General features: G+C 42.7%; 51 protein-coding genes (2 of these 51 cut by a window edge). 22 read left to right on the top strand and 29 right to left on the bottom strand.

The genetic code is table 11. The features are described 5' to 3' along the window. On the bottom strand, positions 1 to 166 hold the 5' end (the start) of the coding sequence (locus OCU77_RS24290) for a DNA-3-methyladenine glycosylase I (RefSeq protein ID WP_048899318.1). The gene continues 425 nt to the left of window position 1, outside the view; the window shows 166 of its 591 coding nt (coding positions 1-166); its start codon is at positions 164 to 166; its stop codon lies off the left edge, out of view. Positions 167 to 467: 301 nt separating this feature from the next. Between OCU77_RS24290 and OCU77_RS24285 the strand changes: the two genes are divergently transcribed. Next, positions 468 to 752 (top strand): hypothetical protein, encoded by a 285-nt coding sequence (locus OCU77_RS24285; protein WP_048899317.1) that lies wholly within the window; start codon positions 468 to 470, stop codon positions 750 to 752. 170 nt (positions 753 to 922) lie between these two features. Here OCU77_RS24285 and OCU77_RS24280 read toward each other — a convergent pair whose 3' ends face one another. The 8 genes from OCU77_RS24280 to OCU77_RS24245 form a co-directional block, all read right to left on the bottom strand. Further along, positions 923 to 1,267, bottom strand: coding sequence for a hypothetical protein (locus OCU77_RS24280; protein ID WP_048899316.1), 345 nt, complete (start codon positions 1,265 to 1,267; stop codon positions 923 to 925). 185 nt (positions 1,268 to 1,452) lie between these two features. Continuing rightward, a complete protein-coding gene (locus OCU77_RS24275; RefSeq protein ID WP_048899315.1) occupies positions 1,453 to 2,649 on the bottom strand; it encodes a cystathionine beta-lyase in 1,197 nt (398 codons plus the stop codon). A 111-nt stretch (positions 2,650 to 2,760) separates the two neighbouring features. Then, complete coding sequence (locus OCU77_RS24270) at positions 2,761 to 3,480, bottom strand: hypothetical protein (protein ID WP_107302926.1); 720 nt, start codon at positions 3,478 to 3,480, stop codon at positions 2,761 to 2,763. A 444-nt stretch (positions 3,481 to 3,924) separates the two neighbouring features. Continuing rightward, positions 3,925 to 4,251, bottom strand: coding sequence for a hypothetical protein (locus OCU77_RS24265; RefSeq protein WP_048899312.1), 327 nt, complete (start codon positions 4,249 to 4,251; stop codon positions 3,925 to 3,927). Between the two features lie 582 nt (positions 4,252 to 4,833). Beyond that, positions 4,834 to 6,468, bottom strand: a complete 1,635-nt coding sequence (locus OCU77_RS24260) for a methyl-accepting chemotaxis protein (RefSeq protein WP_239686003.1) — start codon at positions 6,466 to 6,468, stop codon at positions 4,834 to 4,836. Positions 6,469 to 6,914: 446 nt separating this feature from the next. Continuing rightward, positions 6,915 to 7,814, bottom strand: coding sequence for a protein translocase subunit SecF (secF, locus tag OCU77_RS24255; protein WP_048899310.1), 900 nt, complete (start codon positions 7,812 to 7,814; stop codon positions 6,915 to 6,917). A 4-nt stretch (positions 7,815 to 7,818) separates the two neighbouring features. Further along, positions 7,819 to 9,669, bottom strand: coding sequence for a protein translocase subunit SecD (gene secD / locus OCU77_RS24250; protein WP_107302925.1), 1,851 nt, complete (start codon positions 9,667 to 9,669; stop codon positions 7,819 to 7,821). Positions 9,670 to 9,880: 211 nt separating this feature from the next. Next, complete coding sequence (locus OCU77_RS24245; protein WP_048899309.1) at positions 9,881 to 10,411, bottom strand: hypothetical protein; 531 nt, start codon at positions 10,409 to 10,411, stop codon at positions 9,881 to 9,883. A 387-nt stretch (positions 10,412 to 10,798) separates the two neighbouring features. On the opposite strand from OCU77_RS24245, the gene OCU77_RS24240 reads away from it, so the two are divergent. After that, positions 10,799 to 11,680 carry an NAD(P)-dependent oxidoreductase gene (locus tag OCU77_RS24240; RefSeq protein ID WP_048899308.1) on the top strand — a complete coding sequence of 294 codons (882 nt, stop codon included), beginning with the start codon at positions 10,799 to 10,801 and terminating at the stop codon, positions 11,678 to 11,680. An 84-nt stretch (positions 11,681 to 11,764) separates the two neighbouring features. On the opposite strand, the gene OCU77_RS24235 is transcribed toward OCU77_RS24240, so the two are convergent. Together OCU77_RS24235 and OCU77_RS24230 are read right to left on the bottom strand one after the other, a co-directional pair. Further along, a complete protein-coding gene (locus OCU77_RS24235) occupies positions 11,765 to 12,121 on the bottom strand; it encodes a VOC family protein (RefSeq protein ID WP_048899307.1) in 357 nt (118 codons plus the stop codon). Positions 12,122 to 12,344: 223 nt separating this feature from the next. Beyond that, entirely contained in the window at positions 12,345 to 13,553 is a 1,209-nt protein-coding gene (locus OCU77_RS24230) for a NupC/NupG family nucleoside CNT transporter (RefSeq protein ID WP_048899306.1), read from the bottom strand. Positions 13,554 to 14,072: 519 nt separating this feature from the next. On the opposite strand from OCU77_RS24230, the gene OCU77_RS25230 reads away from it, so the two are divergent. The 4 genes from OCU77_RS25230 (at position 14,073) to OCU77_RS24210 (ending at position 17,621) form a co-directional block, all read left to right on the top strand. Continuing rightward, positions 14,073 to 14,576: a prepilin-type N-terminal cleavage/methylation domain-containing protein gene (locus OCU77_RS25230; protein ID WP_084711802.1), complete on the top strand. Its 504-nt coding sequence runs from the start codon at positions 14,073 to 14,075 to the stop codon at positions 14,574 to 14,576. 170 nt (positions 14,577 to 14,746) lie between these two features. Beyond that, positions 14,747 to 15,220, top strand: a complete 474-nt coding sequence (locus OCU77_RS24220; RefSeq protein ID WP_239686002.1) for a hypothetical protein — start codon at positions 14,747 to 14,749, stop codon at positions 15,218 to 15,220. Positions 15,221 to 16,212: 992 nt separating this feature from the next. Further along, positions 16,213 to 16,656 (top strand): SRPBCC family protein, encoded by a 444-nt coding sequence (locus OCU77_RS24215; RefSeq protein WP_048899303.1) that lies wholly within the window; start codon positions 16,213 to 16,215, stop codon positions 16,654 to 16,656. 410 nt (positions 16,657 to 17,066) lie between these two features. Next, positions 17,067 to 17,621: a GNAT family N-acetyltransferase gene (locus OCU77_RS24210; RefSeq protein ID WP_048899302.1), complete on the top strand. Its 555-nt coding sequence runs from the start codon at positions 17,067 to 17,069 to the stop codon at positions 17,619 to 17,621. A gap of 57 nt (positions 17,622 to 17,678) precedes the next feature. On the opposite strand, the gene OCU77_RS24205 is transcribed toward OCU77_RS24210, so the two are convergent. Continuing rightward, positions 17,679 to 18,170 carry a GNAT family N-acetyltransferase gene (locus OCU77_RS24205; protein WP_048899301.1) on the bottom strand — a complete coding sequence of 164 codons (492 nt, stop codon included), beginning with the start codon at positions 18,168 to 18,170 and terminating at the stop codon, positions 17,679 to 17,681. A 577-nt stretch (positions 18,171 to 18,747) separates the two neighbouring features. Between OCU77_RS24205 and OCU77_RS24200 the strand changes: the two genes are divergently transcribed. Continuing rightward, positions 18,748 to 19,056, top strand: coding sequence for a transthyretin-like family protein (locus tag OCU77_RS24200; protein ID WP_048899300.1), 309 nt, complete (start codon positions 18,748 to 18,750; stop codon positions 19,054 to 19,056). Between the two features lie 35 nt (positions 19,057 to 19,091). Here OCU77_RS24200 and OCU77_RS24195 read toward each other — a convergent pair whose 3' ends face one another. Continuing rightward, entirely contained in the window at positions 19,092 to 19,634 is a 543-nt protein-coding gene (locus OCU77_RS24195) for a hypothetical protein (RefSeq protein ID WP_048899299.1), read from the bottom strand. Positions 19,635 to 19,801: 167 nt separating this feature from the next. Between OCU77_RS24195 and OCU77_RS24190 the strand changes: the two genes are divergently transcribed. From OCU77_RS24190 to OCU77_RS24170, 5 genes are all read left to right on the top strand, one after another. Continuing rightward, positions 19,802 to 20,113 carry a cysteine-rich CWC family protein gene (locus OCU77_RS24190; RefSeq protein WP_084711801.1) on the top strand — a complete coding sequence of 104 codons (312 nt, stop codon included), beginning with the start codon at positions 19,802 to 19,804 and terminating at the stop codon, positions 20,111 to 20,113. 125 nt (positions 20,114 to 20,238) lie between these two features. After that, positions 20,239 to 20,580: a hypothetical protein gene (locus OCU77_RS24185; protein ID WP_048899297.1), complete on the top strand. Its 342-nt coding sequence runs from the start codon at positions 20,239 to 20,241 to the stop codon at positions 20,578 to 20,580. A gap of 88 nt (positions 20,581 to 20,668) precedes the next feature. After that, positions 20,669 to 21,160, top strand: coding sequence for an META domain-containing protein (locus OCU77_RS24180; RefSeq protein ID WP_048899296.1), 492 nt, complete (start codon positions 20,669 to 20,671; stop codon positions 21,158 to 21,160). 114 nt (positions 21,161 to 21,274) lie between these two features. Next, positions 21,275 to 22,318, top strand: coding sequence for a hypothetical protein (locus tag OCU77_RS24175; RefSeq protein ID WP_048899295.1), 1,044 nt, complete (start codon positions 21,275 to 21,277; stop codon positions 22,316 to 22,318). A gap of 120 nt (positions 22,319 to 22,438) precedes the next feature. Beyond that, positions 22,439 to 22,909, top strand: a complete 471-nt coding sequence (locus OCU77_RS24170) for a CreA family protein (protein ID WP_048899294.1) — start codon at positions 22,439 to 22,441, stop codon at positions 22,907 to 22,909. Between the two features lie 119 nt (positions 22,910 to 23,028). Here OCU77_RS24170 and OCU77_RS24165 read toward each other — a convergent pair whose 3' ends face one another. The 6 genes from OCU77_RS24165 to OCU77_RS24140 all read right to left on the bottom strand — a co-directional run bounded on the left by OCU77_RS24165 (position 23,029) and on the right by OCU77_RS24140 (position 29,774). Continuing rightward, complete coding sequence (locus OCU77_RS24165) at positions 23,029 to 24,216, bottom strand: ABC transporter permease (RefSeq protein ID WP_048899293.1); 1,188 nt, start codon at positions 24,214 to 24,216, stop codon at positions 23,029 to 23,031. Continuing rightward, on the bottom strand, positions 24,213 to 25,373 hold the full coding sequence (locus OCU77_RS24160) for an ABC transporter permease (protein WP_048899292.1): 1,161 nt from the start codon (positions 25,371 to 25,373) through the stop codon (positions 24,213 to 24,215). The genes OCU77_RS24165 and OCU77_RS24160 overlap by 4 nt, the downstream gene beginning before the upstream one ends. A gap of 1 nt (position 25,374) precedes the next feature. Next, entirely contained in the window at positions 25,375 to 26,355 is a 981-nt protein-coding gene (locus OCU77_RS24155; protein ID WP_048899291.1) for an HlyD family secretion protein, read from the bottom strand. A 2-nt stretch (positions 26,356 to 26,357) separates the two neighbouring features. Continuing rightward, positions 26,358 to 27,737 carry a TolC family protein gene (locus tag OCU77_RS24150; protein WP_048899290.1) on the bottom strand — a complete coding sequence of 460 codons (1,380 nt, stop codon included), beginning with the start codon at positions 27,735 to 27,737 and terminating at the stop codon, positions 26,358 to 26,360. A 639-nt stretch (positions 27,738 to 28,376) separates the two neighbouring features. Then, positions 28,377 to 28,838 carry a TetR family transcriptional regulator gene (locus OCU77_RS24145; protein ID WP_048899289.1) on the bottom strand — a complete coding sequence of 154 codons (462 nt, stop codon included), beginning with the start codon at positions 28,836 to 28,838 and terminating at the stop codon, positions 28,377 to 28,379. Positions 28,839 to 29,063: 225 nt separating this feature from the next. Further along, positions 29,064 to 29,774 carry a L,D-transpeptidase family protein gene (locus OCU77_RS24140; protein ID WP_048899288.1) on the bottom strand — a complete coding sequence of 237 codons (711 nt, stop codon included), beginning with the start codon at positions 29,772 to 29,774 and terminating at the stop codon, positions 29,064 to 29,066. 408 nt (positions 29,775 to 30,182) lie between these two features. Between OCU77_RS24140 and OCU77_RS24135 the strand changes: the two genes are divergently transcribed. Then, the gene (locus OCU77_RS24135) at positions 30,183 to 31,877 is read left to right on the top strand and encodes an AMP-binding protein (RefSeq protein ID WP_107302924.1); all 1,695 of its coding nucleotides are present in this window, start codon (positions 30,183 to 30,185) and stop codon (positions 31,875 to 31,877) included. A gap of 132 nt (positions 31,878 to 32,009) precedes the next feature. Here OCU77_RS24135 and OCU77_RS24130 read toward each other — a convergent pair whose 3' ends face one another. From OCU77_RS24130 to OCU77_RS24115, 4 genes are all read right to left on the bottom strand, one after another. Continuing rightward, complete coding sequence (locus tag OCU77_RS24130; protein ID WP_048899287.1) at positions 32,010 to 33,851, bottom strand: methyl-accepting chemotaxis protein; 1,842 nt, start codon at positions 33,849 to 33,851, stop codon at positions 32,010 to 32,012. 408 nt (positions 33,852 to 34,259) lie between these two features. Beyond that, the gene (locus OCU77_RS24125; RefSeq protein ID WP_261856008.1) at positions 34,260 to 35,354 is read right to left on the bottom strand and encodes a metal ABC transporter solute-binding protein, Zn/Mn family; all 1,095 of its coding nucleotides are present in this window, start codon (positions 35,352 to 35,354) and stop codon (positions 34,260 to 34,262) included. Between the two features lie 16 nt (positions 35,355 to 35,370). Further along, a complete protein-coding gene (locus tag OCU77_RS24120; RefSeq protein WP_048901075.1) occupies positions 35,371 to 36,234 on the bottom strand; it encodes a metal ABC transporter permease in 864 nt (287 codons plus the stop codon). Continuing rightward, entirely contained in the window at positions 36,231 to 36,968 is a 738-nt protein-coding gene (locus OCU77_RS24115) for a metal ABC transporter ATP-binding protein (protein ID WP_048901074.1), read from the bottom strand. Before OCU77_RS24115 ends, OCU77_RS24120 begins: the two co-directional genes overlap by 4 nt. 618 nt (positions 36,969 to 37,586) lie before the next feature. Between OCU77_RS24115 and OCU77_RS24110 the strand changes: the two genes are divergently transcribed. Continuing rightward, a complete protein-coding gene (locus tag OCU77_RS24110) occupies positions 37,587 to 41,540 on the top strand; it encodes an AsmA family protein (RefSeq protein WP_048901073.1) in 3,954 nt (1,317 codons plus the stop codon). A 174-nt stretch (positions 41,541 to 41,714) separates the two neighbouring features. Further along, complete coding sequence (locus OCU77_RS24105; RefSeq protein WP_048901072.1) at positions 41,715 to 42,356, top strand: hypothetical protein; 642 nt, start codon at positions 41,715 to 41,717, stop codon at positions 42,354 to 42,356. A 150-nt stretch (positions 42,357 to 42,506) separates the two neighbouring features. On the opposite strand, the gene OCU77_RS24100 is transcribed toward OCU77_RS24105, so the two are convergent. Further along, positions 42,507 to 43,274, bottom strand: a complete 768-nt coding sequence (locus tag OCU77_RS24100; RefSeq protein ID WP_048901071.1) for a putative hemolysin — start codon at positions 43,272 to 43,274, stop codon at positions 42,507 to 42,509. A gap of 383 nt (positions 43,275 to 43,657) precedes the next feature. On the opposite strand from OCU77_RS24100, the gene OCU77_RS24095 reads away from it, so the two are divergent. Beyond that, a complete protein-coding gene (locus OCU77_RS24095; protein WP_048901070.1) occupies positions 43,658 to 44,887 on the top strand; it encodes a response regulator in 1,230 nt (409 codons plus the stop codon). 94 nt (positions 44,888 to 44,981) lie between these two features. Here the strand turns inward: OCU77_RS24095 and OCU77_RS24090 are convergent. From OCU77_RS24090 to OCU77_RS24070, 5 genes are all read right to left on the bottom strand, one after another. Next, positions 44,982 to 46,222 (bottom strand): IS3 family transposase gene (locus tag OCU77_RS24090; RefSeq protein WP_390624771.1). Its coding sequence is split into 2 segments (ribosomal slippage): positions 44,982 to 45,850 and positions 45,850 to 46,222, totalling 1,242 coding nucleotides; the frame shifts between segments, so codons are not numbered across the junction. A 142-nt stretch (positions 46,223 to 46,364) separates the two neighbouring features. Further along, on the bottom strand, positions 46,365 to 48,179 hold the full coding sequence (gene phaC / locus OCU77_RS24085) for a class I poly(R)-hydroxyalkanoic acid synthase (RefSeq protein ID WP_107302952.1): 1,815 nt from the start codon (positions 48,177 to 48,179) through the stop codon (positions 46,365 to 46,367). Between the two features lie 63 nt (positions 48,180 to 48,242). Then, positions 48,243 to 48,593: a phasin family protein gene (locus OCU77_RS24080; RefSeq protein ID WP_048900459.1), complete on the bottom strand. Its 351-nt coding sequence runs from the start codon at positions 48,591 to 48,593 to the stop codon at positions 48,243 to 48,245. Between the two features lie 83 nt (positions 48,594 to 48,676). After that, positions 48,677 to 49,882 carry an acetyl-CoA C-acetyltransferase gene (locus OCU77_RS24075; protein WP_048900458.1) on the bottom strand — a complete coding sequence of 402 codons (1,206 nt, stop codon included), beginning with the start codon at positions 49,880 to 49,882 and terminating at the stop codon, positions 48,677 to 48,679. Positions 49,883 to 49,918: 36 nt separating this feature from the next. Then, the gene (locus OCU77_RS24070) at positions 49,919 to 50,659 is read right to left on the bottom strand and encodes an SDR family oxidoreductase (protein ID WP_048900457.1); all 741 of its coding nucleotides are present in this window, start codon (positions 50,657 to 50,659) and stop codon (positions 49,919 to 49,921) included. Between the two features lie 839 nt (positions 50,660 to 51,498). On the opposite strand from OCU77_RS24070, the gene OCU77_RS24065 reads away from it, so the two are divergent. The 6 genes in view from OCU77_RS24065 to OCU77_RS24040 are tightly spaced (at most 5 nt apart) and all read left to right on the top strand, a layout consistent with a single transcriptional unit that may run on beyond the window. Beyond that, positions 51,499 to 52,455 carry an AAA family ATPase gene (locus OCU77_RS24065; RefSeq protein ID WP_048900456.1) on the top strand — a complete coding sequence of 319 codons (957 nt, stop codon included), beginning with the start codon at positions 51,499 to 51,501 and terminating at the stop codon, positions 52,453 to 52,455. Beyond that, positions 52,452 to 53,417, top strand: a complete 966-nt coding sequence (locus tag OCU77_RS24060) for a DUF58 domain-containing protein (RefSeq protein WP_048900455.1) — start codon at positions 52,452 to 52,454, stop codon at positions 53,415 to 53,417. Before OCU77_RS24065 ends, OCU77_RS24060 begins: the two co-directional genes overlap by 4 nt. 3 nt (positions 53,418 to 53,420) lie before the next feature. Then, positions 53,421 to 53,954: a DUF4381 domain-containing protein gene (locus tag OCU77_RS24055; RefSeq protein WP_107302953.1), complete on the top strand. Its 534-nt coding sequence runs from the start codon at positions 53,421 to 53,423 to the stop codon at positions 53,952 to 53,954. After that, a complete protein-coding gene (locus tag OCU77_RS24050) occupies positions 53,947 to 54,912 on the top strand; it encodes a vWA domain-containing protein (protein WP_048900453.1) in 966 nt (321 codons plus the stop codon). Before OCU77_RS24055 ends, OCU77_RS24050 begins: the two co-directional genes overlap by 8 nt. After that, complete coding sequence (locus OCU77_RS24045) at positions 54,905 to 56,743, top strand: VWA domain-containing protein (RefSeq protein WP_107302954.1); 1,839 nt, start codon at positions 54,905 to 54,907, stop codon at positions 56,741 to 56,743. Before OCU77_RS24050 ends, OCU77_RS24045 begins: the two co-directional genes overlap by 8 nt. Before the next feature lie 5 nt (positions 56,744 to 56,748). Continuing rightward, a protein-coding gene (locus OCU77_RS24040; RefSeq protein WP_053111894.1) for a BatD family protein crosses the window boundary here: on the top strand, positions 56,749 to 57,671 show its 5' portion. 802 nt of this gene lie beyond the right edge of the window; the window shows 923 of its 1,725 coding nt (coding positions 1-923); the start codon lies at positions 56,749 to 56,751; its stop codon lies off the right edge, out of view.

Raw genomic sequence — 57,671 nt, 5'->3', positions numbered from 1 at the left:
CTCGTTTTTTCAATACCGTTAACCAGCTTAGTCCTGCTTGAGCCCCCTCAAGCGTAATAAATTCAAATAATTGAGTATCATTGACTATGGGTATTCCCCATTCTGTATCATGGTAATGTTTTTCTAGCGGATGATGCTGCGCCCAGCCACAACTATTTACTTCCATTATATTATCCTTAAATTAATGCTTTTTTAATTTATATAATTTTTGAATATAGATAAATCATTTGTTAGTGCCATTTTTTTGACGAACCAATATAGCTTGTCAATATTTTCATACTATAAAGCAACTATTTACATCGTTATTTACAACATGAGTAAATAACAGCTTATAATAAACGACAAAAAACTCCCGTTGCCTTCACATATTGCATAATAAACCATATTTTCATTTGCTAAATTTGCTGGTCGTTCCATAATGTCTAGGAATCAATACTAATATTATTGATGTAAGAAAAAGGATTTTTATGAAAAACATTACCGCCTTCCTCGATCAAATTGAGAAACAGCACCGCTCTGTCGCTTGTTGGGTGTACTCTGAAAACGATAGCTATACTGAAATCGACGGAGGCGGCATTCTCAGCATTAGCAAGCTCCGAAGTACTTTAGACCATCATTTACACATTGTTGTGAAGCCTATTGAATCAACTTCGCTTGATGCCCATTTACTTCTGCCTGAAATATCTATGGTTGTTCCTGTTCAGTTCATAAATGGCAAGGTTTCATCATTCACTGATTTAAATGCAGCCTAAAAACTAGACAACCTATTGCATAGTATTCAAGCAACCCAACCGCATTATAAGTAAAGGGAGTAGTAACTATTACTACTCCCTTTTTCATTTCGTTATTACTTTTTTATAAAAGATAAAACCAGATAACAGATTACATTACTTTTATCTTAAATTTCATAACGTTATTATTTTTATTTGTTTTCAATGTAATTCGAAACCGTTCTTGGGGTTCCATCTTCACACGCTTTTCTTCCTGCTTCGATCCCGTCATTATATTTTTGGCTTCTTTGGGCTAATGTATTATCAATCTCAACAGGTAAACGTCCACTTTGGGAATCATACGTCTTTGAACGGCATCCCTGATTAAAACCATAAAAATATATACTGTTGTATTCAGTTTCGACATCATACTCATCGGGTAAGAATTGATAGTTATCTAACCCCGTATCAATATTATTAACACTACTATTAGTACAACCGACTAGCGACATAACCATCATCCCTGAAGCGAACCACATTAACTTCGATTGTTGCATGACAAGCCCTTACCATTTCAATATGTCCTTTAATTTTATACCAAGAAGGAATTTTCACTATTTAATCTCAATATCAGCAAGCCAGTACACTTTATCGAATAGCTAGAATTAAATGAGAAAGGCAGAAAAAGGATTCAAAAGCAAAAAACCACCCGAAGGTGGCTTTTCTCAATAAATGAAGGAGACTAACGTTCATCCCGGTTAAGAACGGCATTAAAGCGCTCAAAACCTAGCTCTAAATCACGAATTAAATCTTCAGGATCTTCTAGCCCTATATGCAAACGTAACATTGGGCCTGCAAAGTCTTTCTTCTTCGCTGTTCTCAGGTTATTAATATTTTCATTCGCCAAAATAAGGCTTTCAAAGCCTCCCCACGAATACCCCATACTGAAATGCTCCATCCCATCGAGTAGCGCGGTCAGTGCCTCGGTATTTCCCCGGTTAAGCACCAAAGAAAACAAACCATTGGAGCCTTTAAAGTCACGTTTAAAAAACTCATGTCCTTCACAAGACGGTAATGCAGGGTGGCGAACATGATCGACTTCATCACGCTCAGCTAACCAATGCGCGACACGAAGAGCATTTTTTTCATGCTGTTTTAAGCGAACACCTAAGGTTCGCAAACCACGCATAGCTAAATAAACATCATCTGGCGATGTGCATTGCCCCATCAAATAGCTATTTTCACGGAGCTGATCCCAGCAGCGGGCATTCGCTGTCGCCGTTCCCAACATCACATCAGAATGACCCACTACATATTTTGTTGCCGCCTGAACCGAAATATCGACACCATGCTCAAAAGGCTGAAAATTAATTGGCGATGCCCAAGTGTTATCTAACATCACGACAATATCTTGTTCGTGAGCTATACGCGCAAGGGTCGGCACGTCTTGTACTTCCATAGTGATAGAGCACGGCGATTCGAGGAAAAGTACGCTGGTATTGGGCTGAATTAAATCACGAAGTCCTTCGCCTATCATAGGATCGTAGTAGGTTGTTTCGACCCCCATATTCTTCAGGATCTTGTCACAAAAATCGCGGGTTGGCTCATAAGCGCCATCAACCATTAAAATATGATCGCCTGTTTTTACAAACGATAAAATCGCGTTGCTGATTGCCGCTGTCCCACAAGGGTATAAAGCACAACCCACGCCACCTTCTAGCTCCACCATAGCATCTTGAAAAGCAAAATGCGTATTCGTGCCGCGGCGCCCATAAAACAATGACTTATCCATGCGCTTAGACGCAGATTCTTTCATATCAGCCACGCTATCAAACACTATCGTCGATGCGCGACTCACAGGTGGATTAACTAATTTTTGCGTCCACTTTTTTGAACGACCAGCCGTTACAATACTTGTATCTAACGCTTTCTTTTCCATGGATAATTCACTTCCCTATTCATGCAAAGGCACAATTAAACTTACGTTTAACGTTACCATACCCATTAGAATATGAAAGGGAAGATTTCATGGGGTTTCATCCACCAATGATCACAGTGCCGTTGCATATTTTTCAGGCTCATCCTGCGGATTATTCATGGTAGCAGGCGCGACTTGATGTTCTTCGATATCACGTTGCCACACGAGTTCATCACTAATTTCTAAATGAGCACGATAGTTCAAGCAAGCACGCATCACTTCATCTTCGCCGCTCACTTTGGCCGTTAACATGGTGAGTAATAATGCTTTATGGGCGTAATGGCGATGAAGAGTAATAGCTAATGTTGAAGAGCAAGGTTTATCACCTTGTGGGCGTAGCACTTGAAGCGCCTGTTTTTTAGGGTAAATTTGAAATACGTTGTGATTAATGGTTTTTGCTTGTTTGATAGTAGAGCGAATTTCACAACGTGTGATCGGACTATAGCATGCCTCGCAATGCTCACTGCTAACGCCTTTCAAATACGCTTTATGCAAGCTTGTTAACTCACCATCTAGGCTAGGTAAACTTAAAAATATAATGTCTTCATAGTCATCGCCCAAGGTTTGAAAAATACCTCGTGTTTGCGCCACATAACCATGCTCTAGAAGGCAGCTTATCGCTTTTAACCCAGACAGGTATTGCTGCAAGATATCGCGCATCACTTCGCGCCCTTGATGATGTGGCAGCACCATCTCTACACCAGACTCGACAGCGGACGACTTCAATCGCTGCACCTGCATTTCTACATACTGAGTAATTTGGTGATTTAACTTCATGTCTGATTGATACATAGTGCCGTCCTCTACCATGAGTGTTAACTATTAAGCTATAAACACCTTAAAGGCGTATCACTTAGGTAAAGCAATTGTGATGCCTACTTTTTATTACCTCTCTTGCTATTTTTACGGGCATTTACGCTGCAAGATGCACATGATTTTTTTATCTGTCTTAATTTGCGACTCTTATTGCAAATTTGCGGCTCAATTTAACGCTTCGCCAATAGATCAGAAAATCGATAAATAACACGCTCTCTGCCACATTCAGTACACAGGTAAACGGCAGCACCTGTTATCTCGAAATCTGTAGAGCGACGATTAACACGGGTAAAGTGTATTGCACCGCAATGCTTGCATTCCATTATTATCTCTCACTATCAAAGGAGGAAAGAAAAAAGCCAGTCGCACCCTTTCCCCTAACTGCCAAGTCAACAAAAAGGCACGACTAGCTATATCGAGTTACTTAGCCTTAGAGGCGCAAAGGCTAAGAGAAATATCATAAGCAAAAGCAAATATACCCGCACAGCTGGCACTTCGAATGGCAACCCCAGAGATATCAGTACGGCCATCACACTCGGTTATGTAGCAATCTCGACTCCACTGAAGAGTAAGGCCTTGCTTAGCATCATCATGGTTAATCATGATTTGGCTGTAGTCTTCTGAAATATCCACACTGACACAGCCTAAACACTCAAGGCTTTCAATCTCTTTACTAATGGCAAGCGCCAATGGGTATTGCTCAGGTGTTGGCGCATGTGTTTGCTGTTTAACGGTTCTATCATTCATTATTGCTTTACTTATTCAGGATGGTTGGCCATGTGACTAATTAACTGTCAGGAATAATTGGTTAAGCATGACCAACCAAATTCAGTTGAGTTGTGACTAAACTATTTACATTCATTGAATAGCCCCTCGCGATCTGCTTTATAAAACACCTGTGCGTGAATCAAAAACTTACTTATCAAGCACTATCACAGAACACTCATCGCGCTTTAGTTTGCCCTTTACGACCATGGCAGGGCGTACCATTCCTTACCGCTGCAAATCACAAACAAACGGTCGGTCACCGGCTACTCTCTGTGTACATAGCCCGAAACATTGAAGCTTTCACAGGCAGCCCTAACATAAAGGACAGCATCCTTTATGAAGATAAAAAAATAGAACGAAGACCCAAACCACAAATAGAGGACCTCATCCTTTATTTGTATGATACACACCTCCCCTCCTCTTATCAACAGGTTCAATAACGCAAAAAGAACCAATAACTTTTAATGCAATTCACTCATAAATAAAAAAGCGCCTGATGCAAAACATCAGGCGCTATTTCTATACCACTCTTTTGTGAATCGTTAAGTCAATCAGTATTGATTAGACAACACGAAAACGACTCATCGCTTGCTGCAAGTTAACCGCTAACTGACTTAATTCATGACATGCCTGTGTAGTATGGCCAGAGCCTTCCACTACTTCTGCAGAAGATTCATTAATTTTAGTAACACTACGGCCAAGCTCTTCAGTAACAGAATCTTGTTCACTACAAGCACTTGCAATTTGTACGCTCATGTCAGCAATTCGACCTACTGTCGCCTCAATAGACTGAATTTTTTCACCGGTATTTTGGCTTTGCTCCACACAGGAATGGATCAACGAACAACTCTCATTGGTTGCTTCACGCGCTTCATTGGCACTTTTTTGCAGTTTTTCAATAATCGTTATAATTTCACCCGTTGAGTGCTGTGTACGACCCGCAAGCGTTCTGACTTCATCCGCAACAACGGCAAAACCTCGACCTTGATCGCCAGCACGCGCCGCTTCAATGGCTGCATTTAATGCAAGTAAGTTAGTTTGCTCTGCAATATCGCGGATCACATCAACAACCATGCTGATATTTTCAGACTCTTTCACCAACTGCCCAACTAATGCACCCGCATTTTCAATTTCTGCCGATGCACTTTGGATATGTTGAATGGTTTCTGTCACTTCAGCCGCACCTTCAGAGGCTTCAATATTGGCTTCAGAAGCCGATGATGATGCAACTTCCGTATTACTTGCCACTTCTGCAACAGTAGCCTTCATTTGCTCCATAGCGGTAGCAACCATGGTAATTTCATTTTGCTGAACATTCATTCCCGCAGAAGATTGAGCGGCAACCGCACTCACTTCTTCTACCGCAGAACTAAGCTGAGTAACCGCAGCAACAATTTCTTCAATTAAGCTGCGTAAGTTATGCTGCATAGTAATAGTGGTATCTGCTAGCTTACCCAGCTCATCATCACCCATCTCATCACGTTGGATATTATGCGTTAAATTACCGCTAGCAATTGCCTGTGCTTGCGCCATAACAAAGTTTAGCGGTCTGCAAATTTGGCGAGATAAAAAGATATTGCTACCAATCATGAAAGCAACCAAGCCTAGGATGCTTGCGATAGTCATGTTCACCACACTTGCAATGCTCGCAAGCATTGAGGTTCGGTTAGTCGCAACGAAGCTAAGGTTCATCTCTAGTAGCTCATCCATTGCAGCTTCGAGCGCAGTAAACTCTTCAAATGTACCCGCTAAAATGGGTTGTGCTGCACTGATATCACCTCGACCAGCCGCTTCATTAAAACCATTTAATGAATATTGGTAACTCCGCCATGTCGACATAACACGATCAAAAACGCGCTGTTCATCTGCAGAAGCGACCGTTGCACCATAATCAGCAAACTTTTTTGCTACAGCTTCGTGTTGTTGGTCTGCTTTCGCTATACGCGAGCGGATATCACTTAGGTCTGTGTAAGTTAAAATGGCATATTGAGTACGGCGTGCATACGACAGCTCAAACAGCATGTCTTCAACGCTCAGCACACTTGGCAATGTTGAATCGGTAAAGTTAACCACACCATTGCGAACCGTATTTAGCTCACTATTAATAAATAAGCCGAAACCGATTAAAACTAAAACGATGGCTGAAAAGACACTGGCAATTTTTTTACCAATGGATAAATTGCGAAAAGTAAGCACTCGAAAGACCTTATTTATATACATATAAGTATTTACTAGCAGGCTTAAAAAGAAATACCTCGTCATGAATTATGCTTTCATGTTGGTGAGGTTTTATATGCTGATTTTATCTCGTTAAGAAAAAGGCTAAACATCAACCCTTTAGTCTCTTCGTCATCAAATCAGGTAATGGTTCTTCTCTTGCATCTGTAAAATACCCCCATGAAACTCATAAGCGTCAATACCTAACCAGTTGTTAAGCAACAAGTGGTATTTTTATAAAATAAGAGGTTAACCCAAAAGATAACACCTACAAATGGGTCAGGATCACCCCAAATACGAGATTTATTACCTAAAACGTTATTACAATAAACGCCACAGCCTTCCTTTTAAAAAGAAACAATATGATTTAACAACAAACAAAAACGGGCCACATCCTGTGACCCGCTTGTAATTATGACGACCGATTAAGGCTCTTCACTAATAGGTTTTGGCATATAGTGTTCAGGTTTTAAGCCTAGATACTCAGGTAACGTAGTACCCACTGAAATAGACGACCAAGTACCCGTTACGATACCAATGAACATGGCAATCGAGAAACCTTGTAGTGGCCCACCACCTAGTAGCCATAGAGCACTTACCGTAATCAACGTGGTACCTGACGTTACCATAGTACGAGAGATCGTTGCTGCAATAGCCTGATTATTTGTGGTTTCTGTATCTTGATTTGGTTTAGAAATCAATAACTCACGGATCCGATCAGCAATAATGATTGAGTCATTTAAGGAGTAACCTAAAATCGCCAGTACCGCAGCCAATACTGTTAAGTTAAATTCCATTTGTGTTGCAGCGAAAAAGCCCAATACGAAGACAACATCGTGTAATAACGCAAATAATGAACCCGCAGCCAAGCGCCATTCAAAACGGTAGCTTAGGTAGCCTAGGATACACAGCATGGCAACCAAAATAGCCATGCCGCCTTGGTTAGCCAATTCAGCCCCTACTTGTGGACCGACGATAGAGGTATTCAGCACTTGAACTTGGCTATGCAATGGTGCAAGGATGGTGCTGACATCTTGCAGCGCTTGCCCTGCTTCTGGTGCAGCATAGCGCAGTACCCAACGGCCAGGCTCACTGGCAGAAATCACAGCCACATCTTGCTTCATTGCCGCATTCATCAAAGGTGCGATTTCACTGCTGGTAATCTCTGGTTTAATCTGGATTTCAGTAACCACACCTCCCGTAAAGTCTAGCCCCCAGTTTAGTCCTTTCACTGCAATCATAGAGATCGACAGCACCATGAGTAACACTGACACCATACTGGTACGGTAACGCCACTTGGTTGCATTTTTCATATTAATAAACATAGTGTTAAATCCTTACTTCGCGGCGAGAGTCACGGCCCCACACCAGATTAATCATGGCGCGTGAGGCAAAAATACCTGTAAACATACTGGTGAGTAGGCCAAGGCCTAGTGTTAGAGCAAAGCCTTGGATAGGCCCATTACCCACAGAATAAAGCACAACCGCAGTGATCATTGTGGTGAAGTTCGCATCGAAAATCGTACCAAAAGCACTATCAAAACCGCGATCTATGGCTTGAGCCATGCTACGCCCTTCTCGCAACTTATCTTTAATACGCTCGAATATCAGCACGTTGGTATCTACCGCCATACCCACAGTCAGTACTAAACCAGCAATACCAGGCAGCGTCAGTACCGCACCAGGGATCAGTGCCAACAGACCAAATAGCATAATCATGTTAGAAACAAGTGCGATATTGGCAACCCAACCCAAACGACGGTACCAACACGCCATAAATAGCAGTGTAATCCCTAAGCCAAGCCCTAGTGCAGCAAAACCATTTTCAATATTTTCAGCACCCAATGTAGGACCAATGGTGCGTTCTTCAACAATGGTCACAGGTGCAGTTAATGAACCTGCACGAAGTAATAATGCAAGCTCTTGCGCATCTTGAAGAGAACCAGCACCGGTTATGCGGAAGCGATTACCCAACTGAGACTGGATAGTTGCAACACTGATAATTTCATTACTTTGGCTTGCCTTACCATTTTCATCACGGCTGTATTCACTGTAAGACGTTGCCATTGGCTTACCAATGTGAGTTCGTGAAAACTCAGACATGATTTTGCCACCAGTGCTATCTAACGTAATGTTAACTTCAGGCATGCCCATTTCACCTAGGCTACCGCGGGCATCAACAATGTGATCGCCACCTAGCACAGGTTTACGTGCAACACGCACTGGACGGCCATCTTTATCGTTAACCACCATGGTGCTGCCTGTACCCGCTTCTTTTACTTCATAGAAAGCAAGGCTAGCCGTCGCGCCAATAACATTTTTAGCGGCAGCAGGATCTTGGACACCTGGAAGTTCAATACGAATACGGTGTTCACCCTGACGCTGTACTAAGGCTTCAGTAATACCTAACTCTTCAATACGACTGCGCATTGTTTGCAGGTTTTGTTGCACAGTTAAATTACGAAGCTGTGTTTGTTCGCTTTCTTTCATTGTGATGTAAAGACCATCACCTTTACTGCTTCGCACTTGCCATTGTGGATATTGTTTACTGATGAACTTACGAACAGCGCTATTCGCATCTGAATTCGGGAGACTTACAGCTAACATATCACTCTGCGTTTGCGTCATAGAGGTAGAACGAATGCCTTCTTTGCGCAATTGAAGACGAAGCTCATCAGCGAGTTGCTCAGTTTGTGCGCTGAATACTTGGTCTATATCAACATCGAGCAAGAATTGCACCCCACCACGTAAGTCCAGCCCCAATTTAATTGGTGCAAAGCCCATTGACTGCAACCACATAGGGGCCGCTGGTTCTAGAGCCAACGCAACTTGAGAGCCGTCTTTCACCATAGTCGATAGCACGGCTTTCGCATGTGCTTGTTGAGTTTCATCATTTAGCACCACTATGGTTTTGTGACTGCTTTGGTCAATACGCTTAGTGGTAATACCTTGCTCAGCAAGTGCCTGCTGTAGCGCGAGTGGTGTCGAAGTCAGCCCTGCTTTCGCTCCGATTTGAACGGCGGCATTCTCACCGTACCACGTTGGAATCGCACTCAATGCCATCACACATAGGGTGGCAATTAATACAACATACTTCCATGCAGAGTAATGGTTCAGTATGCGCGGCTTGTTTCTTTGACCAGTTCTTAGACTAGATTTTGGGTTAGTTCTTTGATTCATTTTATAAACGCCAAGTCTCACACGGCAGATGCCTCATTACGCCCAAAAGGCACAACTACACGCAATCTGAGTGTTAAAAACACAGAGATAACTTCATAACAAGCAAGTGATCAGAGTTTTAGTGGCATAAAAGACAACAAGAATAAGCAGGTGATGTGTAAGTACACCGCTCACACTGTCTTTGTTGATCCAGTAATGCCGAAGAAGAAACTTAGGCGGCTATCAGGCGATGCTGATATTGGGTATAGGTAAGGTTAGATTCTTTCCAGCCAGAAAGCCGTGAAGACGATGAAACGTGAGTCAGCATCCAATCCACAGAAGGGCTGATTTCAGCTTGATAACCAATCACAAAGAATTGTGAAGGCGCAATCGGCAATTCATGAGCCAATTGATAGCTTGGTTGAATATTTTCAGGATCATCACGCAGCATACTGCTATAGCGTGAGGTATACATCATGCCAAGGTGGAAACGATGAATATCATCGGTATGCGACCCTTTTTCAGGTTGCTGATGATTCACTTTTAACGTTCGTTTAAACAGACATTGCAACTGGGGAAAGTGGGCTGCCGTATCGAGTGCTTGCATTGAATGCTGCGCAGAAAGTGAATCGTGCACCTGCTGTGAATAATGCAATGAGGTTGCTGCAGGTATTTGAGGCGTACGCATATCGTCTGCATGTGCGAATGATCCCGCACCCAGACAAAACACCACCATCAATACACGTAAAAACGTAGTCAGCATAGTCTTTGCATTATTATTTAGAGTCACAGCATCATAGAGTTCGACACTCTTTGTTACAAGCAATTATTTGAACAAGATCGGTCGTTGCGTCAATTAGGATGCAATATGTACTCACGACACACTCCCACGCTGACCTATCTATTCAAAAAAGACACGATATCTCCTTTTTACCCTCTTAATTAATACAGCACGTAAACCAAGCATAGAAGCTTCCAATCTAACAATAACCACCTCTTTTTGGCATCAAGTGATTAGGTTTATATCCATGCGAGTTCTCCTTATCATGGCAATTCAACATAAGGTCGCCATGCACGGATAATGTTTGAATCCCATCTCTACGCTCGCTATATTGCCTTAACAAAAATCAAAATAAGGGAAGTTTGCGCTATGGCAACACATAAAATCGCCTTCATTGGTCTAGGAACTATGGGCTTTCCAATGGCAGGACATTTAGCCAATGCTGGGCATGATGTAACCGTATATAACCGAACTACAGCAACCGCTGAACGCTGGCTAACACAATACAAAGGTTCACATGCACTTTCGCCTGCAGAAGCTGCACAAGATGCTGAATTTATCTTCACTTGTGTTGGCAACGACGACGACGTACGCCAAGTTTACATGGGGGAAACTGGTATTCTAACCACGGCGCAGGCTGATGCAATCCTGATCGATAATACAACAGCATCAGCAGAAGTTGCTCGTGAAGTCGCCGCTGCCGCTTTAACTGCCAATACACAATTTTTAGATGCTCCAGTTTCTGGTGGTGAAGCTGGCGCAGTCAATGGTTGCCTAACCGTCATGGTTGGCGGTAATGCTAAGACATTTGAAAAAGCACAACCTGTAATGGATTGTTTTGCAAAAGCCACAACCCTGATGGGGGATGTTGGCTACGGTCAAATAACCAAAATGGCTAACCAACTTTGTATTGCGGGTGTTTTACAAGGCCTTTCTGAAGCGATTACCCTCGCAAAATCCGCAGGGCTCGATATAGCACAAATGACGGAAGTGCTAAAGCATGGCGCTGCAGGATCTTGGCAATTAGAAAATCGTGCAGCGACCATGGCCAATAACGATTTCGATTTTGGTTTTGCCATTGATTGGATGCGTAAAGACTTAAGCATCTGTTTTGATGCAGCAGACAAACTCGGTGTTGACCTTCCTCTGGCGAAACAAGTCGATGAACGCTATGCCTCATTACAGCAACGTGGTTACAGCCGTGCAGATACATCAGTATTGATCAAACAGTTTGATGACGAAGCGCGTTAATTAAAGGCTGTCGCTAAGTAAGGAGGGCAATAGCATGATTATTGCCCTCTATATAATCATATTCTGTATGGCTAGCACTTCGCGTTATTCTTTATCTGACCATACAGCAAATTCATTGCCACTTGGTTCAATAAAGTGAAAACGTCTACCGCCAGGAAAAGTGAAAATAGGCCTGATGATCGCCCCACCCGCTTGCTCAACTTTAGCTTGAGTTTGTTCAAGTTTCTCACTATAAAACACAACCAAAGCCGCACCTTGCGATGTGGTGCTCATTAAATCAGATTGATAAAACCCACCTTCTATACAAGGGTCACTGAAAGCAGAATACTCAGGACCATAATCGACAAACGTCCACTTAAACACCGTTGTAAAAAAGGCTTTAGTCGCAGAAATATCTTTGGCAGGTAATTCTAAATAGTTAATAGCTTCATGCTTATTCATTTGTCATCCCTTACTTTGTTTTTTTCCAGTGTAATCACTGTCTATTATTGTGTCTCAAGCAATTCGAATAATCGTGATCCCTCTACTCCTTTCATCACCTTTCTTCCATTGCTTCCCTTCTGGCAATGGAGATCGTAAGAATTAGGTTAGCCCTCTGTGAAAAAACAAAAAAGCCGCTGCATCTCTGCAACGGCTTCCTTATTTACGCTAAATCGATATTGTCTTATAGACCAATGAAGATACCCGCAAGTGCAGCACTCATTAGGTTAGCCAATGTCGCAGCCAATACTGCTTTAAAGCCAAGGCTTGCAACATCACTACGGCGTTCAGGCGCCATTACACCAATCGAACCAATCTGAATCGCAATAGAACCAATGTTAGCAAAACCACACAGTGCAAAAGTGATGATCACTTGGCTTTGTGCCGATAGCGTTTCTTTCACGCTAACGAAATCAAGGAAGGCAACAAATTCGTTCAAAATCATCTTCTGACCAATGAACGCACCCGCTTGCAGCATTTCCGTAGCAGGAACACCGATGATGAATGCAAGTGGTGAGAATACGTAACCAAGAATGCTTTGCAGTGTCAGACCTTCAAAACCAGCCCAACCGCCAACCATTTCAAGGCCAGCATTCGCCATCGCAATCACACTCACAAAAGCAATAAGCATAGTACCGATTGCAACAGCAACCTTCATACCATTCATCGCACCAGCTGCCAGTGCGTCAATCATATTGCTGTGATCGCTTTTCGCCATCTCAATATCAGTTTGCTCTACAGCAACACTTTGCTCTGGCACTAAAATCTTCGCCATCAGCAGGCTACCTGGAGCAGCCATAAAGCTTGCCGCGATAAGGTATTTAAGATCCACACCTAAACCCGCATAACCACCTAGAACACTACCAGCAACAGACGCCATACCACCTGTCATTACTGCGAACAGCTCTGAACGTGTCATTTGAGGAAGGAAAGGCTTAACAAGAAGAGGGGATTCACCTTGAGAAAGGAAGATATTACCAGTAGCAACTAAAGATTCTGCACGGCTAGTACCAAGAAGACGCTGAATACCACCACCAATAACACGGATGATCCACTGCATCACGCCAAGGTGGTAAAGCAAAGAGATTAAAGCACTAATGAAAATAACGAGAGGAAGGACGCGAATAGCGAAGATAAAACCAGTTGTTGCTAAATCACCAAATAGAAACTTGATCCCTTCATCGGCGAAACCAAGAATGCTTGCTACGCCACTACTCATGGCTCCCAGCATTTTTTGCCCAATAGGTATATACAATACCAAAGCGGCAAAGCCAGCCTGTAATAATAAGGCTCCACCAACTGTTCGCCAGTTGATTGCTTTTCGATTTTCAGATAATACGCACGCACATGCCACCAGTACAAAAATACCGGCAATACTAATTAACAACTGCATTATTTCGTCCTGCTACTTCTTTTAAAATGGATTGCGAAAAATGAAGGTGTTACTGCCTGCTGCCATAGCGGAACAACTGCTTTCGGGGAAAAAGCACAATAGGAGGGTTCTGAAGAATAACCTTCAGAAAATAAAGAGATGTCCGTCCAACTAAACAACATACAAGTCACCTTGATAACAAGCTAATACTCTGCCGGTCCAACTCCGTGGGTCGTTCACATTCCATGGTGACAGCTTGTAATAAGGTGGCTGAACTCGATGGTTCTGGCCGAGGGCGGAGTATATAGAGATCAAAATCACAATAACAATTTTAGTAGCATAATTTTTCGTGATCTGACGCTGATTGTGCAAAATTTAGCCTAGACAACAAACGAAAACGTTTGCCCGAATCAGGAAGAATAACAATGTAGCAACTGCTAGTCGATAACCACAGAAATGCAATAAGTTTCATTTGTAAATTTACATTACCCATCCTAGGTTTAAGTAAACGGCCTCTTGTCCATCTATACGGTGTGTAGCATGCAGAAAGGATTTACATTAATTGAACTTGTGATCATTATCGTCATACTTGGTATTTTGGCTGTTTTTGCCGCCCCACGTTTTTTAAATATCCAAAGTGATGCCCGTATCGCCACATTGCAAGGTTTTCAAGGCGCATTACAAGGTACAGATGGCATTGTTTTTGGCAAAGCAATTGTCCAAGGACTGGAGAAGCAAGAAAAGATCAACTTAGATGGAACCCAAGTATTATCTGGTGGCGCGACGGCAACATCGATAGAACTCAAATACGGCCATCCAGCCCAAAATAAAGAGAACCTAACGCTAGCAATGAAGACAGACTTACAAATCACCGACATTGAAATTGGTGATACTGCGGATTATTACGGTGAAGGGATCTACGCTTATCAAAGTGAACAGGCACTAGAGCAAGTGCAGATTGAAGATAGCATGTGCTATATGCGAGTACTCAACCAAAAGAAAACAGGCATACTACTCTTTCATCTGGTAACAAGCGGCTGCTAACCAACTTCGCGTTCCCCTGTATTTCTGGCATAATGCACTACAACACTCGTTACCGACACATTATGCCTATGCCGCTACAAAATTTGACACAATGTGTAAAACCAATAGCGACAATAGCATTTGCCTCCGCGCTACTCATCTCCACTAACGTATGTGCTAATCAGTTTGTATTGGATGTTAAGCTACTTAACTACAGCGATTCGTACGGTAACCTTCGAATTCCAAGTAGTGTTCAACTCGATCTCCCCGATCCACTTAACGTTAAGGGCAATTTAAACTTGGAGAAAAGCCAGCTAACACGGCTACCACGTTCCTTGACTGTCGGTGGTAATCTTAATCTTGCTTACAGCCAAATTATGCAACTACCCCGCAAGCTAAAAGTCAAAGGCTATATAAATTTAGCTCATTCTAAAATTCAGCAACTAAATAATGGATTACAAGTTGTCGGGGATCTAAGTTTGATGGGAACCGCGATAAAACAGCTTCCACCTTATCTATACGTTGGTGGCAACTTGTATTTGGCTCATACCAAAATAACCGAACTACCTGAATATTTGACAGTAAAAGGTAATATTTATTTGGGGGGAATAAAAATACAAAAAATGGCAGAGACCATCAACATTGGTGGTAATATTTATCAATAAAGTTAAGCAACCGTTCACCTGAAACAGAAAAATAAAAGATAAATAACTAAAGAATATTAAGCGCGGTTGGAGTTAAGGTTTTTTATTAGCCAGAAACATATAATTACTGTTTCTGGCTAAATAGTGAATCTGGCATGAGGAAACCTATGTGGTTGATAAATTGCCAGATTTTGTCTTACTTAACGCTGTTTTTTGCGTTTGTTGTTTGTGATTGATGGTAGAACCATTGTCTGCGGTTTCTATTTCTCATCTTACACCTCTCTTCATAAATAATATGAGTAGGTGGTATTACAACTTTATACCGATTACTCATTTAACTCGCTGTACTATACGCAGGTAAATATTACGAACATATTACATCTGGGGTAAATACAACGTCACTTGCTTTCCCTTGAGGTATTGAAAACATACTAAGCAATAAGAACAACCAGCTAGTTAATCACTACTGAGTGCTTTGCTTTTTCAATACTGAGGGTTAAAGAACGATAAATGTAACGGAGGAATTTCGAAGGTATTAATATGAATGGATATCGCCTACGACTTACTTTTCAACCTCAGTTTTTAACACTTATGCGATTTAATATAAGGTGCTTTTTATCATGTTGCAACCTTATCTAGCAATAATTTATGTGATGAACAGCAATCTTTTTTATCTAACAGAAACAAATAACGTTCAAATAATCCTTGTAAGTGTTTGTTGTATATTGTTTAAACGTTTGCGTAAAATCATCATACTCACACAGCATGAAAATCTATATTTTGTTCAAAAAGCAAACAAGCCTTCTTTCTATTTATCACTAAACTTAGCAAAACCCTACATGAAAGACCTTTTCTAAACCTTGACAGTATAAAGTTTCACGACAACACTTATTATGGACATTTAGATGCTACAACGCTCTAGGAGAGCTAGATTACAGAGGGATTTTCCTATCCATTCACTTTCTTCTGAGCAATAGCTATTTCGATAGAATGCTAATTTACAGGAGTGAGTTATGAGTGTTCATCAGATCACTTTGGAACAGAAGGCTAAAGTCCCACGTAAAGTCCTATTCGACTTACTCGCTGATCATGAAAACCTCGATCGATTCTTTCGTGCCAATTTCTCTCTTATAAAAAAGGGCAATCCGACTTCAAATGGCATAGGCGCTGTACGTGAAGTATCAACTGGTCCTTTTACTTATCAAGAACAAATCTTAGATTACAAAGAAAATGAGCACCTACACTTCAAAGTAATCAACGGAGGACCTGTTAAAGAATATGGTAGCTGGGTTCAATTCCAGAGCGTGAATGCGAAACAAAGTTTGATTCACTATCGGATCATGTTTACGCCCAAAGTTGAAGGCACAGGCTGGCTCATTAAATTCGTGCTTGAACAGCAACTAAAAAAAGCGCTGCACACACTCGCTAAACATGGCGAAGCCAAATGGCAAGTGTAAGACTGTTTCACTTTACCCACCCGTATCGTTAGCGGTTTATCCCGCTCTTCCCCGCGTAGATTTAGGGCTTTCTGCTTCAACCAGCGTGTCATCGCCTTGTCATGGCTCCGATCTAAGGTTTTAAGTTATTAACTCTAAGCCACGGATCATTTTCACAGGTTCATCAACTGGAGCCTGAGCGATCCAGATCAGCCGTATTGCGTCCATGCGTCTTAGTCTATTAGTCATATTTTTGATCTAGTCGGTGTGAATCACCTTGAGAACAATATTTAATCAAGTTGTACTCACAAACACATGCTGTTGCATAATATATGCCTGCTGTGTGACTAGATACGATTTGCCGCTAAAACTAATAAGCACTCTCGCTTATACACTTTGGACTGACTTTCGCTAGTAAAGGGACATATTTAATGAAGCAACAACCATTGTTGACCACTGAGCGCCTGATTTTACGCCCTTTTCAGTTATCAGATGCTTTAACCGTACAAAAGCTCGCAGGTGATCCCCTTATCGCTAACGGGACAATCAATGTTCCTCACCCTTATGCAGACGGCATGGCAGGACAATGGATAGGCAAACATGTCGCGGGCTGGCACAGTCAACAATCCGCTATTTACGCCATCACCTTAAAATCAAACCACCAGCTCATAGGGTGTGTGGGGTTACACAATATCAGTAACCACACCGCACAACTCGGATACTGGATTGGTGTGCCTTTTTGGGGAAAAGGCTATTGCACTGAATCAGCTCAGCGTATAGTTGATTTTGCCTTTAAGAAGCTAGAACTAGAGAAAATATACTCACGCCATCTGAGCCGTGAGGCTGCACCGGGTAAAGTTATGAAAAAAATAGGGATGAAGCATGTGATGAGAAAAAATGGCGCACTCAGAGTCAATCGATTAACCGAAGATCTTGATTATTACGAAATGAAAACCGAAGACGACGTAGAGTACAAGCCAGCCTAAACTAGCTTAGGGTGGCGCGAACATATCGCACCACACCAAGCGATAATGGGTATAACACTACATGTGCCTAACCTTTGCCATATAAAGCGCATCAACTAATTCGCCATTTCTAAACGCGAATTGGTGAGCAATCCCCTCTTCAACAAAGCCCAATTTCTTGTAGAGTGCAATACCGGCTTCGTTATCTGTATAAACCGTCAGTTCAATCCTACTGATATTCAGCCAGTTTTCCGCTAGATCTATTGCAGCAGCAAGAATTACCGAGCCCACCCCTTGTCCTTGGAAATCATCATGCACAGCCATACCTATACTAGCCACATGCTTACGACGCGGATTCTCCTCTATCACTAGGCCCAACTGACCAACAATACGGCCATCTAGATCAGCAACTAGACTATGCACATTACTCGGTATGTTCGTAAGACGTTTTTGCCACATGGCCAACGAAGGTAGAGGGAGTTGTAAGGTGCCCGCTTGCGCTTTCGTACCGGCATACAAATTTCGGATTTGTTCAATATCGGCCTGTTCTGTCGGTCTCACTTCAATCATTACTTCACTTCCTTGTCGTTCTCACTCTATATCATCACCACTAGCACCTTTTTAGTGGCTAGGGTCGTTCGAAGATGACAACAAAAGCAAAGAAGATCAACTGTAATCCATTAAATAATAACAAGTTAATGTTAAAACGAATCAAATTGCATTAGCGTTGCCTCGTTTCGCTATCAAACATCTAGCCGCTTTACCAAAGACATCCAGACTCATTATTAATATTTTTATTATTAACAAGAATAAATATCAAACAAAGAGTTATAACCCGTACCCTCCACTCACCTATACTCTTGTTAATTAGCTTATCTTATGATCCATAACAAGGTATTAACTCGTTAATACTCAGTGGCAGTCAAATAAAGAACAATGACTGAACAGTTTATTCAACACAAAGCTCTAACTTGTTGTACATCTCGTTTTTTATTTATTTGCTAATGATGATAAGCCACTGAAAAAACAGGTTATGGCAAATAAATATAGAAATTTGTAATAAATCATAAAAGGTGTCGGTCTTATATGTTGATTGTGATGTTCGACAAAACAACAATAAAACACCAACAATGGATGAGGTAAATTTATGTCTAGCTTAAAAGTAATCACTGCAACTGCTGTACTATTGATGTCTTCATCTGCTTTCGCTGATATTAGAGTTGCAGATACCCACAATGGTGCTTGGGTGACCATCACTGAAAACGGCCAACCTGCCGCTAATGCTAAGGTTTCTGTCGCTAACGTACCACAACAGAAAGAGTCATATACTACAGATGAACGTGGCCGTGTTTTCATCCCGCTAACATTAGAAAGCTCACGTTCAATTAAATATCATGCCACAACAGAAAGCGGTAAAAAATCATCTCGCTTCGCTTTCCACTCTACCAACAAGTAATATTTTAGCCCCTGATTACAACACTAATCAGGGGCTTATTTATTATAATCTCGCCAACTTAAATCTCTCGCTAGCACTAACCCTAAACCTATTATTTGCAAAAACAGCGCTAAGCTTTTCAACATAGATATATTTTTTGATTTATCGCTCTGGGATTCTATTAGTGATAAGTTTTCAATATAAAGCTGGTTAATTTTATCGCGTTGTGATGATTGAAGGTTAACCAGTTTATCCATGATTTCAGGCAATGCTGGTTTTGTTATTTCGACTACCGACTCACCAAGCCATGATTGAATATCATTAACGACAAATTGGGATAAGTAAGACGATATATGGTGATTGCTTGCCTCACTAATAACCATCAATGTGAGTAGATACTCACGTTTTCTATCAATAGCTTCAACCTGCTGCCAGGTTAACGCAATCAACTTATCATTACTTATCTGTTGTTGAGTCAATACGTTAGCGGCTTGTACTTCATCTTCAATGTAAAAATTGGTCATTAATGCCGATACAATATTCATCAATAAGCCAATTGCAACTACAGACCATGTAGGTATTTGCCACCTTATTGCCATCACTTCTCCCTTCTTTCCCTCTAACCTTTCCGTTGACTTACCACGATAAATATAGCTATTTGGATCATCTGCCCACTAAGTATGGCAGGAGAAATTAGCCCGTGATTGACTCCGCAAACAATCTCGCTACTATCTAGCGCCATAATCGTTGTATTAAGAGCTGTATTATGAAAACGCCATGTATTGGGATATGTAAAAATAATGAAGGTATCTGTATGGGGTGCCACCGAACCATGCCAGAGATCCAAGAGTGGCGTCATTTCACTGATGAACAGCGTGATACCAAAATGGATCAAATCCAGCGAGTCGCTTCAACACATGCTTGCCAACAATGTGGCCAGCCAGCCTATTGCGAGATTTCAGCAGGTAAAAATCACTGTTGGTGCTTCGAAATCAATAATAGAGATACTAGTAGCATCCAAGGTGCTGATTGCCTTTGTAGAAGTTGCTTATCAAAGCTTCCAATTAAAGTTGGCTAAGCCTATATTTCCAGTAGATAAAACAACCTATCTGAACATTTTTCATTTGAAAGCTAACAAAGTTGTTTGGCTTAGAATAATGCATCCTCTATAATGCTCGCTCTTTTACTAAAACAGTGTTCATTATGCCTTTTCACCGTCCGATTTTCTTTCTTTTACTGCTAAGCACCTCAAGTTCAGCTTTTGCTGCCTCGCCAGTGAAAGCGCTACCAGAAAATGAGCTTATTTGCATGAAAGCGCTAGAAAAATTGATTGTGAGTAAGCAGATGGTGTTTAGTGATAGCTCTGCAGAGCCAGACGCTCGCCGCGACGCAGAGCGGGTCATTGATGCAGCAAGAGAAGTGTTTAATAACAACCAAAGCTATTGTGAAGCTGAATCGGCAATGCATCAGTACCGATCAGACAAAGAGGCAGGGTTTCGTTCACGCCAAGGCGAGATTAACTTTTTTGGACGTGGTGTCAGTTAAAAGCAGCTCTATTACATCAAGTACTTACACTTATTTAATCTGGTTTGGTCTATGCTTCAACTAGGGTTAAAAATAGAAGGTACGTACAATGTTTAGTCGAGTGAAAACCTTAGGATCCAAGGCTAGATTTCCGCGCTTAAGTAAAGCTATCTTACCAATAATTATCGCTATTATTGGGTTAGCTGGCTGTGAGAAAAAAGCGCAAGTCGGCTTCACCCAAGATGACCTCAAACAAAGTTGGGTACTGACTAAAGTCGATGGTAAAGATCTACAAACCACAGAACCACGCATTACTCCAAATATCGCCATTGATTCAGATTTAAAAGTCGCAGGTTTTAGTGGTTGCAACCGCTTTTTTGGTCAAATAGAACTCACAGATAATAATCTGAAAGTGACCGCTATGGGGTCAACGAAAATGGCATGTATTCAAGATGATCAGGCAACTCTTGAAGCACTCATAACCACCTCATTACAAAAATCTAATACCGTTTCACTAGAAAACAATATGTTAACCCTCACGTCAGAGCAACATATCCTAACATTTATGCCAGAAGAAATTCCCGAGGACACTCCAAAATAAAAAACAGCGTTGTTTATTTATTGCATTACCTAGTTCCTCACGGCATCATTGGTCACAACACTGACAATAAGATGATAACGACCAATTTATCATCTGATGTTTTGATAGGTACCTATGAAACTTAATAAACGTAAAGCTAAAGTCCTCTTTTCTGCTATCGACGAATGGAAGCGCGAGGATCAAATATCCCCCGAGCAAGCCACTAAACTCACACAGTCGATTGAAGTCGCAGGCTTTGACTGGCGTTTATTAGCTGTGTACTCATTCTGGATAGCCATTAGCTGTTTCATTATCTCTGTGGGGGTATTACTCGCAGATGACTATCTACTGGCACTGCTTGCTAACATTTTTGATGCCCCAGCTAGTGTCATGTGTGTCACCACTGCCGTTATAGCCGCCATTTGCTACTACGCTGGAGTTAGGCGCCGCCACTCTCACCCTTCAAAAACCATCAGCAATGAAGCTATTTTCTTTTTCGGGGTATTAATGAGTGCTGTTTCAGTTGGCATTTTGGGCCAAACAGCAATGTTTTCGAATGTCGATGATGCCAGTTTGCTGCTGTTACTCACTGCCATTTATGCTGTGCTTGGGATCCGCCTTTCTTCTGTGCTCATTTGGATTTTTGCCCTATTGGGCTTTGTTGCTTGGGTTCAACTAGAAACGACTGAACTCTCAGGTTTTTCCGATTACTTTTTAGGCATGAACCACCCGATGCGCTTTACGCTGACCGGGGCACTTATCGCCTTCATGAGCTTGAAATGCCACCGCTTTAAACGCACTCAACCTCTAAAAGACTCTACCCAGTTTATTGGCCTACTCTTTCTCTTATTCGGCTTTTGGCTCTTATCTATTTTTGGTAACTATGGTGATGTCAGTGTGTGGTCAGGTGTCAAACAAATCGAGCTTCTTCACTGGGCAATATTCTCTATCAGTGTATGCGCTGCCGTTCTTTACATTGGCCTCCATTATGCTGATAGCCTGTGCCGTAGTTTTGGTATTACATTCCTGTTGATTAACCTCTATACGCGCTTTTTCGAGTATTTTTGGGATACCGCCCATAAAACCATCTTTTTTGCGATCCTAGCATTGAGCTTTTGGTTTATTGGTAGTCATGCGGAAAAACTCTGGCGGCTAGGAACAAAAGCAGAAAACAAATAGAATGTTGACGCTTAATCACACTAAATAACTGAAATATTTAGCCCCATGGTTTAGTCTCGCAGAAAACTTCGAGTATGATGGGTATAACTACTTGCTCAAAATAGCTATGAGGATCACTCTATGAAGAAGGTTTTAATTGCAGCAGCACTCGTAACATTACTAAGCGGCTGTGATAAAAATGAAGTCGGTGACGTGAGCTTAGGGATGTTCACCATGAAAGACATCAAGATCTCAAACTTGGATGATGAAAAAATCCCTGGAGTGACCTGCCATATTGCCTCTGTTGAAGCTAATTTAAGCCTTTCCGATCCAAGTGATAGTTCTATTTCTTGTCGTCAGACCGGTGACATCACACCTGAAATGCTCGCTCGCATTGATAAAAGCAAATCGGGTGAAGTGGTATTCAAGCAATCGAAAAGCATCTTCTTCAAGTCCATGAAAGTTAGACGTATTTACGATGCCGAAAACCAAACGCTACTCTACTTGTCTTACACAACCAAAGAGACAGAAGGAAGCTTCAAGCATAGCCTATCAACCGTACCACTGTGGGGCACTAAGGCTTATATTCAACCTGCGACCCCTGCGTCATAATTACGCATAAAATCAGTATCAATAAAAAGGCCGCATCCTAATCAAGGTTGCGGCCTTTTTCACTAACGATTAAGAATTAAGCGCTATTTGTGGCTGTCTGCTATCACTTTAGACATAACTTATTGGGATTCAGCCGTTTTTTCTACAGACACTTTGCTTGCAGAAGCCTTCTGTGCACGCGTCATAAGCCATGATGCAATACAACCAAACACGATCACTTGCCCCCACAGTTGCCCCCACCAGCCAATGACTTGCTCAAAGGTTGCACCCATTTGATTCAAACGGACAAACCCATTAATAGCCGGCGTTGCAGGCGCAATCTGTGCCAGCTGGTTAAGCACTTCTGGAATAGCCGAAGGAGGCCAAATAAAGCCAGCAGTAAAAATAAGAGGGATAGAGCTTATTAGCACGATGACGGTTGCTAACTCCCTACGTGGGATCAACTGCCCAATTACCATACCAGCAAAAATAACGGCCAATAAGAAAGGCACCGTCATTGCCAGTAAATCCCCAATAGAAGCCAGACGACTAATACCTAAGGATTCAAAGCTATAACCAAAATAGTAGGCTGTTAATGGCAGGTAAATCGTCATCATTAACAAACCACGCACTATAATGATTTTCCACGCTGGATATCGTAGCCAATAACCCGTGCCCCCTTGCAAACGATATTCGTTTTGACCACCACCTAACATAGCAACAGCAATGAGCAATGTTTGGTGCAAAATCAGCACGAATACAGCTGGTACAACGTAATTGATGTAACCCATTGATGGATTAAACACTGGCTTAGTATTGAGTTTTATCGCAGAAAACTGATCAGCCGCCAAGGCGATATTGTCGCCCGACATCACCATACGCGCCACTTTCAACTTCGCCCCCAGTGTACCGCTAGCTGTTGCGATGCCTTCAACTATAGTACCGTACACAAGAAAGTAAGAAGCATCGCCCGCATAAGCAAGCGTCGGGCTTTTACCAAGTAATAAGTCACGGTTAAAATGCGCTGGAATCACCAACAAGCCATGAACTTCACCAGTTTCAAGTTGCGTCTTAGCTTCATCAATCGAACGTGCGTATTGCTGAACTTTAACTTGAGGTGTTGCATCTATCATGCGGATCAGTTCGCGGCTGATCTGACTGTGATCTTGGTTAACTACAGTCACAAGCTGCTCCCGCGGCAACTGTTGCGAGTATGGTAAAGGATATAAGAATGAGTAAATCAACACCCCACCAAACACGGTAAACAATAATGCAGGATTAGTGAAAATAGCGTGCAACTCAAATTTTATTAGCGTACGCCAACTCATGGGGTCACCTCACTTACTTGCTGGCTACTGGCTATCGCTCGCGCTTTTAATCCCGCCAAGATCAGTACCACCCAAAAAGCGAGTATACCCGCTAATTTAGGTAAGCATGCCACCATTGTCGCGCCGTAACTCACTTGCATCACCTGCACCTCAATGTAGTGACTGATAGGCAAGAGCGAACGCCAAATTTGCGCTAACAACGGCATATCAGTTGCGGGGAAAGTGATCCCCATAAAAGCAAATGCTGGCGCTGTAAACCCCGCGACCATACTCATTGCGCGCGTTGGGTCTAACGTGACTAAAAACAGCAAAGCCCCGATGGCTTGGCAAGCCACAACCGTCAGTAGTTGTGCAAAGAGTACGATTCCCCAGCTGCCATGCATTGGCCACGCTTGCCACAAGTACATACCAATCATAAAGACAGCACCTTGTAGCCAAAACAGGCCAGTATAAGGCAGTAGCTTGGCCATAAGGTTAGGTAACGGTGCTTTGGCTAACCATGCTTGTACCCCCTGTTGACGTAGCTCAGCAGCCATTGCCAGTACCGTGGTCGCAACCATGATTATTTGCCACATGGCAGGAATCGCGGCTGACACCAAAAACTGGCCATAGTCACTGCTGGTGTTATACAGGGGTGTAATTTGGCTTCTAATCGGTACAGCTTGCCCCAGAGCTTGTAGCGGCACAGGGCTGCCCCCCACCATGTTTTTTAACGTATCAACACCCGCGGTAAAGGTGCCTTGCGCTTGAAGCAATGCTGAATTAACCAGTTTTCCCACCAAAATAAATTGGCTGTTATAAAATGCCGTTACTTGAGGTGAGCGGCCAAGCATAGTGTTTTCTTCTAATTTTGAAGGCAACACAACCAATGCATATATCTCTCCGCTTCGAAGCGCGGCACTGCCTTGTTCGACCGTAGTGAACTGTGCCGTCACTGCCAAAGCAGGGCTAGCATCATAGGTACGCGTGAGTTGGCGTGATATACGGCTATGATCGAGATCGACCACACCAATAGAAAGATCGCGGGCAATTCCCCCAGAGAAAATCGCCCACACGACGATAAACAGCACGGCAGGGATCCAGAGTGTCATGGCTTTTAACCATGCCTCTGAACGCCAAATGTGCCACTCTCGTATTAGCTGTGAACGCAAGATCATGTTACTCCTGCTCGACTAGGATACTCATGCCTACCCGTAAGCCTTCAATAGGCTGTACAGGGCGAGCTTCTACTTCAAAAGTACGCATATCAAAACCTTTTGCTGTATCGGTTGCACGCCAAGTCGCGAAATCCCCCATCACCGAAACATGGCTTACCATAAACGCGTGGCTCTCATCACCCAGAGCAGGGATCACAGCATTGAATGTTTGCCCTTCACGGTAGTCTTTCAGGCGATCTTCACGTACATTGAAAACAGCCCACGCATCATCCATATCAACAATGCTCACCACAGGGAAACCTTGTGGCGCTAGCTCGCCTGAGCGAAGAAGAATTTGGCTTACTTCGCCATGGTGCCAGCTTTCTACACGCGTATCAGCAGCATAGGCTTCGACTTCAGCAACAGCACCAGCGGCCATACGCGCTTGTTCAACAGCAGCACGTTTGGTTTCAACGCGAGCACCTTCTTTGGCCATCTCTGCCATCTGAAAGGCTGCACGCTCTGTGTATCGAGCGGCTTGCCATTGCGTGTAGGCTTCATCGCGTTTTTGTTCGGCGATCACACCGTCACGGTAAAGGTTATCAACGCGCTTATAGGTTTTCTCCATCAAGCTTGATGCGGCTTTGGCTTTCTGCCATTGATCATAGGCAGCGGCAATTTCTTGGCTACGTGCGCCTTTTTCTGCTTGCTCTGCCATAGCCCCCGCAGCTTCTTGTCCAGCACGCGCTTGCTCTAGCTTGGCATCTAGTTCAGGGCTTAATAGCGTGAAAATAAGCTGACCACGTTCAACTTCCTCACCTTTTTTAACCAAAACCTGGTCAACACGCCCCGGAACTTTCGATGAGATATTGTACTGCTGCGCTTCAATTTGACCTTGAAGACGTTCGGGTTGAGGCTGGTAAGCTTGCCAGAAGGTGTAGCCAAGCCACCCTACTAACGCAGCTGCCGGAATGATTGCAGCAAAAGACTTATACTTACTCATGATTAAACCTCTAAACCTTTATATTGTTGGTACTGATTAAAGCTATTCATTTCACCACTCACCGCCAGTAGTCGAGAGAGTGAAATAACATATTGGTATGCTGCTGCGAGGCGTTGTGTTTTCACACCAGCCAAATACATTTCAGCATCCACCACTTCCAGTGATGTTGATAAACCTTGGCTAAATGCCTTATCACGTAAACGAACATTTTCTTGTGCTAATGCAATGCTTGATTTCAAGCTATTGAATTCTTCCAATGCTTGTTGTGCTTCTCGGTAGGTTTTCTCAACCAGTACCGACAAATCTTGCTCAGCTTGGCGGCGCAGGTAACCGACTTGATCCACTGTACTTCGAGCGGCTTTCACTTTGCCAGAACGGCCAGAGTTATCGAATAACGCAATATTCACCCCAACACCAACCGCCCAATCAGGCGCTGTCTTTGCGGCTAAGGTATCGTCTTCATGCAAGCTGTAATTACCGTATAGGTATACCTCTGGGTAATACTTACCTTTTTCGATGTCAATCACACCACTTGCTTGTTTTTTCTTAGAGTCAAGAATGTGTAAGCCTGGGTACTCGGCAAGCGTTTTTTCAAGAAATGCACTCATAGGTGGTAGCGATTCATTGGTAAATAAACCTGTCGATAAATCCGCTGGGCTTGAGAGCTTTAGTAGTTTAGTCAGAGCAACTTGTGAGATTTCATAATCACGCGCTGCTTTTTGACGCTCAACACGTGCTTTATCGTAAGAAGCTTCAGCCTGCAATCGCTCTACTTTTGCAATTTGGCCTTGCTGCTCTAATTTCTTAGCATGGTGTAAATGCTTTTTCAGCCCCTGCTCCACTTCAATACGCGTTTGCAATACGTGTTTTGTCAGCACGACACCAAAGTAAAACTTGGATAAATCTTCAAATTTAGCCTGCTGCTTCATGGCCAGCATGTATTTAGCTTCATCTTTTTGGCTTTTCGCTATATCTTGCGCAGCATTGATTCGCCCACCAGTGAAAATAGGCCAAATTGCACGAATTGAACTGGTAAACACATCGCGCTTCGTTAACTGTGAAGTGAACAAACTATCGGCAAGATCGGAAATCATGCCACCTTGGCTTCCTATTGGCGTACTCGCAGCAAGATCAGAAGGCTTAATTTCTACGGGCTTATCTAAGCGCGTGTAGTTGGCAGACATGGTAATTTTAGGCAGGCTTAAATCACTTGCCGCATCTTGCATATACTGGGTGCGGTCAATATTTGCACGTTCAGCTGCTAATGCATCGCTACTTTCAACAACTGTACGCCATGCATCATTAAAACTAACCGGTGCTGCGTGCGCGTTCGTCACACTAAGCAAGATGCTGACCAATGCGACAATAGGCTTCATTTTCATTATTAACCCTTATAGGTCTTTGTCTTTTGAACAACTTAAAGCCATTTTAGAGCATTTACTCTATAAAGTTCAATCTTGAATTTATAAATTGCAGCTAAAATATTCAATATTAAACAAAATGCTTATTGATAAGCTAACATCATAACGCTTCTAACAAATAGGAACACCCCCTAAAACCAGTAACTGAACAATGCTTTTTTGGTGGTATTAGAACGCTGGCCATTTAAATGCAACATGTTACCTATTGACGAACAAGCGATGAATCTGGCTCCTCAGTAGCTTAAAACACGGATAAATAGATCGACAAGGTATGATCACAGAGCATTTAACCGCAATGTATTCAGAGGTGTACGAAAAGGGAAAATTGATATAGTTAACAGCAAGTAGGCTGGGCTGTTTTATGGTTGATATGAGTAAATAGCAGGTGAAAAAAAGGCGGGTATCTACCCGCCGAACGTCATTTAAGCCTAATCAGCAATATCCCTATTGCAAAGAACCATTACGGGATAGAGAATAGCATTCCATATAATTACAGAATAGATGACTGTTTATATTGTGTGATCCAGATCACCTAATAAAATCGAGGGATAAAAAAACGGTCCACCTCAGTGAACCGTTATTCTTCGTTATCTTATTGGTCTATTTAGCCATCGAAATTAATGACTTACCAAATAGCCACTCGAGTTCTTTAATGCTAGCTTCACCGAAACGATCACGGCAAAGCTGGTATAAACGCTCAATACCACGCATAGCAAATTCATTTGAGCTTTCTGCTGTCACAATATGGTGGAAAAGTAGGCGTAGGATAGCTAAGAACTTTTCATCTTCTAACGCTGCAACCCAACTTGCAACAAACGCTTCAAGGTCTGATTCTAGTTCAAGCTTTTCAACAAATAATTTAAAAATCCGTCCATCCATTGCATTGGCGAAATCAGATTTTTTTGGAAAATGGTGGCTAATACCTGTGCGGGAAATGCCAGTTTGCTTACTTAACGTGGTGTAAGACATTTTGTCGTAACCTAACGTCAGCAGTTGATCAACAACCGCATCCATAATGGTTTGAATTGTGATTTCGGTATCTTCTTTACTACGCTTTGGCATATTGAATGACTCTAAAAATGTATTTGCCTAATCATGCAATCGGCTGATTAGTTGATATTTATTTCGCTGTTATCTGTTTAGTATTACAAAATGCTATTCCGTTAACCAGTATTCTGCCTGTTTTTTTTACTTTGATTCAAATAACATTGACGAAAACTAAAAATGCAAAAACAAAAATAAGAGTTTCATCACAAACCAAAATCTTAATATTTTGGCATATCGCTATTATCTACCAAACTTTTCAGCAGCTTCTTCTATATTACGGTAAAGATTTGTAGTCCAATATGGCAGATCGCTTGCTGCAATTAAAGGACCTTTTCGTGGATCTGTGGGGGAAATGACAACATCAACATTCTCAATACCAACGCTTTCCACCGCAATAAATAGCTCTTCAATCGCCACATCTCCCATTGCGAGACATCCTACCGATGATGCACGTCCGTGAATAAAAATATTCGAACCCGGTTTATGACGTTTTTCATTCTGTGCATGTTGGAGATCGAAACGGTTAGGATAGTTCAATTTCATTGATAAATGAAAACGGCTATTTGGGTTCAGTCCCACAACACGATACACGCCTTCCGGCACTTGTTTATCACCTTCGCGTAACTTAGGACCTAGCTCACCGCTTTGCTTTTTAACCGGATAACGCTTGATATAAGCCCAGTTTCCATCTTGCTTAGCCCACAACTCTAAAGCAGCGTCTTCCTTAATAGCAAATAGCCCTAATTTATCAGGAGGATAAGTCACACCCGATGCAGCAAATAAACGCGTTAACCGAGGAACAATAATGGGTGAATAACGTTCTCTCACATCAGCAACCGTACGCTGACCATGAGGAGGATAGTCTTGATATATGGAGGAGGAATAATTTGCGATGCATACCCAAGACGTACAAGCAAAGAGAATCCCAATTAAAAATCGATTTAACACCATTTTAGTATCGGTTCCTTCCGTTTGTCGTGTTAGGCAAGCTAACACTCAGGAACAGTTAAAAATCAACGTAAACTAACACGACTAAAGCATAATGCCACAGGGTTAGTAGCACGTTTTTAGCGGTTGAGCTCACCCAAGATAATGCCTCACATACAAAAAACGTCACAAGTTTAAATAAAAGGCTAACAATTAGAAAATACCACCTAATAAGGCACAAAATGAGGTAAAAAATAGCTCACCTTAAAAAGAAAACTGACTTTTATTAGCTAATTCTCAAAATAGCAATTTATTATAAAATTAAACATTTTTTTTACAGTTTTCTGGCAACTGCCTCCTATAATTAACTTGACCGACCAGTTTTAATTAGATTAGATTTAACAAATGCGTAACAAACAAGGATGAATTTGTATGACCTTACCTCTTTCTGCGGATCGTTTAAAGGAAACCACTATGCTTCAACCTCTACCCCATGAAATGATTTTGAAGTGGGCAGAAGAGCGTGCTGATGAAATTTACCTTCGTCAAATTATCAATCGGAAATTTGTTGATTATTCTTACGCTGATGTTGCGGACAAAGCACTAAGACTTGTAAGTGCGCTACGAGGCTTAGGTATTCAACCCGGTGATCGCGTTGCTCTTGCTTCAAAAAACTGTGCCGAATGGTTTATCTGTGACTTAGCAATGATGCTAGGGAGTTATATCAGTGTGCCTGTTTTCCCAACAGCAGGTGCTGAGACAATTGAACACTGCGTCACTCACAGTGAATCTAAAGTCTTGCTTATTGGTAAACTCGACGACAGCAAAGCCATTGAATCTGTTTGTCGCGATCTCCCAGATCTGATCACCATCGGCTTTAACTATGACAGTACACCAAGTTGTCAGTACCAATTTAATACGTTAGTAGAACAGCATGAACCATCAACTGATCGCCCGACTTATGAAAATGACGATCTCATGTCTATTGTTTATACCTCTGGTACTTCAGGGTTACCAAAAGGCGCGATGCTCAGCTATGGTGCATTTGCGTGGTCGTCACAGCGACTAATCGACCATATTGGTATGCAAGACGGTGAGCGTTTGTTTTCCTACTTACCACTAGCGCATATCACTGAGCGAGTGTATATTTTCGGGTCTTCCGTAATGGCCGGTATGCAGGTTGCGTTCCCTGAGTCACTCGATACCTTTATCGATGATGTAAAGATGCACCGACCAACCTTATTTATCTCTGTACCGCGTTTATGGACTCTATTCCAGCAACGTATTCAAGACAAATTACCGCAGCGTAAGCTCGATCTTCTACTAAAAATCCCATTCATTTCTGGTGTGATTAAACGCAAACTAGCAGATGGTCTCGGCCTAGATAAAGCGCGCGTATTAGGGTGTGGTTCTGCCCCCGTTTCACCGGCATTGTTACGTTGGTACGAACGCATTGGGCTGAATATTACAGAAGCATGGGGAATGACTGAATCCTTTGCTTACAGCACACTCAACCACCCTTTCCGAAGTGATAAAATTGGCTCGGTCGGTAACCCAGGCCCTGGCATTGAAATTAAGATTGCCAGCGATGAAGAAATTTTAGTGCGCAGTGAGGGGTTATTCTCTGGCTACTACAAAAATGAAGAAGCCAGTAAAGAATGTTTCGATCAGGATGGATGGCTTCACACTGGTGATATTGGCTCGGTCGATGACGAAGGCTATATCACTATTGAAGGCCGTAAAAAAGACACCTTTAAAACAGCGAAAGGTAAATTTGTTTCGCCAGTACCTATTGAAAAACGCCTATTCGAGTTAAGTAACGTCGAAATGATGTGCTTAATCGGTTCGGGCATGCCTGCACCTGTCTTATTAGCCATTCCACACGAATTCCCGAACTTTGATCGCAAGCGCTACGAAAAGAAAGTGCATCACGTGATTGATGTCATCAACCAAGAGCTGGAATCTCACGCGAAGATAAAAGGCGTGTTGATGATCAAAGAACCTTGGAGTATCGAAAACGGCGTGCTTACTCCTACGCTTAAAATTAAACGCCATATCCTAGAAAAACGTTATCAAGAGATTGGCAATGAATGGCCTAAAGGCCAGCTGGTACAGTGGGAAGAATAACCTCTCAATGTAACCTCTTAACGAATCACTAGAACGCAAAAGGCGTAACCGCACTTCTAATTCCCTAGAAGCTGGTTACGCCTTTTTCTTTATGCTTTACGCATACTGTCATCACTAAACTTGGCAGCCGCCTTAAACAACAAAGCGGTCAACTGCTGTTTTCAATTGCTCTGAGCTTGCGCTTAATTGCATGCTGGTTGTCGTATTTTCCTGCGCAGAACCAACACTTTTGTGTACCACTTCGCTTATATTATTTAAGTTCTGTGATACTTCACTCGTGACTTGGCTTTGTTCTTCAACGGCAGCCGCAATCTGTGTGCTTGAATCAAGAATCAACTCAATGTCGGCCATTATTTGAGTGAGCCTTTCTTCCGCAGATTCAGCTTGCGATACGCTATCACTACTGTGCCCTTGGCAATCAGAAATATTGGTTACAACCTGATTCGTTTTCGACTGTAACGTTTCAATGATTTGGCTGATTTCAGCCGTTGAATGCTGCGTACGTTGCGCCAACGTTCGTACTTCATCTGCTACAACAGCAAAGCCACGCCCCTGATCGCCTGCACGAGCAGCTTCAATCGCTGCGTTCAGTGCTAATAAGTTGGTCTGTTCTGCGATATCACCGATCACATTCATCACGGCTCCAATATTGTTTGAAGCTGTCGATAGCTCATCAACAAGTTGGTTCGTTGAAGAAAGTGAAGATGACAGCATATTAATCACATTACGAGTATTAACAACTTCATCCAAACCACTTCGTGCTGTGCCTTGCGCGGTTTCAGCATTACGTGCCGCGTTACCTGTTGTTTCAGCAATTTCATTGATGGTTGCCGACATTTCTGTTACCGCCGTTACAACCATTTCAGTTTCAGCTTGCTGTGTATTAAGGTCATTTTCAGCTTGAGAGCTACGATCACGGATACTTATCGCTTCATCATTAACGGTATGGCTCACCTGCTGCACTTCACGCATGAAGTTGTGTAGCTTATCTAAAGTCGTGTTAATACTTTTCGACATGCTACCAATTTCATCATCGCTCTCAATTGACGCACGTAGCGTTAGATCATTGCGATGATCAACATTTTCCATCATTTGCTGTAATCCTTCGATACGGCGAATGACATTACGTTTAGTTAACTCACTGATAATCAATAAGCCTGCGATTGCTATGAAGGCAAAAATGCTTGCGAAATAAAGCAGTGTATCAAGGTCCGAATCAACTTCATCAAAGATATCGTGAGCAATGCCATCAAATTTCGATTCAATACTGTGTGCAGCACTACGCGTTTGGCCACGCAAGCCATCCTTAGATGTCAGGCCTATACGATTAGAAAGCCTTTCAGCCTGAACTAATTGCTCCAACAAAGAGGCTAAATCTTGCTGGCCATCAATGTCTGAGTTTTCTTTCAATTCCGCCATAATGACGGCGCTTATTTTTTTAACACGAGCCAATTTTTCTGATGAGAACTTATTAGCAACATCACGCACTAAATTAGTCAGTTCAATATAAGCAACAAGCGATTCTTCTTGATGAAGGTGTACTGATAAATGCTCTGTTGTATCAATAATTTTAGGCACTAATCCCATTGCAGATTCTTCATGGCCTAATTGATTGTACATGTCTGACATTTTCAAGAAAGCCGCTACATATTGCTCAACTTCACGATCCATTTCGACCACAGGCGCTATATCAAAACCTATTGAGTCAGCAGCCCCTTTTAATGTGTCGTTTAATTCGCGGAAATGATTAGCTTGCTGATTGAATTTATCAATAGAGATTTGATCACGACGGATCATAAAGTCTTTTTCATAACGACGTAAATTCAAAAGAGATATTTCAAGTTCTTTCGCGACGCTGATTTGTGTGGTCATATCGAGTACACGAAAAACTGAAAAAATAGACAGCCCAAAAAGAAACAATACCAGACATGCAGGCCCTGTGCTTAAAAGGGTTAACTTACTACGAATTTTCATTAGAAACCTAATACGTTAATTTATTTATGCTGCCGACAGCCACACAAATAGTGCAGCGTCGAACTTAATTTTTGAGCTAATATACATGACTTAAAATACTCTGTCATAAAAAAGAAGTAACCTAGCGCAACCACTGCAACAACTAAAAATCAAAAAACATATAAAATCAATAAGATAAAACAGTAACCAACGAATCACTTTTCCTTTAAAGCATAGCGAAAAACATTGCTAACCTCACAGATACCATCATCCAAACAAACAGCAAGCCAACAAAAAGCCAACGCATTGGTTTCACATAACCCCACAATATGGGTAACACACCCACCAATAAACAAAAAAGCCAACCTGAATGACAAGTTGGCTTTCACTGAGTGAGCATAAAGTATGCTCAATTCAAACTGATAATGCTTATTTCAGCGCGTTCACAATCGTATCGATGTTGTATTCCATCATTTTCAAATACGTTGGTGCAGGGCCTGTTGGCTCTGAAAGTGCATCTGAATATAGCTGTCCACCGATTTTCGCATCTGTTTCACGGCTGATTTGTTCGATCAGGCGATTATCAGAAATATTCTCTACAAAAACAGCTTTAATACCTTCGCTACGAATTTGCTTAATAATGTTAGCGACATCACCAGCACTTGCTTCGGATTCAGTACTTGTTCCCTGAGGCGCATGAAAATCAATATTATAATCTCGTGCCATATATGCAAATGCAGCATGCGGAGTAATCACACTACGTTTATCTTCAGGAATTAATGCAACTTTCTTATGTAATTCAATATCCAGTTTATCAAGCTGCTGAATATAGTTAGCAGCATTACGCTGGTAATCTTCAGCGTTATTTGGATCCACCTTCGTTAGACCCTGCTCAATATTTTTCACGTACACTTTCACATTTTTGATGCTATGCCATGAATGCGGATCAAACTCACCATGGGCATGGCCGTGATCGTGTTTATGGTCATGGTCATGGTCATGGTCATGGTCATGGTCATGGTCATGGTCATGGTCATGGTCATGGTCATGGTCATGGTCATGGTCATGGTCATGGTCATGGTCATGGTCATGGTCATGGTCATGGTCATGGTCATGGTCATGGTCATGGTCATGGTCATGGTCATCATGGTGGCCGTGTCCGCCACAAGAACAACTATGTCCTTTTATTACTTCAATACCGTCAGCCGCTAAAACTTTATTGCCTTTAAAGTTCGATGATTCCAATAGGCGAGGCATCCAACCTTCAAATTCAAGCCCATTCATCACAACTAACTGTGCTGATGCTATAGCCTTAGCATCCATCGGCGCTGGGTTATAGACATGTGCATCACCATTTGCTTTTACTAAGTTAGTAATAGCAACATGATCACCACCCACTTGCTGAACAAGGTCACCCAACACAGAAAAACTGGTAACAACAGGAACTTTTGTATTGGCCATTACTGCTGAACTACAACCAAGCCCAAGCGCAATCATTGAAACTGCGAAAGTTGCTTTAGACATTTACTTCTCCTTTAGATTAATTTGCAAATTGCTTCAGCAATAAGCCGCCATGTCGCCCTATCAATAGCGACACGATATACATTCCACCTAGCACCAACACAATAGCTGGGCTGGTTGCCAAGCTAGCGTGATACGATAAAAACAGACCGAAATAACAGCTCACAACAGAGGCAACAAAGGCTATAACCAGCATGACGCCTAAGCGGGCCGTCCAAAAACGTGCAATCGCGGCAGGTAGTATCATTAACCCAACTGCCATTAGGGTGCCTAAAGCATGGAAGCCTGCCACTAGGTTCAACACAACCAAGAGTAAAAAGCTGTAATGTGCAACTGAACTTAACTTACTCACAGTGCGGAAAAAGGCGGGATCCACACATTCCATGACAATTGGGCGGTATAAAATGGCCAGCATAAGCACCGAGATAGTTGCGATCGAAGTGAGCAAAATCAGCGCATCATCGTTCAGTGCTAATGTGGAACCAAACAGGACATGCAACAAATCAACATTGCTGCCTTTTGAAGAAATAATCAGCACGCCCGTTGCTAATGAAAGCAAGTAGAACGCCGCCATGCTCGAGTCTTCTTCCGCATGGGAGTGCCGTGCAACAATGCCCGCTAAAACCGCAACGATACACCCAGCAACAACACCACCGATTGTCATAGCGGAAACCGACAGACCTGAAATCAAAAAACCAATCGCCGCCCCCGGTAAAATCGCGTGTGCCATCGCATCACCCGTCAAGCTCATTCTGCGCAAAGTCAGAAACACGCCTATTGGGGTCGCACTTAAACTCAAAACGACACACCCCCATAATGCACGCTGCATGAAAGAGAAGTCAGAAAAGGGTTCGATAAATAAAGAGTAAAAATCAGGGCTCATGCGACTTGGCTTTTATTGGAAAATGGTTCAATAGGTGATTGCGCTAAATGTTGGTACCCCGCAGCAATCAAATTCGTTGATGACAGAGCGATATGCGCCTCACCTTTAGCTATCATTTTGGTTGCTACTAACATCACTTGCGGAAAATATCGCTGCACTAAACTAAGGTCATGAATAACGGCAATAACCGTTTTGCCTACTTGCTGGCAGCTACGGATAACCGCAATCAAATCTTCGATGGTTTGCGCATCAATCGCATTAAAAGGTTCATCAAGAAGTAAAACATCTGCATCTTGTACTAACATTCGAGCAAACAACATGCGTTGAAACTGCCCACCAGATAGCTCACTGATTTGACGTTCCTCCATCCCTAACAAGCCTACCGTTTCTAGCGCTTTGAAAATCCGTGCACTCTCTTGACGATTAAATGCTCGCCAAAAACTAAGGCGTCGCCATGCACCCGCAGCCACAAACTCACGCACTGTGATAGGAAACTGCTTATCTATTTGGCTGCTCTGTGGTAGATAGGCCACATCTTTTAAACTGTATTTCCCTAATGATATATTTCCTTCACTTGGCTTAATCTGGCCCATGATGGTTTTTAGTAACGTTGATTTCCCTGCGCCATTTGGACCAACAATAGCCAGAAGTTCCCCTTCTTTGATTGTGGTCGACACATTAGCCAACGCCAGTTCATCTCGATAGCGAACTGATATATTTTCTATTGATATCATTTAATTAAAACCATTCAACCAGATGTGAGAGCATAAGCCATAAGATGGCTACACCACTTAAAGCAGCAACCAGACGAACAGGTACGCTTGTTAGCAAAAGTGACATGCCGCATGATTGCAATGTTATATCATCACAATCAACATCGACATTGAGAGGGGATTTACTTTGTTTCATGGCTCACTAATTTCCAATCGCTATTTGATATAAGCATCACAAACGCACTTACAGCATCAAGCTCAATATCGTTATAATATAACATAACAAATAAAGGCATGGCTACTTGTTTAGAATTGCTCTCATTTAACATCTGGTAAGAGGCTTAGCACTTCCCTTTGACGATACTATCAAAAACACACAGAAGATTTAACGACAAATCAATTTGAATTTAATGCAATGGCGAGATAACATCCACATTTAGCGCATATGACATTGAGCATAAGAGAGGCCCTGGAAATAGAAATACATTTGCAATCGCACTCGCTTTGTTCAGCGCCTCCAAATAAGTGTAAGCAAGCCTGTATAACCCTAGGTATACCCTACCGAAATTGCTGTAAACATGTTATCTTTCACCTCAATAAAACAACATACATAATTCTCTTTAAAGGCCAAGCCTAGCCATGACTTCAGCCAATCATTCGCCAGATAAAAACTCAACGCCTACCAGTAGCAAACCTGAAAAAAAATCATGGTTTCGCCGCCTATGTACTTGGCTAGTCGGTACCTTCAGCATTATCTTTCTTGCGCTTATTATTGCGCTCACTGTTGGTATAAAAATCGATCTTACCCCCTACCGTGATCGTATAGCCCAAATGATTACCGATAACCTTCATCGCGATGCGCATATTTCGGGTGATATTGAGTTACTTATCGGCTTCAGTCCTGAGATCAAGATCAACCAAATTGAAATCGCAAATATAGAGAGTATGCCTTGGCAACCTATGCTGACCTCGGGGCATATTTCAGCCAAAATTAACGTACTCCCACTATTACAAAATACGCTCTCTATCGACTATTTGGCACTTAACGATATCAGTGTGCTGCTTTTTAAAGATTATGAAGGCAAGGCAAACTGGCAATTCGACACCACTCCACCAAGTGATAACGCGCAAGTAAGCACTAACAAGGACCCGTTAAGTTTTCACCTTAAGATTGGCGATCGCATCACTGCTGAAAATATCAACCTTGTTTACGATGACCAGCTACAAGGCAGCTATTTTGATTGGCAACTCAATAAGCTGGACTTGCAACAACGCGACGAACAATGGCATCTAACAACGCAAGGCTATGCACTTGGGCAAGAGTACAACTTGTCTCTTGATGGTGATTTAGAAGACATTATCAATCAGCAAACCGGTAACGTTTCTATTCAAGGCGCATTTGCAGGGGCAAAACTCGCGATAGATGCGAGCCTACAACCGCCACAATCGGGAGAATCAACCGCGAGTGTTAAACTTGATTGGCAAAACACTCAACCTATTGAAGACTTACTGGGTTTAGATGTTAAACACGTCGCCCCGCTTTCTGTCAGCACGAATATTTCTGCATCTGTGAATCACTTATTTGTGAATGATGTAAAGCTACGTAGTCCAATAACTTCAGCAGATGGCCACTTTGCCATTGAGTTAGGTAAGCATAACTTCATTGATGGTCAGCTAGACATCCCTGTGATTGATCTGCGCCCTTGGTTACAGCCAGAACCTGAACCACAAATGATGATGGCATACTCTAGTGCTCCCCCACAGAAGTCACCACTGCAACAGGCACTTGATAAATGGTTAATTGAAACCACAACAAAGCTAGGTATTCAAATCGGTGAGATCAAAGGCTTAGGAACAAGTATTGAAAACCTATCACTGAACGTTGAAGGTGAAGCAGGTAAATTATCAGCGCCTATGACAGCAGATATTGCACAAGTGCCTTTCCGGGGTAATGCCACGATTGATGCGACTGAATGGACATCTAATGTAGACATCCAGCTAGGTGCAACTAATTCACCACTCGGTGAAATGGCGCGTTGGTTAACAGGGATTTACGCGGCCAAAGGTCACCTTGAAGATGCTAAACTACAGGTTAAAACGTCAGGGACGAAATTAAGTGAATGGCTGGATAACAGCGAAATCGCACTTTCCATTGATCAAGCCAACGTGAATTGGGCTAAAGCTGCAACCTTCAGCATTGACAAAGCACGCCTTAATGCTGGTATGCATCTACCGTTTAAATCATCGATCAAAGGTGAATTGATGGGGATCCCTGCACATATTTCGGCGCAGGCAGGTACGCTCGCCGATATTATCGAACGCCGTGACTGGCCAACTCAATTAGATTTTGAAAGCCCTGTATTAACAGCTCACGCCGAAGGTATGTTAGTACAAACTAACTGGCAAGAAGGCAGCCACTTTTCGTTATCAATCCAAGGCAATGATGCAAGTGCATTAAGCCCATGGTTAGGAACACAAACTCAGGTATCAGGCCCTATTGCTATTGAAGGTAAACTCGATTACCAAGATGGGCTAATTACACTACTGATGAATGATCTCACTCTCATGAATAGCCATGGTCAGATCGCGGTAAAATGGCGTCCTGAACCCGATAATCAATGGGCAGCAATCAGCGGTCAATTTTCTCGATTAGATTTCACACAGTTTGGCCAATTCATCAATGATGATGAGCTTCCTGAGGTTGAACAGACCATTCCTACACAAGGTGCAAACCTTACAATTCCATTACTTAGCGACGATATCGTTATTATTGATGCAGATGTAGATATTGCTATCGATACACTTGTATGGGCCGATCAGCAACTATCAGATATTGCCTTCAATGGAAAAATGCGTAACGGCAACATGCCCTCGTCGCCGTTTAAAATGCGTTATGCGGGCAGCAGCTATAACGGTGATATTTCACTGGATATTAATGCTGCAACCATTAACTCGCAGCTCAACCTTATCGTTAATAAACCAGACATAGGTCAAATAGCCCGAAACCTCAGCATTACTAACGATCTTGGTATGACATTAGATCAAGCCAAATTAGCAATCCGTCTATCAGGCCGCACTGTGCTTGAGTTAATGGAAATGGCAAAAATTAATGCGCAGCTAACCGGCGGACAATTACTACTTTCAGATATATACACAGGTAAAGCCTTAGATGTGTACTTAGCAAAAGGACAGTTTGCAACAGGGCCAACAACGGACACCACCCTATCCTTACAAGGTGAGGTGGCCAAACGCCCAGTTAAGCTTTTGCTGTCTTCAGTTTCGCTAAAACAAGCCAACGATGGTCGTAAAACACTCCCCGCTTCTATGGCCTTATCCATAGGTGATATGCATTTTAACGCCAACTCTGAATTGGCGCTGCCGCTAGACTTCAAAAAATTAGCACTAAACCTGCATGCTGAAATACCTAACCTTGAGCGTCTCAACCACTTCACTGGTGTGGCACTACCTCCCTACGGGCCGATTACCTTAAAAGCCCAATTAGCTTCAGATGAAAGTGGCTACCGCTTCCGTGACTTATTAATCAAAGTCAATAAGAGCCAATTAACTGGGCATGGCGATCTGCAGCCACAAGGGAAATATAACAAGCCAGATGTACGTGTTGCGTTAACCGCACCTTTTATCCAATTAGATGACTTCCAGGTTGGTCATTGGCAAGCATGGCTTGACGAAAATCATGCGCCAGAAGAAACAAGTACGCAAGCTCCACAACAAGCTAAAAGCCAACCATCCCCAGTGATCAGCCCTGAAGGCTTAAACTGGCTCAATGGTGATCTCAGGGTCGCGGTCAATGAAGTACGTTCAGGTAAAGATTGGTTAGGTGCGGGTTCACTTCACCTAAACCTCAAGAATGGGCATTTAGTGCTGGAACCCTTGCATGTGAAACTGCCAGGAGGCGATGTCGCTATTAATGCAAAAATCAAAGCACGTGGCGATATGTTCGACATTGATTTGCAAGGTAAAGTGGACAACTTCGACTATGGTGTTCTAGCGCGCCGCATCCAAAACGACACAGATATGTCAGGCAAAATCAGTACGAAATTCTCACTAACTAGCCTTGCCAATTCACCCGATACTTTAATGAGAAATGCCAACGGCTTTATCGGCTTTGCCGCTTGGCCTGAAGCGTTTGAAGCCGACCTGATTGATCTGTGGGCTGTCAACCTAACCGATGCCATATTACCAAGCTTTACCGATGAGAATAACTCAGTGCTGAACTGTGTCGCGGCAGGGGTTGATATCCGTGACGGTAACATCAAGCAACGCAATATGCTGCTTGATACCACGCGTATTCAAGTCAATGGTAAATTTGATGCATCATATCAAGATCGTAGTTTTGATCTCTACCTACGCCCGCAATCGAAGAAAGCCCAAATTTTCAGCTTACAAACGCCAATCGAAGTACATGGACAATTTGACGACTTCAACTTGAATGTACCGCTGTCTGCCATTTTCGAAACATCAGTGCGTTTTACCACCAGCCCTGTTATTTCACCAATTCGCTGGTTAATTGAAAAACCATTAGAGCGCGATGGCAGCAAGACCTGTGAGCTTATTTGGCAAGGCCAACAGTAGCGACATTTAAATACACATCAGTCGAGTAACGTCTTACTCACGTTGACAAGGCACGACAATATTCACTCTCAGCCCAAGCCGCATAGGTTTGGGCTTTTTCGTCTCAAACCCAATAAATCCTACTCAATGAAAACACGTACACTTAAAGCTAGCTTGATTAACTAAGGGCATTCTATGGCTTTAGTCTACCGTTATACGCTCACAGCATTACTTAGCTGTACAACTATAAACATTAGCGCAAAAGAAGGATGGGAGCTCAGCGCGGCACTCGGCATGTCATACAGTTTGGATCAAACCATTACGGTGAAACAAAATAACCAGCCCGATCTACTTGTTGATGGTCAGCGCGAAAGCAAGCCTTTCTCTGCCCCTTTCTATTATGCGTTACGTGTCGGTTTTTGGTGGGAAGATCAAGCGATAGAGCTCGAAGGGATTCATCATAAAATCTATGTAGAAGATAACCTTCCCCCTCCTTTAGAGAAGTTCGAGATTACAGATGGTTATAACTTACTGTACCTAAATTACGCTTATGCTTGGCAAGAGAGTCTTATCTTCCGTGCGGGCATTGGTAGCGTAATCGCGCATCCAGATATCATCATTGCAGGAGAGCGAACCCTTGGAGGCTACCAGTTTTCAGGATTAACAGGGCAAGTGGCTATAGAGAAAGAATTTGCACTCACGTCACATTGGTTGTTGTCATTAGAGGGCAAATTAAGTTACTCGCAGGCAGATATAGACATCAATAATGGCAGCATAGATGCACCCGATACCGCATTTCACTTAATCGGTCATATCAAATACAACTTCGGGTACTAATACCATACAAAGTATTCGCCAAAGATTAGCTTCACCACCTCAATACTAGTCTCCACTAACACAAAAGCCGCTACTTACTGATAAGTTAGCGGCTTGTTAGCTTTAAAGTCGCGATTCACCCATAGGCACAAAGATCGAATCGCTTAGCTTCTATTTTTTGGTGTCATCTTTATGCTCTGCACGGTAATACTCCCATGAGTCAACCAGCGTACCGTCTAGTAGTTTACATTGACCAAATTGACCGTCAGCATTTTCACCAATAAGATACTCACCGCCTTGCTCTTCACAGAAGACAGCAGAAGGATCAGCCATGCCTCGCATTGGTTGCTCTGCGTCTACATGATGCTTATTGAAAAATTCCCATTCTTCAACTTCAGTACCGTCTGCTAGCTGGCAATAACCCACCTGGCCATCAGCTTCGTCTTTGATAATAGAAACACCGCCTTGCTCTTCACAAAATACAGAAGCTGGATTTGCCATGCCAATCAACACTTCTCTACTAACAGCTTGACTGCCTTCACTATTGGCACAGAAATATTCCCAAGCTTCCACCTCAGTACCATCAGTTAGCTTACAAAAACCAACTTGACCGTTTTCGCCATCTTTATTGATATAGGTGCCGCCCTGTTCTTCACAGAAGACAGCTGAAGGATTAGCCATACCGATTGGCTGTTCAACCTTATCGCCATTGTGTTCGTTCATGAATGTCCACTCTTCAATCAAACGACCGTCACTCAACTTACAATAGCCAACTTGGCCACCGTCTTCATTCTTCATTACGACTTCTCCACCCTGCTCAACACAAAACTCAGAGGCTGGGTTCGCCATTGATGGCATGTTTTCTTGCGGCTTTTCAGCTTCTGAACACGCAGTAAGTCCAACGGTTGCCAATAAAACGAATAATAGTGTTTTCTTCATGAGTAAAAATCCTATGCTATTTTGTTTTACGATCATCAATCGAACATCGTTTTAATGACCATCGTTTGATGCTGTACTTTACGTTGTTTTGGGTTGATGTCAAACCATATTTATATGAATTATGACACAAATTAACAACCTAAACACACGTTATGTGAAACTTGAGGCACTGTTGCTTACAAATTTACTCTCAGCTTTAACAATAAACCGTGATTTATGGAATCAAGTACAAAAAATTAGACATTACGTTCTAATTTATACTTCAAACACTCAATAAATATACGTATTGGACATTATCTCTATTTGTATATGTATTCATTTTCACTCATAATATTGCGCCTAAATTAGCCAACAAACGGTTAAGCCAGAGTAGGTTGTGGTAAATGGAACAAAAAATATTAGTCGTGGAAGATAGTCGACCTTTTCGTAGGGCCATTGAGTCTGAATTAAGGCAAGCTGGTTTCTTACCTGTTTTTGCTGAAACCATTGCCGAAGCCGAGCAAGTACTCGACCAAGATACCAACTTCCTCTGTGCCGTTCTTGATTACTGTCTGCCCGATGGTCAAGATGGTGAAATTATCGATGTATGCTTATCTGTCGATATCAAGGTTATTGTATTAACCGCAATGATGGATGAAATGACACGTGAAAAAGTGCTCGCTAAGACCGTCATTGACTACATTCCTAAAGACAGCCCAAGCTGTATTTCTGCGATCATTCCAATTCTTCACCGTTTAGCGAAAAACAGTTCTCATAAAGTATTGCTCGTTGATGACTCTATTACAGCACGTAAATACACACGTAGTTTACTAGAACGTCAGTATCTCAATGTCATTGAAGCCAAAAATGGCGATCACGCGTTAGAGGTTATGCAGCAAGACAAGGATATCAGTCTTGTTATAACTGATTATGCGATGCCGGAACGCGATGGCGTAAGTTTAGTCAAAGAGCTGCGAAAAACATACAGCTTAGATAAATTGGCTGTTATTGGTCTATCTGGTAGTGATGAAGCATCACTAACCGCAAAATTTTTGAAAGCCGGTGCTAATGATTTTTTGACTAAGCCTTTCAATCAAGAAGAGTTTTACTGCCGCTTACATAGCACGCTGAACATTCTGGATTCAGAGCGTCGTTTGTACCATCTTGCGAATCAAGATTACCTAACGCAAACCTGGAATCGCCGCTATTTCTTTGACCATCCAATGAGTAAAAACCATCAGTCACCACGCTGTTTAGCCCTGATTGATATCGATAACTTTAAAGCTGTCAACGATAACTTTGGTCACCATATCGGTGACATGATCCTGATTGAGCTGGCGACCATTTTAAAAAATTACTTTCCCGATGCGTTAGTCTCGCGCTTTGGCGGTGAAGAGTTCTGTATTCTTTATGGTAACTCACCGCATATTTTCGAACAGCGTCTAGAAGCAATGAAAAATGAAATTGCGGACTCTGAACTCACCATTCTTAGTAATAAAATTCAATATACAGTGAGTACGGGTGTCGTCGCCGCTGAAGGTAATATTCATGACTTGCTTCGACGAGCTGATAACTGCCTATACAAAGCAAAATCTCAAGGCCGTAACTGTATCATTAAAGAACAACTCGCCTAGCTAACCCGAATGCTGCCTTTAACAAAGCATTCCCAAGAGCGATATGCTTTAGAGAGTTCATACATATGTCTCGTCCTAAAATACGTTGACGATTTTAGTAAGCCAGTAACGCAAGTTGCTGGCTTTTTTCATGCATTTTATTTGGCGTATCCATGCCAAGGCTAAGATGCGGCCTCATTTCGTTATACGTATATATAGACTCTTCAACAAGCGTTTTTAACTCGTTAAGACCTTTGCACTGAGTAAGCAAGAACTCTTGCTTGAGGATACCATTGACCCGCTCAGCTAACGCGTTTTGGTAACAGTCATATCCATCCGTCATTGATGGTATTATGCCATGCTTTTTAAGCTTCTCTTGATAAAGGCTAGAGCAATACTGAAGTCCTCTATCTGAATGATGGATTGTCGCATGACGATAACATCGAGTCTTTAGCGTCATATCTAAAGCCTTCACAACATCACTCGCTTTCATTTCATTACTGACTTCATACCCCATAATTTTACGACTGAAGGCATCGGTAACTAATGATAAGTAGTGAACGCCCTCGCTCGACTGAACATAAGTGATGTCGCTCACCAGAACCTCTTCTGGTTTTGACGGAACGACTTCTTTTAGCAAGTTCGGATGTTTTTTCATCCAGTGCCTGCTGTTCGTTGTTTTGGTGTAACTCCGTTTCGGCTTAACGAGTAAGCGTTCTTCTCTGAGGTAATTAAACAAAGCATCACGACCAAGTTTTATTCCCTTGGCTATCAGCTTAGGTTTCAGTAAGAAATAGAGCTTACGAGTTCCTAGTCGAGGCATGAAGCGTCTTAGTTCCAGTACCATTCCTCTCACAGGAGCAAGCTCAGCCTGACGAGTTGCCTCACGCTTTTCTCTCTGATAGACACATTGACGAGATATATCGAGCAATGAGCAAGCTTTACTTAAGCTTACTTTCCTCTCTTTTTGAAGGCTTCTTGCTCCTTCGCTATATACTTTTTTCTTAGCGACATCCCATGCTCAGCGTCAAGAATATCGACAACTCTGTTGAGAAGAAGACATCTAAGGCGTTCATCTTCGAGCTCTTGTTCAAGTCGTTTTATTTTCTGGGCCGGCGTTTCATTTGCTCTTGGTGATTTTGGCATCGTGTTCTTCCTTGGACAGGTAGTCCAATCCAATTTTCCATGCTTTCTTAACCAAGTAAGAACGGTCGAACGACCTTGTATGCCGTAAATTGATTGGGCTTGTTTATAGGTCATGTCGCCTTTTTCGATGGCGTCTACAACCTGTAATTTAAAGCCTAGTGTGTAATCACGCTGAGTGCGCTTAACGTAGTGTTTATTTGGAATGGTCATCATTAGTCCTCAATGTGTAAACACATTTCAGGACGGGACAATAATAAAAATAAGAAAGCCAGTTGATCGCTCAACTGGCTTTTTACTTTTCAAGCTCGAAACACTATTACTTTATATTAAACCTTTTAACTAAGCTTAATACTTATTGTGCTTCAGCTTCTTTCGTTTGCTCAGTTAAGTTATCAAGCTCAACAGGCAAAGTTTGCTTTACATAAACCCCAGGCGCTGGCATCAATACTGGGTAGCTATCACTGCCAACAGATCGAGCATCGACAGGTTCAGCATCAGTAAAACTATCTAACCACTTATCCCAGTGTGTCCACCATGAACCATCTTGGCGATCAGCGCCTTTCAACCAAGCTTCAGGGTCGTCGCCTAGCTCATCATTCACCCAATAACCATACTTATTCTTTGCAGGGTGATTAACAATACCTGCAATATGGCCTGATTCACCTAGAACAAATGTTGACTTACCACTTAAATGGCGTGAACCTCGATAAGTCCCCTGCCACAGGGCGATATGATCTTCTATGGTCGAGATAAAGTAGGTAGGCACTTTAATCTTGCTCAAATCAATATCAACGCCACCAATTTGCACACCTTTCGGCTCTACCAATTTATTCTCTAAATAGAACTTACGCAGCAAAGTATTATGGCAAGAAGCGGCAACATTGGTACTATCGCCATTCCAGTACAATAAGTCGAAATCGATTGGACTATTACCTTTAAGGTAATTATTGATGTAATAATTCCAATACAAGCTATTTTCACGCAGCAGACTGAAAGTTACGCTCAATGAACGCCCATCCATATACCCTTTTACTAGGTTCTCCGCCTCAATAGCAGAGATGATAGGATCATTAATGTAAGCGCCAATTTCACCTGGCTGAGAAAAATCGAGTAGCGTCGTAAAGAAAGTAGCGGACTTCACGCGGTTACGCATACGCTTTGCAGAGTAATACGCTAACGTAGAGGCCAATAAGCTACCACCAATGCAATAACCAGCCGTATTTATTTGCTTCTGCCCCGTAATTTCAGATACCGCATCGATCGCTTTCACCGTACCATCTAAAACATAGTGCTCAAAGTCGACATCCACCATAGATGCATCAGGGTTACGCCAAGACATCATAAATACTGTATGCCCTTGTTCCACCAGCCAGCGTACCATCGAGTTCTTTTCACGCAGGTCAAGAATGTAGTACTTATTAATAAATGGCGGCACAATCAGCAATGGCGTAGCATTAACTTGTTCAGTCAGGGGCTTATATTGAATCAGCTCAAACAGCTCATTCTTGAACACAACATCCCCTGCTGTGTTTGCAACATTCGTCCCTAGTTCAAAGGCACTGTCATTCGTCATACGAATCTTGAGCACGTCAGCACTAGCTTGAATATCTTCTTGTAATAACTCCATCCCTTTTACTAAGTTTTCACCATTACTTTCAACGGTTAACTTCACCAACTCAGGGTTAGTCGTTACAAAATTTGTAGGCGAAAGCGCATTGATAGCCTGACGAGAAAAGAAGCTTAATCGCTCCTTGGTTTTGTCATCTAAGCCTTCAATGGCATCAATACTTTCTTGCATCGTGTTGCTATATAGCAAATACGATTGCTTAATATAGTTATAGAACGCTTCATTTTCCCATGCTGGGTCGCTAAAACGCTTGTCATCTTTTGCAGGTTTAACGGCGGCATCTTCACTACCGGGTGTCATGGTAATGTTCTGCCAAATTTTCATTTGATTTTCCCACCAATTCATCTGCACTTTTGCAAGCGCGGCAGGTTGTGCAGCAGCTTTCTCAATCAATTGCGTCGCATCATCTAGATTAACTTCATTGAGAGCTTTATTGAGGGGGGTGTTAATGGCTGCCTTGCCAGAATCCAATTCTTTCCACCACAGCTGATTCATTTCTTGGAGCTTGGCAAAGTAGTCCGAAAAGAAGTTTTGATCCATGTTAATGACCTCGTTTATGGACTAAAAATGCCGCCTAAAAAAGGCGGCATTACGGTCATTCACTTATGCTGTTGGTGTTGCTTGTTTTACATTTTCAGCGACAAGCTCTTCAACATCTGTTTTAAATTCTTGAGCAATAGACTGAAACTTATTGCTATCGTCCATCAACTGTTGAGACAGTTTAGTCAATGTTTCTAGTTGCTGACTATTGAAAGCAGTCAAAGATTGAACATCTTTTACTTCACCAACGGCTTTAAGTTGAGATAACCCTAGATCGCTGTATGCACGAACAGCGGCTAATTGTAGTTCCGTAATATCTTCAACATTCTTAGTAAAAAGCTTGTTGAATTTCACGTATGGTGCCAGTGTTTTCTCTGTTTGCTCTGAGAACGATTTGAACATTTCCGTATACATGTTTTGTATCCTTAATCATTAAGTAATAAGCCGGCTTCAAGCATCACTATGCCATGTCGCTATCCACCCGTACGTATCATTGGTTAAACACTTTTCAATACAATGGCAGTACCCATACCACCACCGACACACAAGGTTGCAAGACCATATTCTGTGTTACGACGACGCATTTCATGAAGCAGGCTAACAATAATTCGGTTACCTGATGCTCCCAATGGGTGGCCCAGTGCTATCGCACCACCATTGACATTTGAACGCTCAGCAATGTCTTCTACTTGCACATTCAATTCATCCGCTAACTCATGCAATACCCCTAGCGCTTGGCCAGCAAACGCTTCATTGAACTCAAACAATCCAACCTGATCAACCGACAAGTTAGCTTTCTCGAGCGCCTTCATTACTGCAGGAACAGGGCCTAAGCCCATTACTTCAGGGGCAACACCTGCTTGCGCATAACTTTGAATCTCAGCAAGCGGGGTAAGACCGTATTTTTTTACTGCCGCTTCAGAAGCAACAATAACCGCACTGCCACCATCATTGATGCCAGAAGCATTACCCGCAGTAACAGAGCCTTCTTTATTAAAAGCAGGACGCAGCTTAGCTAACCCTTCAATACTCGCATCGGCTTTTGGGTATTCATCTGTATCAACAACCGACGTCTTACGACGTACCGTCACTTCAACAGGTGCAATTTCATCTTTAAACGTCCCTTGCTCAATTGCAGCTACCGCACGTTGTTGGCTAGCTAAAGCAAAGTTATCTTGCTGCTCTCGTGTCAGCCCGACTTTCGCAACTACGTTTTCAGCAGTAACACCCATATGATAATTATTAAAAACGTCGGTTAGTCCATCAGCAATAAGTAAGTCGGTCATTTCCAAATTACCCATTTTCTGCCCATCGCGAACTTTCGACGACACACAAAACGGAATTTGAGACATGCTCTCAGCGCCAGCAGCAACCACAAGGTCCGCATCCCCTGCTTTAATATGAGCAGCTGCATCCATAACGGTTTTCATACCACTACCGCACACCATGTTTAAGCTATATGCTGGCACTTCGTTCGGTACACCTGCATAGAGTGCCGCTTGACGACCAGGCCCCATGCCTTGACCTGCGCCAACAACGTTACCAACAATCACTTCATCCAGATTCGCCGGTTGAACATTGGCTTGCTCGATTGCAGCTTTAATTGCTATAGCCCCTAATTGTGCAGGAGAAACAGATTTCAGTGCGCCATTAAAGCTACCAATTGGGGTACGCTTTGCTGCAACAATAAATACTTTTGCCATTTCCAATTTCCTTTATTCCATTAAAAGAATGCACAATTAGTGCATGTACAAGCCACCGTTAACATTCAGGGTTTCACCTGTAATATATGCAGCTTGCTCACTGGCTAAGAAAGTAACAGCAGAGGCAATTTCTTCGGGCTTTGCTAAGCGCTTCATTGGAATTTCAGCTTTAATTCCATCAAGCACTTCTTCTCGAATAGCTTCAACCATAGGTGTCCCTGTATAGCCGGGTGCAATTGCATTTACCGTCACACCTGAACGCGCACCTTCGGCAGCAAGAGCTTTGGTAAATCCAATCATGCCGGCTTTTGCAGCAGAGTAGTTTGCTTGCCCAAATTGACCTTTGAGACCATTCACTGATGTAATGTTAATAATGCGCGCATTCCCGTGTTCACACATAGATGCAAACAATGGTTGTGTTACATTAAACAGGCTATTTAAGTTCGTATTAATGACATCATTCCACTGCTGTGCAGTCATACGTTTAAACGTCGTATCTCGTGTAATACCTGCATTGTTTACCAAGACATCTATGTTGCCTTCTTCCTGCAATAATGTTGCAAGCGCCTCTTCACAATATGCAGCATCTGTAACATCCAACGGAAGTAAACGAACTTGCTCATCGGAATAATTATTCGCTTTGAACCATTCCTTTGCACACGCTTCATTTGTAGGGAAGTATGTCGCAATCACACGAAAACCAGCCGCAACCAAACCATCCGTAATAGATGAACCAATACCACCTTTAGCACCTGTAACTAATGCTTTCTTTGCCATGAACACAGACTCCTTTCTTCCCTTAATGAGAACACACACTACTGATATACAAGTAAAATAAAACTCGCACGCCAATATTAGGTGTATTTCTGCCAACCAAAATGGTGTTTACGTTTTATCTGAACTTGCCAATATCCTAGAGTTGTTTAAATACACTTCCGTGATAAATTTATTGCATATTTATTATAAGAACACAGAGTCATATAGTTATCAACACACAGCATGAATGGTCGTACCAATATACCTGAATAGAATCACACTTATTATATCTATCAATAACAACAGTAATGTTACGTGATTTTTAATATGTCGTTTTCTTATCAGGTATATTTAGGCAAAGTGCGTTCTGAATGATAGTTAAGCTATTCTTTATACTGTGAAAAACGGGGCTGCTATCTACGCTAAAAATAATCATGCATATAGGATGATCCCCAACAACTTAAAACAGCTCACGAGAAACCCAGCACCCAAAAAAGATTAACCATCAAACCAAAATCACTTAATTCAAGGGAGGCATCTCTATAAATCATATTTTTTAGATTGATTTCTAACGGCTGTTACATAACTAAAAGCCTACGATATACAGGGGTAGTGATCATGTTCCCGAGCTTGAAACAATAAATATCTGTTCTTTCTAACAGGCTTGTCGTAAAGGTTAAGTTGGAGGGATGCTTGATAGTGATGAAACATGATCTGAAAGAAAAATGAAGCGTTAGACAAAGCATAGAAAGAAGATTTAAAGTGTTTAATTCTGTTTATTTATCTCGAACTAATTTCGTTTTATTTAGTCATATCAGGTATTAAACCTATTTTGTCTATCAACAAGGACAATCTACTCCATGCTAGCAGATACATTTCAACGCCTTAATACATACTTAGAAAGCCAAGTAATCGGTCAACCCGCCTTAGTGAAACAGCTACTTATCGCCCTACTAGCTGATGGACATATTTTGGTTGAAGGCCCTCCAGGACTAGCAAAAACACGTGCAGTAAAAGTATTGTCAGACTGCATTGAGGGTGATTTTCATCGAATTCAATTTACACCCGATCTTCTGCCTGCCGATTTAACAGGCACTGATATTTTCCGCCCAGAAACAGGGGAATTTACGTTTCAACCGGGTCCTATTTTTAATGCGCTCGTCCTTGCCGATGAAATAAACCGCGCACCAGCAAAAGTACAAGCTGCAATGCTAGAAGCCATGGCAGAAAAGCAAATCACAGCAGGCCGTAACACCTACCCACTGCCCGATCTTTTTTTAGTAATGGCAACGCAAAACCCCATTGAGCAAGAAGGTACGTACCCATTACCCGAAGCACAACTTGATCGCTTCTTACTGCAATTAAACGTTGACTACCCTAGTGAAGCCAGCGAACTTGATATTCTTCGTCTTAACCGTGGTGAAGCCCAAGGACTTGAAAAACCTGAAGCGGTTCATGTCACAAAAGACACCATCTTTGAAGCTCGACAAGCCGTGCTGAACACGTACATGGCCGAAGACATTGAGCACTATATTATTCGCTTAATCATGGCGACACGTCAGCCAGAACGTTATAGCGAGCAACTCAATAACTGGCTTCAAATGGGCGTTAGCCCGCGTGCAACGCTCGCTTTAGATCGCTGCGCCCGTGCTCATGCTTGGTTAAGTGGCCGTGATTTTGTTACACCTGAAGACGTTCAACTCATGGCCTACCCTGTTTTGCGCCATCGCTTATTGCTCAGTTATGAAGCTCAAGCTGAAAGCGTTAAACCAGACACTATTATTGCAACCTTAATTGAACAGGTTGCCAGCGTATGACGTTAGCAACACCGCACACCACGTTACCGCCACACAGTGACGGCATCCGCCTCTGCCTTGCTGAACTTTTGCAATACAAAGATCAAGCTGTACGTTGGTTACCGCCTGCGCAAAGTATTTGGTCGCACTTAAACGGTAAACATACCAGCCGCCAAAAGGGGCGTGGGATGAATTTCTCAGAAGTGCGCCCCTATCAGGCTGGCGATGATATTCGCGCTATAGATTGGCGTGTCACTGCACGTACGGGGAAAACACATACCAAGCTATTCACGGAAGAACGTGAGCAACCTGTTATGTTATTGATAGATCTCAGTAGCAGTATGCAGTTTGGCTCGCAGCTTATGTTGAAATCGGTTCAGGCTGCGCATTTTGCCAGCCTGCTTTGCTGGCTCACTATCAAAGAACAAGATCGCATAGGGGCGATTGTTTATAACGGTAAAACGCTGCATGAAATAAAGCCAACAGGCCGTCAACAAGGTGCTTTGCGTGTAATTAATCAATTGATTGCTAGCCAAGCACACATCAATACGCATACTCATGAAGTCAACGAAGCGGATACTCAACCCAATATCCTCTTTTCTGAGGCACTCCGTCATCTCAGCCATTTATGTCCCAAAGGCAGTGAAATCATAATTGTCAGTGATTTTCATTCACTAAAAGCAGATGACAAACAGTCTCTGAGCCGATTGCGTCACCATAATCGTATTCAATTTGTGCAGATCCATGATCCCTTAGAGCAAGGCATCACGGCATTTCGTGGGACAGAGCAAGTGGCAGATCAAACTCAATCTGTTTGGCTTAACTTTGCCGCTGCGACGACCCGAGAGCAATTAGGGAACCAATTTCAGCATCAGCAAGCGTTAATCAAAACGCTCGCGAACTCATTGGCCATTCCCTTGTATAGCCTTAATGCCGCTTTACCTTTACTTCAGCAGCTTGGACAACAAAAAGGGCAATCATAACTTATGTCAGTACAATCAACACCGACATTGCCACTTGCTGACATTGTCTTACCACCACCACCTAGCCAATGGCTCTTTGCTTGGGGTTGGTGGATGCTCGCTATCCTATTACTGCTTGTTATAGGGATCTTAGTATGGCGTGTGCGTCACTACAGACTAAAGCATAAAGCTCAAAAAGCCGCACTCGCTTTACTGTCGCAATACCGTACTGATGGCACATTAAGTGACATTAACACTGTACTTCGCCAAGCAGCCTTGAGCTATTTCCCACGTGAGCGTGTTGCTTCACTAACAGGTCATGCTTGGTTAGCTTTTTTAGATCAGCAATATACAACGCCTACTAAAGCTGGGTTTATTAACAATGAAGCCATTTGGTTACGCGGGCTATTCGCCATGAACAAACTCACACCAGAAGAATATCAGCAATGTTACCGCTTAGCAGAAACATGGTTAAAACATGCACTACCGCCCTCACTGAATAAGCCATACGCTGGCATCAGCAGTCGTAAAAAGAAAACGGAGAGTAACCGTGTTTGAATTCACCTGGTTCTGGGCTGGCCTGCTATTACCACTGCCCTACCTTGTCTATCGGTTTGCTAAACCTGTCCACCAACAAGCGGCAGTTACCCTACCCCAATTGCCCGACGGTATTGGCCAACACCAGAAACGTAGCCAAATCGGCTTAATAACTATGTCACTGATCTGGATTGCACTCCTCACCGCCCTTGCACGACCTGTTTGGTATGGTGATCCTATCGAGATCAACCCCGATCACCGTGACATGCTTCTGGCCGTCGATCTGTCTGGATCCATGTCGATCCAAGATATGGTGACACCATCTGGCGAGAGCATAGATCGTTTAACCGCCGTTAAAAACGTCCTCACTGATTTTATTAAAGCACGTAAAGGCGACCGACTGGGCTTAGTGCTATTTGCTAACCATGCCTATTTACAAACACCACTAACGTTTGACCGCAAAACCGTTGAGCAGCAACTCGATCGCACTGTACTTGGATTAATCGGTCAAGCAACGGCCATTGGCGAAGGTTTAGGCGTAGCGACCAAAACCTTCATTAATAGTGAAGCCCCACAGCGAGTGATTGTTTTACTCAGTGACGGGGCCAACACCGCAGGTGTCATAGAGCCATTGGAAGCTGCAAAACTCGCAGCCGAAAGTAATGTCACTATCTATACCGTTGGGGTAGGTGCAGAAGAAATGATCCAACAAGGATTATTCAGCAATCGGGTAGTCAACCCATCACAAGATCTAGATGAAAGTATGCTAACGCGCATTGCCGAGATGACTGGTGGGCAATATTTCCGTGCACGTAACCCACAAGAACTCAGCAATATTTATCAATTAATTGATCAAATGGAACCCATTAATACTGCGCAGCAAACATGGCGACCACGGGACGAACTTTTCCGCTTCCCACTCGCTTTTGCATTCGCTCTATCCTGTTTACTCGTTATTTTTAGGAGGGCTCGTGGCTAATTTTACCCTTCTTCATCCACTGTGGTTGTTAGCACTTATTCCGCTGGTCATCTTGCTACCATGGCTATATTCAGCACGCCAGAAAACCAGCTTAATTGCTCCACATCTTGCCAAGCACTTTGGCATTACACCACAAAATAACACCCGTTTTACTTACGGCTTAGCCATCGTTTGGCTGATCAGTATCATAGCGTTATCAGGGCCAAGTTGGCAGAAATCACCAGTACCTGCCTATTCGCTCTCTGGCGCCCGCGTGCTCGTGATGGATATGTCTCGATCTATGTATGCCACTGATGTAACGCCAAATCGCCTCACACAAGCGCGTTTTAAAGCACTCGATTTATTACCCGGTTGGCAAGAAGGCAGCACGGGGTTAGTTACCTATGCCGCCGATGGTTACGTTGTCAGTCCATTAACGCAAGACAGCACAACGCTGGCAAGTTTAATTCCGTACCTCTCTCCTGAACTTTTGCCTATTCAGGGCAGCAACGCAGCGGCAGGTATTGAAGAAGCGATTACCTTACTCAAACAAGCCGGCCATGCCGTTGGCGATATCGTATTAGTCACAGATGGGTTAAGCCAGAAAGAGTCGGAACAAAGCCTTACGCTGCTCAATAAGCACAAGTTTCGTTTGTCTATATTAGCAGTAGGCACTCAGCAAGGTGCACCTATTCAACTTGCTGATGGGCGTATTCTTAATGATCAACGAGGACAGCCAGTTATTGATAAAGTGGATCTCGACACCTTGTTACCACTCGTTCGTCAAACAGGCGGTACATTACAGCTCTCACAGAATGATAACCGTGATGTCGAAGCCTTAATTGCGCTGACAGCCAAACCTCAGCAGCAAGCAAATCAGAGTAAAGATAAAACACTCGATGAGCGTATCAATAATGGCTTTTGGCTCCTTTTTCCTATTTGCTTACTCGCACTATTTGGATTTCGCCGCGGTTTATTGGTTGCGATCCCCTTGGTATTACTGCCTGTGCACGATGCAAAGGCAAACCCTTGGCAAACAAGAGATCAAGAAGGCCTCTCCTTGTATCAACAGCAAGATTATAACGCGGCGGCAGAGCACTTTACCGATCCAGCGTGGCAAGGTGTCAGCCAGTATAAAAATGGCGACTTCCCCGCGGCTATCGAAACACTGTCATCACTAGATGATGCAAATTCCCGCTATAACTTGGGCAATGCTTACGCGAAAAATGGGCAGTATGAAGAAGCACTCAAGGCATATGATCAAGCCCTAAAACAGCAGCCTGACTTTGCCCAAGCACAAAAAAACCGTTCGATTGTTCAGCAAGCAAAACAGCAACAGCAACAGCAACAGCAACAGCAACAGCAACAAAAAAATAACCAATCGAATCAGCAGAATCAGCAGAATCAGCAGAATCAGCAGAATCAGCAAGATGCTAATAAAAGCCAGAACAATCAACAACAACCGTCTTCTCAACAGACAGAAAAACAAGGCGGTAAAGCTGATAAGTCGCAATCTTCTCAAATGAATAACGACAAGCAGCAAGCTTCTCGTCATCAAGAAGAAAAAGAGCCGCAACAAGCGCAACAATCGAAGGAAAAGGATCCATCCAGTAAAACGGACAATGCCCAAGCCAACGCAAAGGCAGAAAAAGAGAGCCAAGGCGCTAAATCAAACGGGAAAATCGCGGGTGAAAAAGACCCAACAGACAAAAATAACGCCTTGTCTGCCAGTAATCCTATTTTGAAAAAGCTCGAACAAATTCCAGATGACACGGGTGGTTTGATCCGCGCTCAAATTATTCTACAGGCTCGCCAGAAAGAGGCACCTGAAGCAACAGAGAACACATGGTAAGTAGAATGAAAAATGTTAGCCAGTCGCAACATCAGGTTGCGCTTTTCTCAGGGATAGCGTCACTCGCCCGCAGCTATGCACTACGACTCCTGCTTGGTGTATGTGCCTTACTGTCAGTATCAGTTCATGCTGCGCAAGTTGAAGCTACAGTATCGAAAAATATCGTCGCTGTGAATGAAGTCTTTCAACTCGTTATTGCTATCGACAGTAACGTCAACCCCAACTCGTTGGATCTCTCTGCATTAGAGGATAACTTCACCTACGGTCGACCAAGTGTCAGTAGCAATAATTCTTACACAAACGGGACGCTATCTAGCAGTACACAGTGGCGCATTGCGATTGCTGCCAAAAAAGTCGGCAATATAACGATCCCTAGCTTTCGCATTGGCGCAACGGCCAGTGAACCGATTGAGCTACAAGTGCTCAAGTCTGCTAATGCAACCACCAGCAACGAACCTAACATTAAGCTAAGTAGTTCACTCGACAAACCCAGTTTATATGTCGGTGAAAGTGCACAACTTACCGTTAGGATCCTAATTGCCGAACAATTGGATCAAGCCGCGTTAATCGCCCCTGAAGCTGAAGGCATCGATATTGTTCAGCAAGGTGAAGACAAGCAAGCCGAACGCATCTTGAATGGCCGCCGCTATATTGAGATTACTCGCCAGTATCAGCTGACGCCTTTTGAGAGCGGTGACATAGTGCTAAAAGGGGCGCAGTTCAAAACCAGCATTGTAAAAGGCAGCCGTGGTTTTGGGTCGACGCTAAGCGTGCCTTTTGAAAAGCAAGCCGAAAACATTACCCTAACAGTCAAACCTAAGCCTAAAAACTACCAAGGCTTATGGTTACCCACCGCTGATTTACAATTAGAGCAAACATGGCAGCCAAGCTCTACAACGGCCCGCGTGGGTGACCCTATCACTCGTAC

This window comes from Photobacterium swingsii, from assembly GCF_024346715.1.
GTDB lineage: Bacteria > Pseudomonadota > Gammaproteobacteria > Enterobacterales > Vibrionaceae > Photobacterium > Photobacterium swingsii.
The sequence above is the reverse complement of the archived record's forward strand: the minus strand, read 5'-3'. Positions and strand labels throughout refer to the sequence as shown.

Bases quoted from the DNA above. Each gene is read 5' to 3' on its own strand.
- OCU77_RS24175 (WP_048899295.1), top strand. From the start codon at position 21,275: ATGAAACTTAATAAACGTAAAGCTAAAGTCCTCTTTTCTGCTATCGAC.
- OCU77_RS24095 (WP_048901070.1), top strand. From the start codon at position 43,658: ATGGAACAAAAAATATTAGTCGTGGAAGATAGTCGACCTTTTCGTAGG.
- OCU77_RS24285 (WP_048899317.1), top strand. From the start codon at position 468: ATGAAAAACATTACCGCCTTCCTCGATCAAATTGAGAAACAGCACCGC.
- OCU77_RS24265 (WP_048899312.1), bottom strand. From the start codon at position 4,251: ATGAATGATAGAACCGTTAAACAGCAAACACATGCGCCAACACCTGAG.
- OCU77_RS24130 (WP_048899287.1), bottom strand. From the start codon at position 33,851: ATGAAAATTCGTAGTAAGTTAACCCTTTTAAGCACAGGGCCTGCATGT.
- OCU77_RS24100 (WP_048901071.1), bottom strand. From the start codon at position 43,274: ATGAAGAAAACACTATTATTCGTTTTATTGGCAACCGTTGGACTTACT.
- secF (WP_048899310.1), bottom strand. From the start codon at position 7,814: ATGTTTATTAATATGAAAAATGCAACCAAGTGGCGTTACCGTACCAGT.
- OCU77_RS24240 (WP_048899308.1), top strand. From the start codon at position 10,799: ATGGCAACACATAAAATCGCCTTCATTGGTCTAGGAACTATGGGCTTT.
- OCU77_RS24055 (WP_107302953.1), top strand. From the start codon at position 53,421: ATGTCAGTACAATCAACACCGACATTGCCACTTGCTGACATTGTCTTA.
- OCU77_RS24165 (WP_048899293.1), bottom strand. From the start codon at position 24,216: ATGAGTTGGCGTACGCTAATAAAATTTGAGTTGCACGCTATTTTCACT.
- OCU77_RS24060 (WP_048900455.1), top strand. From the start codon at position 52,452: ATGACGTTAGCAACACCGCACACCACGTTACCGCCACACAGTGACGGC.
- OCU77_RS24280 (WP_048899316.1), bottom strand. From the start codon at position 1,267: ATGCAACAATCGAAGTTAATGTGGTTCGCTTCAGGGATGATGGTTATG.
- OCU77_RS24110 (WP_048901073.1), top strand. From the start codon at position 37,587: ATGACTTCAGCCAATCATTCGCCAGATAAAAACTCAACGCCTACCAGT.
- OCU77_RS24105 (WP_048901072.1), top strand. From the start codon at position 41,715: ATGGCTTTAGTCTACCGTTATACGCTCACAGCATTACTTAGCTGTACA.
- OCU77_RS24235 (WP_048899307.1), bottom strand. From the start codon at position 12,121: ATGAATAAGCATGAAGCTATTAACTATTTAGAATTACCTGCCAAAGAT.
- OCU77_RS24150 (WP_048899290.1), bottom strand. From the start codon at position 27,737: ATGAAAATGAAGCCTATTGTCGCATTGGTCAGCATCTTGCTTAGTGTG.
- phaC (WP_107302952.1), bottom strand. From the start codon at position 48,179: ATGGATCAAAACTTCTTTTCGGACTACTTTGCCAAGCTCCAAGAAATG.
- OCU77_RS24065 (WP_048900456.1), top strand. From the start codon at position 51,499: ATGCTAGCAGATACATTTCAACGCCTTAATACATACTTAGAAAGCCAA.
- OCU77_RS24230 (WP_048899306.1), bottom strand. From the start codon at position 13,553: ATGCAGTTGTTAATTAGTATTGCCGGTATTTTTGTACTGGTGGCATGT.
- OCU77_RS24210 (WP_048899302.1), top strand. From the start codon at position 17,067: ATGAAGCAACAACCATTGTTGACCACTGAGCGCCTGATTTTACGCCCT.
- OCU77_RS24190 (WP_084711801.1), top strand. From the start codon at position 19,802: ATGAAAACGCCATGTATTGGGATATGTAAAAATAATGAAGGTATCTGT.
- OCU77_RS24070 (WP_048900457.1), bottom strand. From the start codon at position 50,659: ATGGCAAAGAAAGCATTAGTTACAGGTGCTAAAGGTGGTATTGGTTCA.
- OCU77_RS24115 (WP_048901074.1), bottom strand. From the start codon at position 36,968: ATGATATCAATAGAAAATATATCAGTTCGCTATCGAGATGAACTGGCG.
- OCU77_RS24275 (WP_048899315.1), bottom strand. From the start codon at position 2,649: ATGGAAAAGAAAGCGTTAGATACAAGTATTGTAACGGCTGGTCGTTCA.
- OCU77_RS24140 (WP_048899288.1), bottom strand. From the start codon at position 29,774: ATGGTGTTAAATCGATTTTTAATTGGGATTCTCTTTGCTTGTACGTCT.
- OCU77_RS24185 (WP_048899297.1), top strand. From the start codon at position 20,239: ATGCCTTTTCACCGTCCGATTTTCTTTCTTTTACTGCTAAGCACCTCA.
- secD (WP_107302925.1), bottom strand. From the start codon at position 9,669: ATGAATCAAAGAACTAACCCAAAATCTAGTCTAAGAACTGGTCAAAGA.
- OCU77_RS24195 (WP_048899299.1), bottom strand. From the start codon at position 19,634: ATGGCAATAAGGTGGCAAATACCTACATGGTCTGTAGTTGCAATTGGC.
- OCU77_RS24120 (WP_048901075.1), bottom strand. From the start codon at position 36,234: ATGAGCCCTGATTTTTACTCTTTATTTATCGAACCCTTTTCTGACTTC.
- OCU77_RS24155 (WP_048899291.1), bottom strand. From the start codon at position 26,355: ATGAGTAAGTATAAGTCTTTTGCTGCAATCATTCCGGCAGCTGCGTTA.
- OCU77_RS25230 (WP_084711802.1), top strand. From the start codon at position 14,073: ATGCAGAAAGGATTTACATTAATTGAACTTGTGATCATTATCGTCATA.
- OCU77_RS24135 (WP_107302924.1), top strand. From the start codon at position 30,183: ATGACCTTACCTCTTTCTGCGGATCGTTTAAAGGAAACCACTATGCTT.
- OCU77_RS24180 (WP_048899296.1), top strand. From the start codon at position 20,669: ATGTTTAGTCGAGTGAAAACCTTAGGATCCAAGGCTAGATTTCCGCGC.
- OCU77_RS24215 (WP_048899303.1), top strand. From the start codon at position 16,213: ATGAGTGTTCATCAGATCACTTTGGAACAGAAGGCTAAAGTCCCACGT.
- OCU77_RS24145 (WP_048899289.1), bottom strand. From the start codon at position 28,838: ATGCCAAAGCGTAGTAAAGAAGATACCGAAATCACAATTCAAACCATT.
- OCU77_RS24170 (WP_048899294.1), top strand. From the start codon at position 22,439: ATGAAGAAGGTTTTAATTGCAGCAGCACTCGTAACATTACTAAGCGGC.
- OCU77_RS24125 (WP_261856008.1), bottom strand. From the start codon at position 35,354: ATGTCTAAAGCAACTTTCGCAGTTTCAATGATTGCGCTTGGGCTTGGT.
- OCU77_RS24270 (WP_107302926.1), bottom strand. From the start codon at position 3,480: ATGTATCAATCAGACATGAAGTTAAATCACCAAATTACTCAGTATGTA.
- OCU77_RS24205 (WP_048899301.1), bottom strand. From the start codon at position 18,170: ATGATTGAAGTGAGACCGACAGAACAGGCCGATATTGAACAAATCCGA.
- OCU77_RS24245 (WP_048899309.1), bottom strand. From the start codon at position 10,411: ATGCTGACTACGTTTTTACGTGTATTGATGGTGGTGTTTTGTCTGGGT.
- OCU77_RS24200 (WP_048899300.1), top strand. From the start codon at position 18,748: ATGTCTAGCTTAAAAGTAATCACTGCAACTGCTGTACTATTGATGTCT.
- OCU77_RS24075 (WP_048900458.1), bottom strand. From the start codon at position 49,882: ATGGCAAAAGTATTTATTGTTGCAGCAAAGCGTACCCCAATTGGTAGC.
- OCU77_RS24080 (WP_048900459.1), bottom strand. From the start codon at position 48,593: ATGTATACGGAAATGTTCAAATCGTTCTCAGAGCAAACAGAGAAAACA.
- OCU77_RS24160 (WP_048899292.1), bottom strand. From the start codon at position 25,373: ATGATCTTGCGTTCACAGCTAATACGAGAGTGGCACATTTGGCGTTCA.